Source organism: Alteromonas sp. S015 (genome assembly GCF_036864485.1).
Taxonomy (GTDB): Bacteria; Pseudomonadota; Gammaproteobacteria; order Enterobacterales; family Alteromonadaceae; genus Alteromonas.
Genome location: NZ_JAZETO010000002.1, coordinates 230,685 through 288,355, shown reverse-complemented (window position 1 = coordinate 288,355; position 57,671 = coordinate 230,685). Strand labels below are relative to the sequence as shown.

Annotated in this window: 57 protein-coding genes (2 of these 57 cut by a window edge); 32 read left to right on the top strand and 25 right to left on the bottom strand. The window is 45.0% G+C overall.

Translation table 11 applies throughout. From position 1 onward, the window contains the following. From V7R42_RS05330 to mgtE, 12 genes are all read left to right on the top strand, one after another. Positions 1-738, top strand: partial view of a calcium/sodium antiporter gene (locus V7R42_RS05330; RefSeq protein ID WP_334019162.1) — the 3' portion only. It extends 219 nt beyond the left edge of the window; 738 of the gene's 957 nt are visible here — the last part of the coding sequence; its start codon lies off the left edge, out of view; it ends in the stop codon at positions 736-738. A gap of 2 nt (positions 739-740) precedes the next feature. Next, a complete protein-coding gene (locus tag V7R42_RS05325; protein ID WP_334019161.1) occupies positions 741-1,721 on the top strand; it encodes a KpsF/GutQ family sugar-phosphate isomerase in 981 nt (326 codons plus the stop codon). Next, positions 1,722-2,270 carry a 3-deoxy-manno-octulosonate-8-phosphatase KdsC gene (gene kdsC / locus V7R42_RS05320; RefSeq protein ID WP_334019160.1) on the top strand — a complete coding sequence of 183 codons (549 nt, stop codon included), beginning with the start codon at positions 1,722-1,724 and terminating at the stop codon, positions 2,268-2,270. Further along, complete coding sequence (gene lptC / locus V7R42_RS05315; protein WP_334019159.1) at positions 2,267-2,845, top strand: LPS export ABC transporter periplasmic protein LptC; 579 nt, start codon at positions 2,267-2,269, stop codon at positions 2,843-2,845. Before kdsC ends, lptC begins: the two co-directional genes overlap by 4 nt. Then, positions 2,814-3,359 (top strand): lipopolysaccharide transport periplasmic protein LptA, encoded by a 546-nt coding sequence (lptA, locus tag V7R42_RS05310; protein WP_334019158.1) that lies wholly within the window; start codon positions 2,814-2,816, stop codon positions 3,357-3,359. The genes lptC and lptA overlap by 32 nt, the downstream gene beginning before the upstream one ends. A 2-nt stretch (positions 3,360-3,361) precedes the next feature. Then, entirely contained in the window at positions 3,362-4,087 is a 726-nt protein-coding gene (lptB, locus tag V7R42_RS05305; protein WP_334019157.1) for an LPS export ABC transporter ATP-binding protein, read from the top strand. A 73-nt stretch (positions 4,088-4,160) separates the two neighbouring features. After that, the gene (locus V7R42_RS05300; protein WP_334019156.1) at positions 4,161-5,642 is read left to right on the top strand and encodes an RNA polymerase factor sigma-54; all 1,482 of its coding nucleotides are present in this window, start codon (positions 4,161-4,163) and stop codon (positions 5,640-5,642) included. Between the two features lie 30 nt (positions 5,643-5,672). Continuing rightward, positions 5,673-5,960, top strand: coding sequence for a ribosome hibernation promoting factor (gene hpf, locus V7R42_RS05295; protein ID WP_012517338.1), 288 nt, complete (start codon positions 5,673-5,675; stop codon positions 5,958-5,960). A 13-nt stretch (positions 5,961-5,973) separates the two neighbouring features. Then, positions 5,974-6,417, top strand: a complete 444-nt coding sequence (gene ptsN / locus V7R42_RS05290) for a PTS IIA-like nitrogen regulatory protein PtsN (RefSeq protein ID WP_334019155.1) — start codon at positions 5,974-5,976, stop codon at positions 6,415-6,417. An 83-nt stretch (positions 6,418-6,500) separates the two neighbouring features. Continuing rightward, positions 6,501-7,346: an RNase adapter RapZ gene (gene rapZ, locus V7R42_RS05285; RefSeq protein WP_039219650.1), complete on the top strand. Its 846-nt coding sequence runs from the start codon at positions 6,501-6,503 to the stop codon at positions 7,344-7,346. After that, complete coding sequence (locus V7R42_RS05280; RefSeq protein WP_334019154.1) at positions 7,346-7,618, top strand: HPr family phosphocarrier protein; 273 nt, start codon at positions 7,346-7,348, stop codon at positions 7,616-7,618. Before rapZ ends, V7R42_RS05280 begins: the two co-directional genes overlap by 1 nt. 174 nt (positions 7,619-7,792) lie before the next feature. Continuing rightward, positions 7,793-9,151 (top strand): magnesium transporter, encoded by a 1,359-nt coding sequence (mgtE, locus tag V7R42_RS05275; protein ID WP_334019153.1) that lies wholly within the window; start codon positions 7,793-7,795, stop codon positions 9,149-9,151. Between the two features lie 51 nt (positions 9,152-9,202). Here the strand turns inward: mgtE and V7R42_RS05270 are convergent, their stop codons facing one another. Then, positions 9,203-9,955 (bottom strand): response regulator transcription factor, encoded by a 753-nt coding sequence (locus tag V7R42_RS05270; protein ID WP_334019152.1) that lies wholly within the window; start codon positions 9,953-9,955, stop codon positions 9,203-9,205. Between the two features lie 221 nt (positions 9,956-10,176). On the opposite strand from V7R42_RS05270, the gene V7R42_RS05265 reads away from it, so the two are divergent. After that, on the top strand, positions 10,177-10,992 hold the full coding sequence (locus V7R42_RS05265) for a spondin domain-containing protein (RefSeq protein ID WP_334019151.1): 816 nt from the start codon (positions 10,177-10,179) through the stop codon (positions 10,990-10,992). Positions 10,993-11,004: 12 nt separating this feature from the next. Then, positions 11,005-11,835 carry a spondin domain-containing protein gene (locus tag V7R42_RS05260; protein ID WP_334019150.1) on the top strand — a complete coding sequence of 277 codons (831 nt, stop codon included), beginning with the start codon at positions 11,005-11,007 and terminating at the stop codon, positions 11,833-11,835. A 185-nt stretch (positions 11,836-12,020) separates the two neighbouring features. Here V7R42_RS05260 and V7R42_RS05255 read toward each other — a convergent pair whose 3' ends face one another. The 12 genes from V7R42_RS05255 to rplM form a co-directional block, all read right to left on the bottom strand. After that, positions 12,021-12,494: a ClpXP protease specificity-enhancing factor gene (locus V7R42_RS05255; RefSeq protein ID WP_334019149.1), complete on the bottom strand. Its 474-nt coding sequence runs from the start codon at positions 12,492-12,494 to the stop codon at positions 12,021-12,023. Continuing rightward, on the bottom strand, positions 12,491-13,123 hold the full coding sequence (gene sspA, locus V7R42_RS05250) for a stringent starvation protein SspA (protein ID WP_012517332.1): 633 nt from the start codon (positions 13,121-13,123) through the stop codon (positions 12,491-12,493). Before sspA ends, V7R42_RS05255 begins: the two co-directional genes overlap by 4 nt. Positions 13,124-13,290: 167 nt before the next feature. Further along, complete coding sequence (locus tag V7R42_RS05245) at positions 13,291-14,025, bottom strand: cytochrome c1 (RefSeq protein ID WP_105930680.1); 735 nt, start codon at positions 14,023-14,025, stop codon at positions 13,291-13,293. Next, positions 14,022-15,287, bottom strand: a complete 1,266-nt coding sequence (locus tag V7R42_RS05240) for a cytochrome b (RefSeq protein ID WP_334019148.1) — start codon at positions 15,285-15,287, stop codon at positions 14,022-14,024. Before V7R42_RS05240 ends, V7R42_RS05245 begins: the two co-directional genes overlap by 4 nt. A 1-nt stretch (position 15,288) precedes the next feature. After that, the gene (gene petA / locus V7R42_RS05235) at positions 15,289-15,921 is read right to left on the bottom strand and encodes a ubiquinol-cytochrome c reductase iron-sulfur subunit (protein ID WP_049586157.1); all 633 of its coding nucleotides are present in this window, start codon (positions 15,919-15,921) and stop codon (positions 15,289-15,291) included. Between the two features lie 352 nt (positions 15,922-16,273). Further along, positions 16,274-17,716, bottom strand: coding sequence for an amidohydrolase (locus V7R42_RS05230; protein WP_334019147.1), 1,443 nt, complete (start codon positions 17,714-17,716; stop codon positions 16,274-16,276). Then, a complete protein-coding gene (locus tag V7R42_RS05225) occupies positions 17,709-18,887 on the bottom strand; it encodes a M14 family metallopeptidase (RefSeq protein WP_334019146.1) in 1,179 nt (392 codons plus the stop codon). The genes V7R42_RS05230 and V7R42_RS05225 overlap by 8 nt, the downstream gene beginning before the upstream one ends. Before the next feature lie 75 nt (positions 18,888-18,962). Then, positions 18,963-22,082, bottom strand: coding sequence for a TonB-dependent receptor (locus V7R42_RS05220; RefSeq protein ID WP_438823637.1), 3,120 nt, complete (start codon positions 22,080-22,082; stop codon positions 18,963-18,965). A gap of 68 nt (positions 22,083-22,150) precedes the next feature. Next, positions 22,151-23,131, bottom strand: coding sequence for a FecR family protein (locus V7R42_RS05215; RefSeq protein ID WP_334019144.1), 981 nt, complete (start codon positions 23,129-23,131; stop codon positions 22,151-22,153). Further along, complete coding sequence (locus tag V7R42_RS05210; protein ID WP_334019143.1) at positions 23,131-23,721, bottom strand: RNA polymerase sigma factor; 591 nt, start codon at positions 23,719-23,721, stop codon at positions 23,131-23,133. Before V7R42_RS05210 ends, V7R42_RS05215 begins: the two co-directional genes overlap by 1 nt. Positions 23,722-23,826: 105 nt before the next feature. Further along, positions 23,827-24,219: a 30S ribosomal protein S9 gene (rpsI, locus tag V7R42_RS05205; protein ID WP_014948330.1), complete on the bottom strand. Its 393-nt coding sequence runs from the start codon at positions 24,217-24,219 to the stop codon at positions 23,827-23,829. A 12-nt stretch (positions 24,220-24,231) separates the two neighbouring features. Next, positions 24,232-24,660: a 50S ribosomal protein L13 gene (gene rplM / locus V7R42_RS05200; protein ID WP_014948329.1), complete on the bottom strand. Its 429-nt coding sequence runs from the start codon at positions 24,658-24,660 to the stop codon at positions 24,232-24,234. A gap of 351 nt (positions 24,661-25,011) precedes the next feature. Between rplM and V7R42_RS05195 the strand changes: the two genes are divergently transcribed. The 16 genes from V7R42_RS05195 (at position 25,012) to V7R42_RS05120 (ending at position 39,849) form a co-directional block, all read left to right on the top strand. After that, positions 25,012-25,833 (top strand): hypothetical protein, encoded by an 822-nt coding sequence (locus V7R42_RS05195; RefSeq protein ID WP_334019142.1) that lies wholly within the window; start codon positions 25,012-25,014, stop codon positions 25,831-25,833. A 73-nt stretch (positions 25,834-25,906) separates the two neighbouring features. Continuing rightward, positions 25,907-26,572, top strand: a complete 666-nt coding sequence (locus V7R42_RS05190; protein ID WP_334019141.1) for a response regulator transcription factor — start codon at positions 25,907-25,909, stop codon at positions 26,570-26,572. Position 26,573: 1 nt separating this feature from the next. Then, entirely contained in the window at positions 26,574-27,863 is a 1,290-nt protein-coding gene (locus V7R42_RS05185) for a sensor histidine kinase (protein ID WP_334019140.1), read from the top strand. Next, positions 27,847-28,212 (top strand): cupredoxin domain-containing protein, encoded by a 366-nt coding sequence (locus V7R42_RS05180; protein ID WP_334019139.1) that lies wholly within the window; start codon positions 27,847-27,849, stop codon positions 28,210-28,212. The genes V7R42_RS05185 and V7R42_RS05180 overlap by 17 nt, the downstream gene beginning before the upstream one ends. Then, a complete protein-coding gene (locus V7R42_RS05175) occupies positions 28,202-28,966 on the top strand; it encodes an FTR1 family iron permease (RefSeq protein ID WP_334019138.1) in 765 nt (254 codons plus the stop codon). Before V7R42_RS05180 ends, V7R42_RS05175 begins: the two co-directional genes overlap by 11 nt. Further along, complete coding sequence (locus V7R42_RS05170; RefSeq protein ID WP_438823632.1) at positions 28,963-29,664, top strand: hypothetical protein; 702 nt, start codon at positions 28,963-28,965, stop codon at positions 29,662-29,664. Before V7R42_RS05175 ends, V7R42_RS05170 begins: the two co-directional genes overlap by 4 nt. A gap of 90 nt (positions 29,665-29,754) precedes the next feature. Continuing rightward, positions 29,755-30,492, top strand: coding sequence for a glycosyltransferase family 2 protein (locus tag V7R42_RS05165; protein ID WP_334019137.1), 738 nt, complete (start codon positions 29,755-29,757; stop codon positions 30,490-30,492). Next, positions 30,482-31,159 (top strand): TVP38/TMEM64 family protein, encoded by a 678-nt coding sequence (locus V7R42_RS05160; RefSeq protein ID WP_334019136.1) that lies wholly within the window; start codon positions 30,482-30,484, stop codon positions 31,157-31,159. Before V7R42_RS05165 ends, V7R42_RS05160 begins: the two co-directional genes overlap by 11 nt. Continuing rightward, positions 31,156-32,967 carry an ArnT family glycosyltransferase gene (locus V7R42_RS05155; RefSeq protein ID WP_334019135.1) on the top strand — a complete coding sequence of 604 codons (1,812 nt, stop codon included), beginning with the start codon at positions 31,156-31,158 and terminating at the stop codon, positions 32,965-32,967. The genes V7R42_RS05160 and V7R42_RS05155 overlap by 4 nt, the downstream gene beginning before the upstream one ends. 117 nt (positions 32,968-33,084) lie before the next feature. Then, positions 33,085-33,828 (top strand): thermostable hemolysin, encoded by a 744-nt coding sequence (locus tag V7R42_RS05150; protein ID WP_334019134.1) that lies wholly within the window; start codon positions 33,085-33,087, stop codon positions 33,826-33,828. Continuing rightward, positions 33,818-35,332, top strand: a complete 1,515-nt coding sequence (locus V7R42_RS05145; protein ID WP_334019133.1) for an AMP-binding protein — start codon at positions 33,818-33,820, stop codon at positions 35,330-35,332. Before V7R42_RS05150 ends, V7R42_RS05145 begins: the two co-directional genes overlap by 11 nt. Positions 35,333-35,335: 3 nt before the next feature. Further along, a complete protein-coding gene (locus V7R42_RS05140; RefSeq protein ID WP_334019132.1) occupies positions 35,336-36,007 on the top strand; it encodes a TenA family transcriptional regulator in 672 nt (223 codons plus the stop codon). Between the two features lie 65 nt (positions 36,008-36,072). After that, the gene (locus V7R42_RS05135; RefSeq protein ID WP_334019131.1) at positions 36,073-36,918 is read left to right on the top strand and encodes an SDR family oxidoreductase; all 846 of its coding nucleotides are present in this window, start codon (positions 36,073-36,075) and stop codon (positions 36,916-36,918) included. A 15-nt stretch (positions 36,919-36,933) separates the two neighbouring features. Continuing rightward, the gene (locus tag V7R42_RS05130; RefSeq protein ID WP_334019130.1) at positions 36,934-37,635 is read left to right on the top strand and encodes a tetratricopeptide repeat protein; all 702 of its coding nucleotides are present in this window, start codon (positions 36,934-36,936) and stop codon (positions 37,633-37,635) included. 188 nt (positions 37,636-37,823) lie between these two features. Continuing rightward, positions 37,824-38,471: a hypothetical protein gene (locus tag V7R42_RS05125; protein WP_334019129.1), complete on the top strand. Its 648-nt coding sequence runs from the start codon at positions 37,824-37,826 to the stop codon at positions 38,469-38,471. Between the two features lie 211 nt (positions 38,472-38,682). Continuing rightward, on the top strand, positions 38,683-39,849 hold the full coding sequence (locus V7R42_RS05120; protein ID WP_334019128.1) for a hydroxymethylglutaryl-CoA reductase: 1,167 nt from the start codon (positions 38,683-38,685) through the stop codon (positions 39,847-39,849). Positions 39,850-39,854: 5 nt separating this feature from the next. Here V7R42_RS05120 and V7R42_RS05115 read toward each other — a convergent pair whose 3' ends face one another. After that, a complete protein-coding gene (locus V7R42_RS05115) occupies positions 39,855-40,223 on the bottom strand; it encodes a YbaN family protein (protein WP_334019127.1) in 369 nt (122 codons plus the stop codon). Between the two features lie 385 nt (positions 40,224-40,608). Between V7R42_RS05115 and V7R42_RS05110 the strand changes: the two genes are divergently transcribed. Further along, on the top strand, positions 40,609-42,765 hold the full coding sequence (locus tag V7R42_RS05110; protein ID WP_334019126.1) for a TonB-dependent siderophore receptor: 2,157 nt from the start codon (positions 40,609-40,611) through the stop codon (positions 42,763-42,765). A 139-nt stretch (positions 42,766-42,904) separates the two neighbouring features. On the opposite strand, the gene mazG is transcribed toward V7R42_RS05110, so the two are convergent. The 11 genes from mazG to djlA all read right to left on the bottom strand — a co-directional run bounded on the left by mazG (position 42,905) and on the right by djlA (position 54,969). Next, a complete protein-coding gene (gene mazG, locus V7R42_RS05105) occupies positions 42,905-43,855 on the bottom strand; it encodes a nucleoside triphosphate pyrophosphohydrolase (protein WP_334019125.1) in 951 nt (316 codons plus the stop codon). Beyond that, positions 43,833-46,016: a GTP diphosphokinase gene (relA, locus tag V7R42_RS05100; RefSeq protein WP_334019124.1), complete on the bottom strand. Its 2,184-nt coding sequence runs from the start codon at positions 46,014-46,016 to the stop codon at positions 43,833-43,835. The genes mazG and relA overlap by 23 nt, the downstream gene beginning before the upstream one ends. A gap of 12 nt (positions 46,017-46,028) precedes the next feature. Beyond that, entirely contained in the window at positions 46,029-47,489 is a 1,461-nt protein-coding gene (rlmD, locus tag V7R42_RS05095) for a 23S rRNA (uracil(1939)-C(5))-methyltransferase RlmD (protein ID WP_334019123.1), read from the bottom strand. A 100-nt stretch (positions 47,490-47,589) separates the two neighbouring features. Next, positions 47,590-47,970, bottom strand: a complete 381-nt coding sequence (acpS, locus tag V7R42_RS05090) for a holo-ACP synthase (protein WP_334019122.1) — start codon at positions 47,968-47,970, stop codon at positions 47,590-47,592. A gap of 27 nt (positions 47,971-47,997) precedes the next feature. After that, a complete protein-coding gene (gene pdxJ / locus V7R42_RS05085; RefSeq protein WP_334019121.1) occupies positions 47,998-48,735 on the bottom strand; it encodes a pyridoxine 5'-phosphate synthase in 738 nt (245 codons plus the stop codon). A gap of 251 nt (positions 48,736-48,986) precedes the next feature. Continuing rightward, positions 48,987-49,691: a DNA repair protein RecO gene (recO, locus tag V7R42_RS05080; protein ID WP_334019120.1), complete on the bottom strand. Its 705-nt coding sequence runs from the start codon at positions 49,689-49,691 to the stop codon at positions 48,987-48,989. A gap of 55 nt (positions 49,692-49,746) precedes the next feature. Next, positions 49,747-50,028, bottom strand: a complete 282-nt coding sequence (locus V7R42_RS05075; protein ID WP_334019119.1) for a hypothetical protein — start codon at positions 50,026-50,028, stop codon at positions 49,747-49,749. An 80-nt stretch (positions 50,029-50,108) separates the two neighbouring features. Beyond that, positions 50,109-51,830 carry a single-stranded-DNA-specific exonuclease RecJ gene (recJ, locus tag V7R42_RS05070; protein ID WP_334019118.1) on the bottom strand — a complete coding sequence of 574 codons (1,722 nt, stop codon included), beginning with the start codon at positions 51,828-51,830 and terminating at the stop codon, positions 50,109-50,111. A gap of 241 nt (positions 51,831-52,071) precedes the next feature. Then, positions 52,072-52,794 carry a bifunctional protein-disulfide isomerase/oxidoreductase DsbC gene (gene dsbC / locus V7R42_RS05065; RefSeq protein ID WP_334019117.1) on the bottom strand — a complete coding sequence of 241 codons (723 nt, stop codon included), beginning with the start codon at positions 52,792-52,794 and terminating at the stop codon, positions 52,072-52,074. 387 nt (positions 52,795-53,181) lie between these two features. Beyond that, positions 53,182-54,108 carry a site-specific tyrosine recombinase XerD gene (gene xerD / locus V7R42_RS05060; RefSeq protein WP_334019116.1) on the bottom strand — a complete coding sequence of 309 codons (927 nt, stop codon included), beginning with the start codon at positions 54,106-54,108 and terminating at the stop codon, positions 53,182-53,184. Continuing rightward, the gene (gene djlA, locus V7R42_RS05055; RefSeq protein WP_334019115.1) at positions 54,109-54,969 is read right to left on the bottom strand and encodes a co-chaperone DjlA; all 861 of its coding nucleotides are present in this window, start codon (positions 54,967-54,969) and stop codon (positions 54,109-54,111) included. It abuts the gene before it with no gap. A gap of 494 nt (positions 54,970-55,463) precedes the next feature. Between djlA and lptD the strand changes: the two genes are divergently transcribed. Continuing rightward, positions 55,464-57,671, top strand: partial view of an LPS assembly protein LptD gene (gene lptD / locus V7R42_RS05050; protein ID WP_334019114.1) — the 5' portion only. Its footprint extends 45 nt past the window's final position; the window shows 2,208 of its 2,253 coding nt (coding positions 1-2,208); it begins with the start codon at positions 55,464-55,466; the stop codon falls past the right edge of the window.

Below are 57,671 nucleotides of genomic sequence, written 5' to 3'. Positions count from 1 at the left end.
CTAGGTTCGAACATTACTAACATCGCGTTAGTGTTAGGAATAACGGCACTCGTGAAACCTTTACTCGTTTCATCAACAACATTAAAACGCGAACTTCCAGCGCTCCTCATCATCTCATTGATTGCCATCGGGTTTATGTTTGACGGAGAACTTAAATCTTATGAAGGCATCATTTTACTGGGCTTGTTCATTTTCGTACTGGCTATGATGGCTTGGTTATCGCTGCAGGTAGATAAAGAAGACCCTCTTATCGCCGAAACCGCTGATGAAATTCCTAAAGGTGTATCGAATACATCGGCTCTTATTTGGATTGGTGTTGGCCTTGTTGTTCTGCCTTTGAGTGCTCACTTTTTGGTGAACTCCGCAGTAGAAATTGCCAGATATATGGGCATTTCTGATTTAATCATCGGATTAACTATTATTGCGTTTGGTACAAGTCTACCTGAGCTTGCTGCAAGTATTGCTGGCGTATTGAAAGGAGAAGACGATTTGGCGCTGGGCAACATCATTGGCTCAAATATCTTCAACCTGCTAGCGGTGCTTGGCATGCCTGGTTTAATTGCTCCTGGTATCTTAGACCCCGATGTTTATAACCGAGATATGTACGTAATGCTTGGTCTAACATTGTTACTGTTCTTGTTCAGCTTCGATTTAATTGGTAAGCGTACCATATCAAGAACCAACGGATTTATACTTCTGGCTTGCTTTATCGGCTATCAATTCTGGCTATTCGGATAATCATGAATACACAAACTCAGACCCACTATATCGACTCGGCAAAGCGCGTTATCGAAATAGAAACGCAAGCCATCGCTAACCTTGTAGAACGCTTAAACAGTGAATTTGTTGCTGCCTGCAACATTCTCTTTGCTTGCAAGGGGAAGGTGGTCGTCAGCGGCATGGGTAAATCTGGGCATATTGGCAATAAAATTGCTGCAACGCTAGCCAGTACAGGTACCCCTGCCTTTTTCATGCATCCGGGTGAAGCCAACCACGGCGACCTGGGTATGCTGAGCAAAGGCGATGTCTTACTCGCCATTTCCAACTCGGGCGAAACTAATGAGTTAGTCAACTTGTTGCCCGTTGTTAAGCGCTTGGGGATACAAGTTGTTGCCATGACTAACAGTGCATCGAGCTCGTTGGGTCAGCACGCAGACGTAGTGCTTGATATCAGCGTAGACAAAGAAGCGTGTTCACTAGGTCTTGCACCTACATCAAGCACAACGGCCACACTGGTTATGGGTGATGCTCTGGCGGTAGCGCTGCTCGATCAAAAAGGCTTCACATCAGATGATTTTGCGCTATCACACCCTGGCGGTAGTTTAGGTAGAAAATTGCTACTCAAAGTCAGCGATATAATGCTAAGTGGCAGTGATATTCCCCTCATCAGCGAGAATGCTTCCGTCGCTGATGCGCTGTTAGAAATTTCTAATAAGGGTCTGGGTATGACTGGCGTGATAGCCTCTGATGGTACATTAGCCGGCGTCTTTACCGACGGCGATTTAAGACGAATACTCGATGCCCGCATTGATGTGCACGGTGCAGCAGTGAAAGATGTAATGACTCAAGGCGGTAAAACGACTATCGCAGATCAATTGGCTGTTGAAGCCCTTAACTTAATGGAAACTCACAAGATAAGCGCGTTAATGGTTACTGACGAGAAGCGTAAACCTGTTGGGGCCTTCAACATGCACATGCTATTGAAAGCAGGAGTACTTTAAATGGCAACGACCTTGTATACCGATTTAGACGGAGCGCTCTTTAAAAAGTTAGCGCATATTAAGCTGTTGGTGTGTGACGTAGATGGTGTGTTTTCTGACGGCCGCATTTATCTGGGTAACGAAGGCGAAGAGCTGAAAGCATTCCATACGCGCGATGGATATGGTGTTAAAGCGTTAGTGAGCAATGGAGTCAATGTAGCTGTGATTACAGGTCGCCGCTCTGCCATTGTTGAAAATAGAATGAAGGCACTTAACGTTGCACATATAATTCAGGGCGAAGAGAATAAAGCAGGCGCGCTCAGCGAACTGATGAAAAGCCTTGAGTTAAACACTGATGAAGTAGCTGCGGTTGGTGATGACATGCCAGATACGGGTATGTTTAATCACGTAGCGGTCAAAATTGCGGTTGCCGATGCCCATCCTTACGTGGCAAAAAATGCAAACTGGATTACTTCGCTACCTGGTGGTTTTGGAGCAGTCCGAGAAATTTCGGATACTATTTTGCAAGCCAAAGGTGTATCAAATGAGATTTTTGGAGCGAGTGTATGAGCCTGTTTGGCTTTAATCGCTTAGGATTAAGCATATCTGCGCTATTCATTCTGGCGTTGTTTATGTACATCCCTACGTGGATGGAAGAGCAGCCTGAAATGCAGGGAAGAGGTGAAAACGATGCACTCAAGCCCGCCTACAAAGCGAGAAATCTAACCACTACACTGTACAATCAAGACGGGGAGTTAAATCACAAGGTGTTTGCAGAGTCGATGGAACATTATGACCAGCTTGGCTTTGTATTGTTTCAACAACCTAAATACACGCTTTATACAGAAAACGCGTCGTCGCCCTGGGTGGTGACGGCGAAAGAAGGAACGCTCTACAACAATGAGCTAATCCAACTTGAAAATAGCGTTGTTATTGAAAATCAAACTGCCGATGATTTTGTCAAAAGTTTATCAACCGAATACATCCAGATAAATTTAGACACGAAACAAATGACATCTGATCAACCCGTTGAGATACTAGGTACACAATACCTTATTCTAAGTAACGGGTTTAACGCGAACTTACGCACACAAGAATACGAGCTTTTAGACCATGTACAAACGACTTATTCCCCTAGCAACTAGTCTTATACTTGCCATCGCTAGTGGTGCTGCGCTTGCCAGTGAAGAAGATTTTTCACAGCCCATTAAAATAGGGTCAAACACCCAATTTATTGACGGTAAAAATAAAACCGCGCTTTACAAGGAAGACGTACTCATTACGCAAGGTTCTCTTGTTATTAAAGCTGATGAGGTTGAAGTTATTGCAACAGATGGAAGCGGACGAGAAATATTTATCGCCCGAGGCAAACCTGCAAGCTATTCTCAATCGCTTGAAGACGGTACGCCAGTGTCAGCTAAAGCCAATGAAATACGCTACGAGGTGATCAATCGCACTATTTCTTTAGCGGGTAACGCTGAATTACAACAAGACACCAGCAAAGTACAAGGTGATAAAATCACATTTGACATGATTACTGAGCAATTGCTGGCAACGGGTGGTAAGGGTAAGAATGGTGAAGGTCGCGTAACAACTGTATTTACGCCTGAAACTATTCGTAAAACAACGTCAAAGAAAGACAACAAGGACAATGAATAGCAATGGCAACTTTGAGCGCTAAAAACCTTGCTAAAGCATATAAATCGCGACAAGTTGTTCGCGATGTGAGTCTTTCAGTCTCAACAGGTCAGATTGTCGGCCTTCTTGGGCCTAATGGTGCCGGTAAGACCACTACCTTCTATATGATTGTTGGTTTGGTGAATCTGGATAAAGGCAAGATTGAAATCGACGACAATGAGCTAACTCACCAGCCTATGCACGAGCGTGCACGCCGCGGAATTGGCTACCTACCGCAGGAAGCGTCTATTTTTAGAAAGCTAACGGTACATGAAAATATCATGGCCATACTGCAAACCCGTAAAGATTTAAATTCACTTCAGCAGGAAGAAGAAGCAGATGCGCTACTTGATGAATTTAATATTAACCATATACGTAATAGTACGGGGATGAGTTTATCAGGGGGCGAGCGCCGTCGCGTTGAGATTGCCCGTGCCCTGGCCGCAAAACCGCAATTTATTTTGTTAGACGAACCATTTGCTGGTGTTGATCCAATATCAGTTAATGATATAAAGAAGATAATACAACATCTTCGCGATAGGGGTATTGGAATCCTTATCACAGACCATAACGTACGAGAGACATTGGATGTTTGTGAAAAAGCGTACATTGTGAGTCATGGCGAGCTTATTGCGCAGGGAACCGCGGAACAGGTTTTAAGTAATCAAAAAGTAAGGGATGTATACCTAGGCGAACAATTCAGGCTATAGTTAGTGTAACTGAATTGTCATTTTTCAGTTTCGCTCCGGTATATTCAATTTAGAGCATTAAAATAAGACGTAGATGAAACCATCTTTACAGCTAAAATTTAGCCAACAACTTACCATGACGCCACAGCTTCAGCAGGCCATTAAACTGCTGCAGCTTTCTACACTTGATCTTCAACAGGAAATTCAAGAAGCGCTCGACTCTAATCCACTATTAGAAATTGAAGAAGGTAACGACGAGCCACAGTTAGAAAAGAACAATATCGATAATGACGACGGGGGTTCTGAGGCCACTGCTTCTGCATCTAGTGACACGCTAGAAGCGGGTGATGCATTAGAAAAAAACGATCTTCCCGATGAGCTGCCTATCGACAGCACATGGGATGAATACTACTCCGCTTCATCTTCTCCCGCTCCGGGTCCATCTAATGACGACGAGCAGATCTTCCAAGGTGAGACTACTGAAGATATTCAAGAGCACCTATTGTGGCAAATGCGCCTTACTCATTTCTCGGATACCGATCGCGCTATCGCTACAGCAATCATCGACTCTATCGACGAGTCAGGTTATTTAACCGTTACCCTTGATGAAATTTTAGAAGCGGTTAACGATGATGATATGGAAGAGCCGATTGAAATGGACGAAATAGAATGTGTGCTTAAGCGCATTCAGATGTTCGACCCTATTGGTTCTGGCTCACGCTCTCCACAAGAATGTTTAATGGTGCAATTGCGCCAGTTTTCAGAAGACACACCGTGGCTTGCTGAAGCGAAACAACTGATTGAAGAATACTCTGACTTACTGAGCAGTAAAGACTATCGTACGCTTATGCGTAAAAGCCGATTAAAAGAAGATCAGCTGCGCGAGGCAATGCGTTTACTGCAAACCTTGAATCCTCGTCCAGGTAGTGCTTTAGTTACTAAAGAGCCTGAGTATGTTATTCCTGATGTATCAGTGACCAAAAAGAATGGCCGTTGGGTGGTTGAGCTGAACCCTGACAGTCTGCCTAAACTAAGTGTTAACCAACAGTACGCAGCCATGAGTCGCCGTGCCAAGAATAGTAGCGACTCACAATTCATCCGCTCACACATGCAAGAGGCCAAGTGGTTCATAAAGAGCCTTGAATCTCGCAATGATACATTGATGAAGGTTGCAAACTGTATTGTGCAGCAACAAATGGGCTTTTTTGAGCACGGTCCGGAAATGATGAAACCAATGGTGCTAAATGATGTCGCAGAAATGGTAGATATGCACGAATCGACTATTTCGCGAGTAACAACGCAGAAGTACATGCACACGCCACGTGGAATCTTCGAATTGAAATATTTCTTCTCAAGTCACGTTGCAACTGAGTCTGGTGGTGAATGCTCGTCTACAGCGATTCGAGCATTGATCAAAAAATTAGTGGCCGCTGAAAAGCCCAGCAAGCCGCTAAGCGATAGCAAGATTGCTTCATTGTTGGCCGAACAAGGCATTAAGGTTGCCCGGCGAACAATAGCAAAGTACCGGGAATCTTTATCGATTCCGCCGTCGAACCAACGCAAAAGCCTTATCTAAACGGGCTTAATAATATAAGGAAGACGAAATATGCAAATCAACCTTACTGGTCATCATGTCGAAATCACCGACTCTTTGCGTAATTATGTCGATACGAAGTTCAGCAAACTTGAACGTCACTTTGATCACATTTCTAATGTGCATGTCATCCTGAACGTTGAAAAATTAAATCAAAAAGCCGAAGCGACCGTTCATTTAAGTGGCGCTGAAGTATTCGCATCCTCAGAAAATACAGACATGTATGCGGCGATTGACAGCATGGTTGATAAACTCGACCGGCAGGTAATCAAGCATAAGGAAAAACTGAAAAAACACTAGTAGTCAATTAAGCATGGATATACAAGCCATCGTAAGTCTGGACCGCACCGAGTGTGCGGTTCAGTGTAACAGTAAAAAGCGAATTCTTGAGATCATCGCTGATATCGCTGCCAAGCAAAACGAAAACATTGACCAAGCAACGGTACTCAACAGTTTGATGGCTCGAGAGCGTATGGGTAGCACAGGCATCGGCAATGGTATCGCCCTGCCCCATGGCCGCTTAGCAGGCCTTGAGAAAGTGATAGCAATTGTTGTAACCAGCACGCCTGCTATTGACTTTGACGCCCTTGACGAAAAACCCGTAGACATATTTTTTGCACTACTCGTTCCCGAGGAGCAAACCGAAGGACACCTTCAAACGCTAGCCACAGTGGCAGGCAAACTGAGCGACAAAGAAACGATCAAAGCGATACGTCGCGCAACAACTAGCGACGATATACTTTCTGCATTAAGTTAACCATTAAGCGTCTTTTCATCGTTAAGTAGGCGCCTAATTCAACAACGCGTATATGATTGAACCAGAATATAGGGAGAAGTTAGGTGAAGCTGATTATAATCAGTGGTCGTTCGGGATCTGGTAAATCTGTCGCACTTCGCGCTTTGGAAGATTTAGGTTATTACTGCGTTGACAATATTCCGGTAAACTTACTTCCTACACTGACTCATACCGTTGTGGATGAATATGATCAGGTAGCGGTGAGCATTGATGTAAGAAACTTACCCAAAAACCCAGACGACTTGGTAGAAATTCTAGACTACCTACCTTCTTCGTGGTCCATGACAATTGTTTATATTGATGCAAGCGATGATGTATTGGTTAAGCGTTTTAGCGAAACTCGCCGCCTTCACCCTCTAGCGAAGCTCAATAAATCTTTATCAGAAGCCATCAAAGCCGAATCTGCTCTACTTGCCCCCATTGCAGAGCGCGCAGATTTATATTTAGATACCGATAAGCTCACCATTCACCAGCTAGCAGAGTTAATAAGAGAGCGCATTCTGGGCAAGAAAAGCTCACGCCTTGTGCTTGTTTTCGAATCTTTTGGCTTTAAACACGGCATACCCAAAGATGCGGATTACGTTTTTGACGCGCGCTTTTTACCTAACCCTCATTGGGAGCCTGACCTTAAACACCTGACAGGGCTAGATGCACCGGTGGAAGTGTTTTTAGGCTCCCAACCCGTGGTTACGAAATTTATTTGGCAGATTCAAAACTTAATGACCACATGGCTGCCCCACCTAGAGCGCAATAACAGAAGTTATGTCACTGTGGCGATAGGCTGCACTGGTGGGCAACATCGCTCAGTTTATATTGCACAAACCTTGTCCAAAACTTTTAGTGAAATACACCCTGATGTACAAATCCGCCATAGAGAGCTGAATCAGTAATGACTATCCAAAAAACGCTAACTATCGTTAATAAGCTAGGATTGCATGCAAGAGCGGCGACCCAACTGGTTAAACTGGCTAATCAATTCGACGCTAAAATCATATTGAAAAAAGGCGATAAGGAAGCTGACGCAAGCAGTGTACTGGGATTGATGATGCTAGAAAGCCATCAAGGTGAAAAGGTTGATGTAATTGTCGACGGCAGTGATGCTGTTGATGCACTTGCTGCTATTGAAGAACTTATCGAGGGCAGATTTAACGAAGACGAATAGTCACGCCTGCTCTATCCGTTGACGAATTAATCAACACTTAACGCAGTTAACTTAAAATCCTGCGCAAAACCTACGCAATTATCATGACAGACTAATCATAATTGCGATATTCTACGGCCACTTAGGCTCTGTAGCCTGCATTATTCATCTTTTAGCTTGTAGGGATAACGCCTTATGGCAGAAGCGCTTGTTTCTAAATACGTACAAACTCAGTTACGCGCACTCAACGCCGCGTTAACCAACGGTCAATTCGTATCTGTACGTAAGCTTCTGCTTGAATTACCGCCATCAGACGTTGCCCACATTCTTGAGTCTAGCCCTAGCAGAACCCGTGACGAATTATGGGAGTTGATTGATGGCGACTTTCACGGTGACATTCTAGAAGAGCTTTCTGACGATGTTCGAAACGGTATCATCTCAAAGATGCTCCCCGCCAATGTGGTTGATGCACTTGAAGAGATGGATACCGATGACTTAGCGGAGACGCTGAGCAGCCTTCCTGAGCCAGTATTGGCCGACATTCTCGATTCAATGGATGCACAAGATCGCGTACGTGCAGAACAAGCGCTGTCTTACGGTGAAGAAACCGCTGGTTTCATTATGAACACCGACACCATCACTTTGCGCCCTGACGTCACCATTGACGTGGTTCTGCGTTACATTCGCTTAAAAGGCGAATTGCCCGAAAACACCGATACCTTTTATGTGGTAAATAGAACCGACAACCTCGTGGGTATTGTTCCCGTTACCCGTTTGCTCACCGCTGATACCGATGACAAAGTGTCCGACGTCATGGATGAGGAATCGGAAGCGATTCCCGTAAATATGCCTGACGATGAGGTAGCAAGCCTTTTCGAGCGTTACAACTGGCTGTCAGCTCCTGTTGTAGATGAAAATCATCGCTTAGTGGGCCGAATTACCATTGATGACGTGGTTGATATTATTCGTGAAGACGCTGAACACTCAATGATGAGTATGGCGGGCTTAGACGATGATGAAGATACCTTTGCGCCTGTTATGCAAAGTACCAAACGCCGCTCGGTGTGGCTGGCGGTAAACTTAGTGACTGCGCTAATGGCAGCAATGGTGAGTGACCTATTTGAAGCAACGCTCAGTCAATTGGCTGTATTAGCTATTTTAAATACCATTGTCCCGAGTATGGGTGGTGTGGCGGGTAATCAGACGCTGACCCTTGTTATTCGAGGTATGGCACTAGGCCATGTTAACGCCAGTAACTCACGATGGCTTATCAGCAAAGAAATATCTATCGGCTTTTTGAATGGAGCGATCTGGGCGGTGCTCATTGCCTCTGTTATTGCGCTATGGAAACAAGACTACATGCTAGGCGTTATTATTGCCTTTGCTATGATGGTGAACATGATTGCTGCTGCTTTGGCGGGTGCAACCTTACCCATGATCATGAAGCGACTTAAAATAGACCCAGCCCTTGCAGGCAGTGTTATTTTAACCACAATAACCGATGTCGTAGGTATTTTTGCTTTCTTAGGTACTGCGACACTATTTTTAATCTAAGTTGTTTTTCAACATTCAAGCGTGAAGAGGCATAGATCAGCTTAAAAATACTCAGGCAATAAGCGCTCTCGCTGTATACCCATTAACATTCAATTTGTAACCCACACCCCATACGGTTTCTACTAGCTGTCCACCATTTTTAATGCTGTTGATTTTATCAAGTTTGGTGCGTAATCGATTGATGTGGGTATTCACCGTATGTTCGTAGCCTTCATGATTGTAGCCCCACACCTCACTGAGCAAGTGATTTCGAGAAAACACTTGATTTGGATGACGACAAAAATACTCCAGTAGCGTAAATTCTCTGGCCGTTAAAGACAGTGTTTGGCCATTTATGCTTACACTATGATAACGCTGGTCTATTCTGAGAGGACCTATGTCAATTCGCGCTTCGTTACCTTGAGATGGCTTTAAATGTTCTTGGTTAGGTATACTTCTGCGCATATGCGAGCGAATACGGGCAGTAAACATGCGTGCATCAAATGGTCCTGATAGGTAATCATCTACGCCTATTTCATAGTAATTTGCTTCATCTACCTCCGCGTCGGCCGTGTCCTCTGCCGTCGCGTCACTTTCCACTGCCATCACCCAACTTTCCGGATTTGTCTCTACCACGCTTTTTATACGATGAAGACACGTAATATTTCCATGCGACTCAACAATGATAAGCGAATAATGTTGCGCCTTAAGTAAAGACTCTGCGGATTGAAAATTAGAGACAGCGTCGTAAAGAAAGCAATGCTCACTTAAGCATTGCGATATGTTGTGTTGAAACTTGTTTCCACTGTAGATGATAAGGATCATATCTCGCTCCTAATTCGCCAATAAAAAACAAGACCGGAGCGTTCGCTGTTTAATTCCGCGTTAATATCATTTTTTTATAAAAAACATAACTTCAGAATTTATAACAGCATCGTTATTTGTTGAGACGAATCTGTATGTTTTTTGTGAGACTTCTGTGATGAATTGGACATTTTACTGCCCTAAATTTTTATGCGATTTAAGCCATAAACAAGGACAATAAAATGAAATTCACTAAACTTGCCAGTGCGACGTTGCTGTCACTAGCATCAGTATCAGTAAGCCAAGCTGTCACTTTAGATATTGAGATTACCAACCTGACTCAGGCGCAGAGTTTTACACCGCGCTTAGTCATTGCCCACGATGACACCGTCGATGCCTTTGAAGTAGGGCAACCAGCATCGTCAGCTTTGGCGTGGTTGGCTGAAGCTGGTGTGATTGACGATGAGCAAAACGCCGATTCAAGCGGCGCAAACTTTGAAGCGTTACTCGGCCCTGTTGATACCGACAATGGTTCAAATACGTGGCACCGTTTTGGCGGGCTTCTCGCGCCGAAAGCGACGTTAAGCTATCCCTTCGATACTATGGGCAAGCCATATCTTTCGCTACTTTCCATGCTAATACCTACTAACGACGCTTTTGTTGGTATGGACAGTATTGAAATTCCAACCGAGCCGGGTACCTATACTTATTACCTTAATGCATACGATGCCGGTACTGAGCTTAACGATGAACTAAATAGTGCCCGTACAGATGTTGTTGAAGCTGGGACCGGAAATGCGCTGGGTGGATATGGCGTTCCGGGTGTTGCCGGTGGTGGTGCTCCTACTCGTATTGTTGATTTGGGTACAGGTGGCACGGGCGTGGGTGCACAAATCGTTAATGGCGAAATTGAAGATGGTGAAGATGGCCCTGTACACATTCACCGCAATGCGCTTGGCGATACTGATAGCGCCGCTGGTGCTAGTGATCTGGACTCTACCGTACACCGTTGGTTAAACCCAGTTGCCCGCGTTGTTATTACTGTTCCTGCCCCATAAGGAGCCAAGATAATGAATAATTCAATAATAAAACTCAGTACATTATTGTTATTTTCAGCACTGCTTACTGCCTGTGGAGACGATGGCGATACCGGCCCGCAAGGTCCGGCTGGCCCCCAAGGGGAAGCGGGTGCTGATGGACAAGACGGTTCGGACGGACAAGATGGTATCAACGGTAATTCAGCGGTTTATACCGTACAAATTACCAACTTAACCTACTCCCAGCCCTTTGCACCTGCCGCCGTCATATTACACGAGTCAGGCTTCCATTCATTTAATGAGGGCGAGCCAGCCACCATGGGCATTGAAATTATGGCTGAGGGCGGTGACCCCTCTATGGTTATTACTGAAGCCATGGACTCCACGGACTTTTTGGATGCGCAAAACTCGGGGGGCATATTGGGCCCTCGCTCAATGGGCACAGAACTAACTCTTGTGGTTCCAGAACTCGATGCTGACGACCTGCGCCTTACGGTAACGACCATGCTGGTCAACACTAACGATGCATTCACCGGCTTAAACGCTGCAAATGTAAGCAACATGGCGGTGGGTGATATAAAAACATTTATGACAGTGACTTGGGATGCGGGTACAGAAGCAAACACAGAAACGGCTGCTACTATGCCAGGCCCTGCCGCTAGTGCAGCGGGTGGCGGCGGAGAAGCTGCGGGCTATGATGTGGTGAGGGATGATCTTGCCGATGCAGTAAGACTTCACCAAGGTGTAGTCACTAGTGCAAACGCTAATGACCCAAGCCGTGAAGGGCTATCTACGTCAGTGTTAACCGAAGCCCATCGCTTTGATTTTCCAACCAGTCGCGTGGTGATAACCCGAACCCGTTAACTGGTGAAAAGGCAGTACACCGTGAAAACGCCCTATTACGCGAGTAATGGGTGTTTTTGCTTTAGTGCGACGTGGAAACCGGAGATAAAACTTAACGTGAATAAGAAAGATAAGCGCTGGCTTTGCTGAATAGATAAACTTCACAAAGCCAGGCTAATACGTTGTTTGATCAGCTATTTAATGGGCTATTTAATAACTTTGAGGGTAGGTTTACCCTTTTTCGGTGGAACAGGTGCGTCTTTTACGTCACTTGCATCAGCGTCTTCCAGCGACGTTGGGCCGCTAGGTTGAGACACATCTTCAGATGTTTCTGGGCGCTCTTGCTGCGCACGAGCCACATCTTCTTCAGTGGCGAATACAGTTCCTGCACCATTTTCTCTTGCGTAAATAGCCATTACCGCTTCACAAGGCATAATTAATCTTCTGGGTTGCCCTGAGAAGCGCGCTTGGAACGATAAGCCATCTAAATCGAGAGAAAAATTAACACACGCACTAGGTGATACGTTAAGGACGATTTGACCATCCTTAACGAATTCCTGCGGCACTTCAACCAACTCGTTGGTTGCATCTACCACAATGTACGGCGTTAAGTCGTTATCAACAATCCACTCATAAAAAGCCCTAAGCAAATAGGGCTGGTTTGACGTCATAGATGTCATAGCGGGTTGTGGATCTCACGCTCTTGGTCAGTCAAAGACGCTTTGAAAGAGCTGCGAGAAAAAATACGATTCATGTAAGCATTAATTTCTTTGCTGCCAGCACCGTTTAATTCGATACCTAATGCAGGTAAACGCCACAACAGCGGAGCAAGGTAGCAATCCACTAAGCTGAATTCTTCGCTCATGAAATAGGGCATTTCACCAAAGACAGGCGCAAGCGATAGCAAGGCTTCACGCAGCTCGTTACGTGCTGCTTCTACGTCACCTTCGCCGCGGAAAATACGGGCAGCAAGCGAGTACCAGTCTTGCTCGATGCGGTGCATCATTAGGCGGCTCTGACCACGAGATACAGGGTAAACCGGCATAAGCGGTGGATGAGGGAAACGCTCATCAAGGTATTCCATGATGATGTGCGACTTGTAAAGTACAAGCTCGCGATCAACTAGAGTTGGAACAGTACCGTAAGGGTTAAGCTCCAACAGATCTTCAGACAAGTTGCTAGGATCTGTGTAGCTGATTTCAACACCCACACCTTTTTCTGCCAACACAATACGCACTTGGTGGCTATAAATATCAATTGTGTCAGAGAACAACGTCATAATAGAACGTTTATTCGCGGCTACGGCCATTCAATTTCCTCCGTCGAGAAACAAGTTTACGCTTACAAGTGGTAAGCTTATTACGTTAACTCGTGCTATCTGAAGACTCTATTTAGAAGGGTTTTCAGGTAGCACGAGTAAATACCAAAAAAGGGGGCGAGAAGCCCCCTTTTCATATTATACATAAATCTGTGCGATTAGTGCACTTCTCGCCAGTATTCTTTCTTAAGTAAGTAAACAAATACAAACAATACTGCGATAAAGATAAGTACCCACTTACCGATTTTTTGAGATTCAAGCTTTGAAGGCTCACCGGTGTACTCTAGGAAGTTCACGATATCGGCAACGGCTTGGTCGTACTCGTCAGGAGACATTGCGCCAGTACCATCTGACTTAATACCTACATAACGCTTAACCATTTCGCCATCAACCATTTGCTCTTCGTAAGTACGTGTTGGCGTACCTTGAAGTGGTTGAAGTACGTGTGGCATACCTACTTCTGGGAATACTGTGTTGTTCACACCAAATGGGCGGCTTTCGTCAACATAGAAAGAGCGCAGGTAAGTGTAAATCCAGTCTTCACCACGAACACGAGCCACTAGCGTTAGGTCTGGTGGAGCAGCACCGAACCAGCCAGCAGCAGCTTCTTCAGGCATTGCACGCGTAATGTAATCAGACACTTTTTCACCCGTAAACTGAAGGTATTCTTGACCTAATTCGTCAGGAATACCCAAGTCTTGGAATGAACGCTGATAGCGCTGATACTTCATTGAGTGACAGCCTAAGCAGTAGTTCATGAACAATTGTGCACCGCGTTGTAAAGACGCCTTATCGGTTAAATCGATAGGCGCTTTATCCAGGTGTACGTTCCCGCCTGCCGCAAGCGCTACGCCAGGTAGGAAGAAGGCTAAAAAGCACATCATTTTTTTCATTTAGAAATCCTCTCTGGCACAGGTTTCGTGTTTTCGTTTTTGCTGTACAAGAACAGTGCGATAAAGAAACCGAAGTACATTACCGTAGCAACTTGCGATGCAATGATCTTCCAGTTTTCTTGTGGTGTACCACCTAGGTAACCTAGGAAGATAAACACAATTGCAAACACAATAAGGTTAACTTTGTGTAGGCCACAACGGTAGCGCCATGACTTAACGCGACCACGGTCTACCCAAGGCAGGGCAAATAGCGCGGCAATGGCACCGAACATTGCTAATACACCGAATAGCTTATCAGGTACCGCCTTCAAAATGGCGTAGAACGGCGTGAAATACCATACAGGGAAGATATGTTCGGGCGTCTTCAACGGGTTCGCAATTTCAAAGTTAGGATGCTCAAGGAACTTACCACCCATTTCAGGGGCAAAGAAGAGCACGTAAGTAAACAATGCTAAGAATACACAGAACGCCACAAGGTCTTTAAGTACAATGTGCGGGAAGAACGGCAATACGTCATCAGCAATGTCGTACTTGCTTGTGTAGTATTCGTGAATTTCATACTTCGTCTTTTCAGACTCAGGTAATGAACCTTTCTTATGCTTAATAGCAATACCATCAGGGTTGTTCGAGCCCACTTCATGAAGTGCGATGATATGAAGGAACACAAGAATAACAATAACCAAAGGCAACGCAATAACGTGTAGTGCGAAGAAACGGTTTAGTGTTGCGCCAGAGATAACGTAGTCACCCTGTAGCCAAATAACCAGGTCAGGACCAACAACAGGGATAGCACCGAATAGCGATACAATTACCTGTGCACCCCAGTAAGACATCTGTCCCCAAGGCAGTACATAACCCATGAAAGCTTCTGCCATAAGTGCTAGGTAAATAAACATACCAAACACCCATAGAAGCTCACGAGGCTTCTGGTAAGAGCCGTAAATCATGCCACGGAACATGTGTAAATATACCACAATAAAGAACGCCGATGCGCCAGTACTGTGCATGTAACGGATGATCCAACCGTAGTCGATCTCACGCATGATGTATTCAACAGAAGCAAAGGCGCCTTCTGAAGATGGAACGAAGTTCATGGTCAACCAAATACCAGTAACAATCTGGTTCACCAAAACAATAGTTGCTAGAAAACCGAACACATACCAAAAGTTCATGTTCTTTGGAGCAGGATATTGAAGAGCGTGCATATTCGCAACGCGCATCATTGGGATGCGTTCTTCAATCCAACCTAGGAAAGCATTCATATTACACGGCCTCCGCTTCTGAACCGATGATGATGTTATTGTCATCAACGAATTGATATGGCGGTACAACCAGGTTCAATGGAGCAGGAACGTTTTGGAATACACGTCCAGCCATGTCAAATTTTGAACCATGGCACGGGCAGAAGAAACCATCTGGAACGCCTTCAACTACTTCTTCAAATGCACCGTCTTTAAGATGCTGTGGAGAACAACCTAAGTGAGTACAGATCCCTACAAGGATTAGGTACTCTTCCTTCATTGAACGGAAACGGTTTTGAGCAAAGGCAGGCTGCTGCTCAGCTTCAGAGTTAGGATCTTTCAGCTTATCTTCGTGTGTGCCTAGTTCTTCAAGAATTTCGGGCGTACGACGTACAATCCATACAGGCTTGCTTCGCCACATCACACGTACTAACTGTCCAGGCTCAATCCCGCTGATATCTACTTCAACGTCAGCACCGGCGGCTTTCGCTTTGGCGCTTGGATTCCAGGACGCAATAAAAGGCACAGCAGCACCAACGACACCTACACCACCAACTACCGACGTGGCAACGGTCAAGAACCGACGACGAGTGTTGTTTTCCGGCTGGTTTTCATTGTGTGCAGACTCTGTTGCATCTACAGATACATTGCTCATCCACATTTCTCCAGGTTTGGATAATTATGATGTGTAACCCAAGCTTATACTGGTTTTATCACGCTTGCGTCATGCATCATATGGCTTGTCATGACAGCAACGTACCAGTAAAAATTTACTGGTTTACGAGGTCACGAAAGTTTTCAAAATTTTCGACCGCAAATGATAAAAGAAAAGCCCTTATAAACACAAGGTTTTACTGATATTTAAGCGATAAATTAATCTAGCGCCTAGATAGAGAATTAGCGAGTGATATGAGTAAAATCAAGAAATTGCCCTATATTTAAGCAAATTCTTGATTCATTATTAAAACATTGTTAGCTAGAAAAGTGCTGTACTCAACACTAGTTCGTTATTTTCTGTAGTCTAACGCTGGGGCTCTCTGGCCAATCATTGGTATGTATTGCCCGGTTGATGAACGGGTTTTGAATTCATTTTTAGCCTTTTCAAGGTAAGATGGCTCTTTAAGTAGGGTAATTGCTGTTTTCGTCAACACCTCTGCTGCTTGATACATACCTTTATAGCCTATTCCCATACCACTCATTGATGACGCTTGCCAAGTATGAGGTGGTGTACCCTTAACCCACGTTGCAGTGGAAAGGCCAACAGTAGGAACCTGCCAACTAACATCTCCGACATCGGTAGATGCAGACCATACCGTTATGTCGGAACTAAAATTCTGAGGCGCACCATGCGTTGATATATCGAATGCGATATCGCGGGTATTGCTCATTTTTCTAGCAAACTCAATTTCGTCGTTGGTAAGTGGTATTTGAGGCGTTTCAACGAGTAAATCATGCATTAGTGAAGAGAGAAACACATTTGGAAGCACATTCCAAACACCTCCCGTAACTTCAGACTCGACGCTAGTTTGCGTTCCCAACGCCGCGCCTTCAGCAGCTAACTCCAGCCTTTCCCAAAGCGACAAAACCACGCCCGGTTTCGCTGATCTCACGTAGTAATAAACTTCTGCATAATCAGGCACGATGTTTGGCGCAGTGCCGCCATGTGTAATAACGTAGTGAATCCTTGTTCCGTCTGGCACGTGCTCACGCATCAAGTTTACCATCATGTTCATTGCCTCAACGCCGTCTAGGGCAGAACGCCCTTTTTCCGGCGCCGCTGCTGCATGAGCTGCTTCTCCAAAGAATCGAAACTTGCCACTTTTGTTTGCAAGTGATGATGAAGGAGAAGCGCTTGATGAATCGGAAGGGTGCCAATGTAACGCAACGTCCACGTCTTTGAACTCACCTGCACGTGCGAGATATACTTTTCCAGAGCCCCCCTCTTCCGCAGGAGTACCATAGATTCTCACTGTCCCCGTTGTCGAGGACCTATCTAAGAAGTCTGCGATATTCAAAGCAGCGCCGACTGCACCACCTGCAAACAAATTATGCCCACAAGCATGACCAGGTTGTACTACCTCGTGTTTCATTACTGGTTCTTTGTGGGCCTTCGCTTCTACCCCCATGCCTGGCAGTGCATCCATTTCTGCTAGCAGGGCAATAATCGGCTTTCCATTTCCGTATTCCGCAATAAACGCGGTGGGCATGCCTGCCACTTTTTGTGTGACAGAAAAGCCGCGTTTAGAAAGTAGTTCTTGCATCAAACTTGTGCTTTTCTCTTCTAAAAAGCCAAGCTCAGGCTCGCTCCACAAAGCTTGAGCCAAGCCTTTCATCTCGCTCTTATACGAAAAAGATACAGCCTGTTCATTTGGCTTCTCTGTATCGAATTGTGCACCTAATACAACGTCAGACAGAAGCATCAACGCACTAGCAAAATATAACTTATTCATTATTTTTTGAACCTTTCACTGTTGTACCTTGAATGTCAAAACCTCCAGGTGGAACAGAAAGCAAAGCGGGAATCAAAGCTCTCGCGGCTTTCCTTGCTACATATCGCGTTTTTTCGTTGGGCTCATTATCTCCTACTTCGTAGGTCACACCATGGACCTTGTATGTGTCAGCGATAAATTGTTTAAATACCCCCTTACCTGGTGATGTGCCCGGCTTGTCAACGACTTTAAATACACCTTTAGTTTTGCTCTGTAGCTCATCCAACCAGTCTACTACCAATTCACTGGGCGCTAGCGGTTCAGTCGAAGGAATTGTATAAAAGACGTTACCGTGTGTAGAGTGAAAGTCCATACCAAAAACTATTTTCCCACCGCTGTTTGACACCTTATCCAGGAATGATTTTACTGAAGCGGTCTCGGGCTGAGAGAACTCGTTCCAATCTCTATTGAGGTCCTTATGACCAAGACTATGACGCCAGTGACCATTAGCAACGCCATCAGGATTAATATTTGGAACCACGAGTACGTTAAACCGCGACAAAAATTGACTTTCGTTAGCAGTTTGCTTTAAGAACTCGTCTAAAAAAGAGAACATTGCTACAGCCCCTGTAACTTCAGGAGGGTGTTGGCGCCCTACGAAAATTACCCATTCATTATTGCTTGGGCGTGATAGTGTAAAAGCATCTATAGCTCTATTTTTAGTGGAATTGCCAATAGTAAATAGTTCAAAATCAAACGCTTTTTGTTTTTCCTTCAACCAATTTTGATATTGCTCATTCAAGATGGGTGGCTGAGCTGTGACAAAAAGGGGCTCATTAGAGGATTCTAAAGTAATAATCATCCCTCTTTCGTCCGTGTCAAAAGGTATAGGTGTCCAATGCTTTTTATCACTGCTCACTTTCGGCAGGTATCTTGGCGAATAACCATCAAAACTAAGCACTATTTTTAGCTTCAACTCATGCTTTGATGTGGCACTAAAATAGAACCAAGGACTTGGGTTGATGGGTTTGTCTTCTGGTAAAAATGATAAGACATACTCTCCGTTGTCAGTGAGCTCACAGCTATCTAAGCTTCCGCCTTCAAAGCCCGCTTCAAAAGTAACGTTAATGAAATTACAAGCTGCTACGGGTAAGGATAAGCACGAAAAAGCGAATAATAATACTCGAATCATAGATCTCTCCAAAGAAAAGGGCGCTCAGAAAGAACGCCCTTTTGAGTTAGTGGGTGTTTAAACTCTGAACGCTGATCAGAACTTATGATTTAGCGTTGCATAAGTGTACCTTCCCATCGATGAGTGCAATGCACTATTGAACCCAAACGTCTCATCTGAAAATGGCGGCTCTTCATTAGTTAGATTTCGCATACCTAATGTTAATTTAGTGGTCCCACTAAGCAGTGCGTTCTTACTGAACGTATAACTGAAAAAAGCATCAATCGTCGACCAATCGTCTATCACATAAGTCACTAACTCACCTTCATCATTGGTGTAGTTCAGACTTGTGTCTTCAACATCGCTCACGAATCGGTACTTCAATCCTGCTCTAACTGCTCCCACCGAATAAGTTAAAGCAAGGTTAGCACGCCATTCTGGGCGTTCATTTTGTCTTATTAACGAGCCATTGCTCCCAAAAATAGAGACTTGCTCTCCTTCAAACAAAAGCGCTTCATTGCCCGCGTTTTGCGCCGCAACAACGATATCCGTTATCGCGTCAGATCCTTGATCAAATTTCTTCAGATTTGCTGCATTTAAGTTGATTGAGAACTTACCTATATCTGTTTCCAATCTGTAATCAATACCGTAATCGATACCAGAAATTTCTCGGGGAAGTAGATTTGTATAGTCGTTGCGAACAAACAGAATCTCGTTATTTTCATCACGCACAACGTTGTCGTTTTGGCTACCTTGAGACCGAAGTAATGCATCGTAGAGAATTTGGGTTTGGCTATTTAAGATCCCAACCGTATTCTCCTGCTTTATCTCCCACCAATCGACAGTAAGCGTTAAGTTCTCAGTTGGTGTAATAACTACACCAAACGAATAATTTTCACTTTCTTCGGGACTCAGCGTATCACTTCCATTTCTCAGCTCTAAGGTACCTCTATTGCTTTGAGTAACTGGATCTACTCGCGTATTAGACCTTGCAACATCAATTGCGGTCACTTGTGGTAGTCCTGGCGCTTTAAAGCCGCCAGAATATGCACCGCGAAACAACGCATTCTCGTTTACTCTCCACGCTAAAGCGAACTTAGGTTTAAACACACTTCCTACATCAGAAAAGTCTTCATAACGCCCGGCAACCTGTAAGTCTAAGCTCTCTATTAGCGGTGCATCAGCAATGAGTGGAATCGCAAATTCAGCGAACGCAGATACGACGTTTCTACTCCCACTAGCATCTGGCGTTGGACTACTACCCAAAACCTGACTTGCAATCTCTGTGGATGTCAGGCCGACTAGATCAGTAAAAAACAACGTGCCATTCAAATCGTCACTACGCTTATCAAAGAAACTCTCATAGCGATATTCCAGCCCCGCAGCAAACCCAACCTCGCCAGCAGGCATAGAAAACAGGTCTGGTCTGGAAATTTTGGCATCGATTGAAGCAAGCTCAGTTTCAGATTCGCGCTCAACGTTAACCATAAAACTATCGATTACAGATTGAGAGACAACAGTGTCATCAGCGGAGTTAGGCGCACTTAAACTAGCACCACTAAAAATATTGTATGCTGTTAATTCATCTGTACTATTGACAGCTTCTTGAAAAAGGGTCGTGTTGATACGATTTGCAGAATCAAGGGTGTTTGCCTTCGAATACAATACTGCTGAGTCAAAATCCCAATCTCCTAAGTAGCCGCGCGTGCCTGCTAAAAGTCGATAACTATAGTCATCCACTTCTACATTTCTTGGTCCAGTATCTATTGGACGGTAGCGACGAACGGTAACCTCTTCTCCAAATGGGTTATAAAATGCATCAGCAGACACAGTAAAGCGTTGGGCCGTTAAATTTCCCGACTGTTCACGAATGCGTTTAGCGGTTGCTGAGTAATAAAGCGCCTCTGCATAAATTTCGATATCGTCATTCAAATAATGATTAACTAAGGTGTATAGATTGAGTCTATCGACTTCTGAACTTAGACTGCGTTGACTATTTGAGTCAAAACGCAAACTTCTAGGTGTAGAGCCTGAAGCAGCGCATACATCGTTATTCACCACCGCAGCGCAATCACCAAAAGACGAGGGCTGAAGATGAAAGGTTCCAAGCGAGTCTGATGAAAACTCCCCCCAAGGCGTAACGGTCGTGCGGTTGTCTAGTTGAGTATCTCCAAGAAAGTCTTCAGGAACTGCGAAGTAATCACGCAGATCTGACGTTGCAGAATAGGCTCGCTCGTCAGCCATCACCATATCTCTGTGGTAGTACCCCCCGCTAAAAGTTACATGAGTACGGTTGTCATTAAATAACCACCCGGCTGCGCCGGAAAGATTAATTTGGTCTCTGCCTGTACCTTGACTACTTCCGTACTGCGCTTGAATCTCCGCACCGACATACTTTTCATCGAGAACATAGTTGACAACACCAGAAATTGCGTCGGTACCGTAAATGGCGGCCGCACCATCCCTCAACACCTCCACTCGCTTCAAACCTTTAACTGGAAGGGTGTTAGAGTTGACGGTCGTGACAGGAACTAAATTTTCAGCTTGTGTTCCGGGATGTAGCACGAGACGACGGCCGTTTAATAGAGTCAGCGTATAACCCGTACCAACTCCTCTTAAGTTAATAGATGATACATCGCCACGAGCATCATTCACGCCACCCACAACTCGCTCACTATTAAAGTTTACAGCGCCTTGTTGAGGTAACTCTGCAAGAATTTCTGCGCCACTTGTTAATCCAAGTCCATCAATATCTTCAGAAGACATAGTAGTGACTGGGAGCGCCCCCGTGTCTTGCATTCCGCGAATGTTAGATCCCGTTACTTGAATTTTCTCAACGCTGGCTTCCTGTTTAGGTTGCTTGCTTTGTGACCTATCGTCACGTTGTTTCTTCAAAGGAGAGTTAGGAGAGTTGTCTTGAGGTACAACAATAAACGTACTGTCGGACGTCTTTTTATAGATATAATTACTGTTTTTGAGTAGACGTGAAAGCGCCTCCTCAACACTCATGTCGCCTGATACACCCGAGACGGAAGTGCGTTTAATTTTTTCGTCTGAGAACAGTATTTGAATTTCACTCTTTTCTGCCAATAGTAACAATGCATTATCGAGTGTGGTGGCTTCTATAGAGAGGTCTTCTATTGGTTTTGCATTTGCACCGTTTGATATAGCTAGCGCAATGCAAAGTGCGAGTGTACTTGTTGTTTTCGGCAACATCATGGCTGCTCCTTGTATATTTATTATGCGTTCTCTAATTAATACGCAGCCAGAATTAAAAGCCTCCGCTATTTTTTCACTATTTTTATATTTTTCTCAGTTTCCTCAATGTGTATCGGCAATGTTGCTTCCAATGCTGTCAGAATCGCATCGCCATCTGAGAGTTTAAATACTCCACTAATTTTGAGGTTTGCAGCACTTTCATCAATTGTAATTTTTTTGCTTCTATAACGATTAAAACTGTCTATCACATGCGCTAACTGTTCGTCGTCGAAACGCAAGTATCCTGACCGCCAGCTATGCGCTTTTTCAACTTTTTCATCATTCTTTTTCGTAACGAGTGAACTAGATGCTTTGAAAGAAGCAACAGCCCCTGCTTCAAGGTAAAGAGGTGTATGTTCGGGCACGCTTGTGGGCGGGTTATCACTTTCTACCGCGACGACACCTTCAGACACGGAAATGTCGAATCCACTCTCAGATAGTTTTATGTTGAACTTAGTCCCCACCACTCTGACAGTTTTAGCGTTTGTGTAAATAAGAAAGGGTCTAGATTTATCTTTAGCAATATCAAAAAAAGCTTCCCCTTTTTCTAGCCATAACTCTCTTTTATTGCGTGTTAAATTGACTTTAATTTCAGTGGCAGTATTTAGTGTGATTTGAGAACCGTCGGAGAGACCTATATTACTAACCTCCCCAGTGGCTGTCGCATAGTGCTGTTCAATATTCAATGATTCTTTGGGTGCTGTACTTTCACTTTTCAAAAATAACAGGAAGCATGCGGCTACCAAAAAGACACTAGCTGCAAAATATCTTAAATGATAAAAGCGTCTTTCAAGCTTGTCTCGCCAGCTGCTTTTTTGGGATAGCTCTGGAGCGACTTCCCATATGGCTAATGCTTGTTCAAACGCCGCCCGATTGACATCGCTAGCCTCACACCAAGTGGTAATTTCTAACTCTTCTTTTGCTGTTAGCTCTCCACTATACAAGCGAGTTACGTATTCGCTTGCCTGCTGACTGATAAAGTTTTGCCTATTAATTTCAGAGCTCATTAATCTAAAACCTTATTTCTGATTGCAGTCAGCGCAGCTGCTATATATTTCTCGACCGTGCTTACTGATACGCCTAACATATCACTAATTTCACGATAGGATTTCCCCTCTACACGACATAGTATAAATGCAGATTTGTGGTAAGGATTAATACCATTTAGAACATGCTCAATTTCCGAGAGTTTTTCGAAAATCCCAGCTTGCTTTTCTGGTCCATGGTCTTTTTTTCCATGGTCAGCTTCAGAGAAACTTTCATGGGCATCATGCGCTCGAACTTTTGCTCTGCGCTCTCGATCAATAATCAAATTGGCAACGACGGTGAAAAGAAAGCTTCGAAATGTATCTTGTCGCTCCTCTGACTTGGCAGCCAGTCCGTCCATTGAAAATAACTTTGCGTACATTTCTTGTAGGATATCTTCAACTTCATGTGTGTTACCCCTGGCACGAACGCGAATAAAACGTCGTAACGCTGACTCATGCTCTCGTACTAACGCATACAGAGATGAATTGTCGTCTTGTTCTGAGGCCGTTACAGACGGCTGGGCGTTGAGATAAACTACTTTCACATTTTCGACATAGTTAGAATTCAATAAATACTTATACGCAGCTTAAACTAAAACCCTCCACCTTTTCAGCATGTAAAAAATAAAAAACCCGGCATAAGCCGGGTTTTTGCAATACAAAAAGCGTAAAAATTAACGCTTTGAGAATTGTGGACGCTTACGCGCTTTGTGTAGACCAACTTTCTTACGTTCAACGCGACGTGCGTCACGAGTAACGAAGCCAGCTTTACGAAGTGCTGGACGTAGTGCTTCATCATACTCCATAAGAGCACGAGTAAGACCGTGACGGATTGCACCCGCTTGACCGTTAGAACCACCACCTTTAACAGTGATGTATACGTCAAATTTTTCAGTCATTTCAACAAGTTCAAGTGGCTGACGAACAACCATGCACTCTGTTTCACGACCAAAGTACTCGTCAAGAGCGCGTTGGTTTACTTTAATGCTACCTGTGCCTGGACGTAGGAACACACGAGCAGTAGAACTTTTGCGGCGGCCTGTGCCGTAGTATTGAGTATCTGCCATGTTAATAGCTCCTTAAATGTCCAAAACTTGTGGTTGCTGTGCGGTGTGCTTGTGCTCTGCACCTGCGTAAACTTTCATTTTACGGAACATTGCGCGACCTAGAGGGCCTTTTGGCAACATGCCTTTAACTGCTTTTTCAATAACCATTTCTGGCTTGTGAGCAATTAGTTTTTCAAAGTTTGTCTCTTTAAGACCACCTGGGTAACCAGAGTGCGCATAGTACATTTTGTCTTGCGCTTTACGGCCTGTTACCGCAACTTTCTCAGCATTGATTACGACAATGTAATCACCAGTGTCCACGTGAGGCGTGTACTCTGGCTTGTGCTTACCACGAAGGCGTAGTGCGATTTCAGAAGCCAAACGGCCTAGAGTTTTGTCTGTGGCGTCTACCACATACCAGTCACGTTGTACCGTTTCTGGCTTAGCAACAAAAGTTTTCATTTTCAAATTCACCCGAATAATATCGTCGTTACTGATTTCTGAACACCAGAAATCACCTTAAAATCAACACAATGACCCCTTCGAGCCGGCTGATTCTTCCACCTTCCCAAAGGTGGGCGTAACTGGGCAGGGCGCGAATTATACAGGAATTGCAGGAAATGCGAACCCCTTAGAACAAAAAATATGGATAAAATTCCATCATCTGCCGATGACATAGAAACTGATTTGAGGTAACGTCGAACTGTTATATTTGGAACCGTTATAAAAACAAAAATGAAAACGCCCCGCTTCTTAGCTTCAATAATGATGCTTTCCATACTACTCGCACCCGCTGTAAACGCTAAGGAATTGGTGTACACACGTGCGTTTGCTGATAATGATTACGGCAATTACCAAGTAGCTGTGCTCAATGCTATATTTGAGGCAACTAAGGAGTATGGCGACATAACACTTGTTCCTCATCCCCAGCCCATGACGCAAAGTCGTCAGGTGGCTTCCCTATTAAACGGGGAGGCTGATGTAATATGGAGCGTAACGAATAAAGCGCGGGAACAGAAGCTAATACCTATTAGATTTCCCTTACTCAAAGGTTTTGCTGGCCTTAGGGTTTTTGTTATTCATCCTGCTCGTCAGAACGAACTTCACAAAGACGTTGATAGCCGAACGCTGAGAAACCTCACAATGGTCCAAGGTTCTGATTGGCCGGACATAGACGTCTTAACGGCAAATGGATTTAACGTTGAAGGAGAAGATTGGAGCTTGTGGTTTGGTTCAATGTATTCAATGGTCTCTCACAATCTCGTCGACGCCTTTCCCCGCAATATCATCGAAGTGCATCGAGATTTAGAACGCCATCAAGATAAACACGTCTCTTTAGAGCAGTTCCATCTACTAAAATATCCCAACTACGAGTACTTTTTCGTTAGGCCAGATCACCCAGCCCTGGCCAATAGATTGAGATTAGGTCTTATCAGGATACTAGAGAATGGGAAACTCGAACGTATTTTCAATAGCTTTGAAGGACACAGAAAGGCTGAATTGCTAGCTGATACTGAAAGAAGAAAAGTTCATCAACTCGACAACCCAACGATACCTTATCAACTGAATTATGCACGGTGGGACAAACACAGGGAGCTAGCGATTAGCGCACTCAAAAAGGAAATGTCCCAATAAAAAATAAGCACTTAAGGTTTTCTTAAGATTTCTCGTTTAGTGTTTTGATTGTTTTTTTATCAATGAGTATTTTATGCGTGTACTGCTTGTCGAAGACGATAGGCCGCTATCCAGCGCCCTTGCCCTTTCACTAAAGAATGCCAACTATACGGTAGACTGTGTTTATTCAGGCGCAGATGCCCTTGCAACGCTAAGAGCAGGCCAAAGTGATATTGTCATTCTTGACTTGGGTTTACCCGACTCAGATGGCCTCGACGTACTAAAATCTATTCGAAAGAAAAACGCAACACTTCCTGTATTGATCTTAACTGCACGGGATAAAACGCAGAACAAAATATCGGGTTTGGATGCAGGCGCCGACGACTACTTACCTAAACCGTTTGAAATAGAGGAACTGTTAGCTAGGATTAGAGTGCTGGAACGCCGCCTAAGCACAGCATCTCACACCATTGTTAGTGTTAAAAATGTCAGCCTTGATACTGCTCATCATACGCTTACTATCGACAACCAAAATGTTCACTTACCTCGGCGTGAACTTATGCTATTAAAAGCGCTTATTGAAAACGCAGGGCGCATACTAAGCAAAGATCAGCTTGAGAACAAACTCTATGAGTGGGGAGAGGAAGTGGCAAGTAATACAATAGAAGTACACGTGAGTAATTTGCGTAAAAAAATGCCTCCTGAATTTATTAAGACTATTCGAGGCGTCGGTTATTGCATTTCCAAATCGGGAGAGTGAATTGTCTTCAATTCGCCGCTTTCTAATACTTACACTGATCAGTGCGCTTGTTTTAGTGATATTTAGTGCTGCACTTAAAGGCTACCGTGCAACGCTAGGTATAGCAAATACCTTGTTGGATAACGAGTTAGTTGAGCTATCCCGCGCAATCGCATACGTAGATAGCGGCACTCGCACTCAGCAACAGACACTTTTCTTCCAGGTATGGAAACAAGGTAAGCTGGTTAGTTCATCTACTGACGCGCTCAGCACGCCGTTAACCAGCTTCTCCGAGGGCTTTTCTGAAGTAAACACACTGGGGACACGCTGGCGGGTACATACCCGGTTTAACCCGAATAATGATAGCTGGTATATGGTGGCTCAACCCGTAAGTAGCCGTTTCACGTTAACTGACTCGCTAACTGTAGCCGCCATCACCCCTTTTATAATGAGTGTGCCTATTCTAGCATTCATTCTCTTTTTTGGCATTACTTGGGGGCTATCGCCGTTAAAACACCTATCGAAACTTCTTGCCAGCCGACAGGTTAATGATTTTTCTACCATTGCGTTATCCCGTGAGCCCAGTGAACTCAGTCCCGTTGTCACTACATTAAACACGATGTTCACGCGACTGAATTCGGCATTCGAACGAGAGCAGCAATTCGCATCAAATGCCGCACATGAGCTTAGAACTCCGCTCAGCGTGATGAAAATAAACCTTCACAATATAGCGAACGAGTTAGGTGAAAAAGGCCACGTGTTGGCTCCGCTCAAAGCAGACACTGACAGAATGATCCACGCGGCAAATCAATTCCTTTTACTTACTCGTACAAGCCCAGAAACGTTTGCAGAACAGCGAGAACCTGTAAATGTGTATGTGGTCGCGCAAGAGGTAATTAGTGATTTATACGGCGCCATTGAAAATAAAAAGCAAGAAATAGCACTGGAAGGAGAAGAAGCATGGTTGCTAAGTTCTCAATTTGTTCTTTACACCTTGCTTCAAAACTTAGTGAGTAATGCGAGTAAGTACTCGCCTTGCGGTGCACAAATAATAATTAAGATTGAACGAAGGAAAGACGAGCTAATTTTAAGCGTCTGCGATTCTGGGCCAGGCATCCCTGCTGACCAGCGCGCTGTCGTGCTAAACCGATTCGAAAGAGCATCTAACAGCTCGCCTCATTCAGGAAGCGGCTTGGGGCTAGCCATTGTAGAGCAAATCGTTGTATTACACGGGGCTGAGCTCTCTTTAAATGATAGTTCGCTCGGAGGATTAGAAGTTAAGGTGGCATTTTCCAATGACTACATACTCTAAGATTTCTTTGTTCTATTTTTCAGCCCTTTGTGCTTTTTTTACGCCCCTGGCATTCGCTTTACCTGAAGTGGTCGTGGAAATTAAAGAGCACTTATTCTTTCCTCAGGAAGTGATTGTGCCTGCAGGGCAAAAAGTAAAGTTAACTTTTGTCAATTTCGATGATACCCCCGAAGAAATAGATAGCTTTTCGTTGAACAGAGAAAAAGTGATATTTGCAAAAAGCCGAGGAACCATCTTTATTGGCCCATTAAAAGCCGGTGAGTATCCTTTTTTCGGCGAGTTTCACCCTAATAGCGCAGTAGGAAAGGTAATAGTTAAAAGCAAAGAGGATACGCTGGATGCTAATTAATACTGTCGTTCTCTTCTTGCGTGACACCTTGCCCATATTCCTGCTTATTAGTGTATTGCTCGCGCTGCCGCGTGTGTCCACGCTTGCCGTTGCGTGGCGGGTGTTGCTACTGGTATTGCTCGCTGTATTTACATACCCCCAGCTAGGACTGGTTTCGCAGCTATCTGAGGGTGCAGGATTTGAGTATCTCAAATCAATACTGTTTTTGATTGCGTGGTTGGGTGTGTGCCTTGCTGCACTTTGGCCGTCACGCATGTCGAATAGGTTCAGTCTAGGCCTCACCCTGCTAGTAATAGGTATTGGCTTACCCAATTCGCTGCACTTTTTAGTTTATTTTGTTTCCGAGTTATCACGTAATAGTGATAGTACGTTATTGCTCTTGGGCACTATCATTGGTCTGGGTATAAGTATTAGCATCGCGATCCTACTTAATATTTTGCTCACCCACTTTGTTAGCAAGCGAGCGACATATTTTTTTGCAACCACATTTGTGGCAGCTCAAACCGCTAATATCGCATTATTATTGGAACAAACTGACACCTTCCCATCGCCAAGGCAGCTATGGGATAGCAGCACAATAATTAGCGACAATAGCGAATATGGTCATCTTCTGAATTCTCTCGTTGGCTATGAGGCTACGCCCTCGACGAGCTATTTATTGGTGTTTTTCTTCGCACTTATCGTGCCTAATTTAATTGCTTTCTTTTCTTCAAAAAAAAGATGCTCTGATGAAATTCAGGAGGTCGCACAGTGAGACGTTTTCTCCTTACCGCTATCGCATTATGCGCCATGTTTTCAAGTGTTGGTTATGCAGATAACTTTACCGTAGATAAGGTTTATCACCCTTATGTATTACCCTTTGAACGTGAGTTTGAGTGGCGACTTACCTCAAGGCAAAATGACAATGGCAATGTTTTAATGCAGCGCTTCTCATTCGGCCATGCACTTTCAGAGTTTATGATTCTCGAGACATACCTTGTCGGTGCGCGGGATGAAAATGAAGATTTTGGCTTAGAAAGCTACGAAGTAGAGTTGCGTTGGATGATGACAGAACAAGGGCGATACTGGGCTGACTGGGCAACGCTGTTTGAGCTGGAAAAGCAGCACAATACCGATGACTGGGAAGTGAAAGCGGGGATATTAACAGAAAAAGAATTTGGCCAATTCAGTTTAACAACTAACATTAGCTTGGTGTACGAATGGGGGCAAACTGTTGAAAGTGAATGGGAAAGCGAATTTAAAGCCAAGTTTAGGTATCGCTGGATCCCTGAAGTGCAACCGGGATTGGAAATGTATGTAGCAGAGGACTTTATCGGGGTTGGTCCAGCGTTCATGGGGATAAAACGCTTTGACCGACAGAAGCAGTTAAAATGGGAACTGGGCTTCATTGCCGGACTAAATGGTGACAGTAAAGATCACACACTTCGCATGTCGTTGGAATACGAATTTTAATGCAAGATTGCACTTTAGCGCCCAACTTAAGCTTTCCTTAAGGTTCAACATTTAAAGTGCACGTCATTCGATGATTTACCAAATATTCTTATGCACCAGTTTGACGTTAGTGTTGTTTTACCTGCTAAAAATGAAGCCAAAAACCTTTCTGCTTTGTTACGAGAAATTGCAGACGTGGTTCCAAATACAACAACAGAAATTATTGTTGTTGATGACGGTAGCAGCGACGACTCACTATCCTTACTGCATAACCTTTCGAACACCTTGCCGGTAAGTTGTCGTGTCATCGTCCACCCTATGAGCTGCGGTCAAAGCACTTCGGTTTTTCACGGTGTATTACAGGCAAAAGGAAAGTGGATCATCACCCTTGATGCTGATGGGCAAAATGATCCTGCTGATATACCGCGACTTATTCGCGCAGCTAAAGACACTAATGCAGCGCACTTCTGCGTTATCGGACATCGTAAAAAGCGAAAAGATACCCCATGGAAGCGATTTCAGTCTAAAGTTGCCAATCTTGTTCGCCAGTGGATCCTACAAGACGACACACCAGACACGGGCTGTGGCTTGAAGCTCCTCCCAAGAAGTACATTTTTACTTTTACCCTACTTCGACCATATGCACCGATATATTCCCGCTTTAACTAAAAGGCTTGGGGGAGAAGTGGTATGTGTATCGGTCAATCATCGCGCGCGTTTAGAAGGTAAATCAAATTACACCGCGTGGAATCGTGGCTGGGCAGGGCTCATTGATATGCTTGGCGTTAGATGGCTAATGTACAGAAACAAACTTAATCACATTGCCAGCGGAATTGGTCATGAAGACTAATATTCGCCGCCGCAAAAGCTACATACAGTTTTTCATCGGGGCAGCAAGCATCGCGCTTATCTGCTATGTGTCGTTTGAGGTCACTGGTGAAGTATGGAAGCACGGTGATGATACAGATTGGTTGAATGCCTATATTTCAAATTTGAATTGGCAATCGCTGTGCATGATACTAAGTGGTTGTGTGGTGCTTTTAACCATGGGTTTCCCCCGTCAGGCAGTCAGTTTTTTTTGCGGAGTGGGCTTTGGTGCACTGCAGGGAGGATTAATTGCCTTGTTGCTAACGGTATTGTCTGCATGTATAGCCTACGCATTAGCAAATGGCCCTCTGCGCTCACTCGCCGTTCGTCTTTTAGGTTCAAAATTAAAACCTGTTGAAAACAAACTAGCCAAGCGAAGTTTTCGCAATGTGTTAATTGTTCGTTTATTCCCTGTAGGCTCAAACTTAATCACAAACGCCGTCGCAGGTGTGCTAAGCGTTCCGTTTGTCCCGTTTATTGTTGCAAGTGCAATCGGCTTTGCGCCTCAAACTTTTTTGTTTACCTTGCTTGGAAGCGGTTCTCGATTTGTCAGCTCCCTCGAACAGCCTTTGCAAATTGGTGGCTTAATCATTAGCCTCCTTCTACTTCTATCCTTATCAGGCATTTCTCGTAGGAGTGAGCCGTCGTGAGGCTTCCTCTTAATTTAAATAGCCATGCATCTACCCTGTTCTTTGTTGCCTGTGCTCTGATATTTATTGGTCTGGGTTTCAGAGATGCTTGGCCACCCGATGAGCCTCGATTCGCCTTGGTCGCAAAAGAGATGGTGAACAGCGGGCAATGGCTTGTACCCATGCGCGGTGGCGAAATTTATCCGGACAAGCCCCCTGTGTTTATGTGGTGTATTGCCTTCTTTTACCTTATAACGGGTAGCCTGAAGGTGGCTATGCTCCTACCTAACGCTATCGCAAGCCTTGTCACTTTGGCGCTTACCTACAAGCTATCACTAAGACTTGCCAGTGAAAAAGCGGCAATGTTGAGTATGCTCGTACTTCTACTGAGCCCTCAGTTTCTTATTCAAGCCAAATTTGCTCAAATAGATGCTCTTGTCGCCTGCTTTATCTGGATTGGCGTCTACGGACTCATTCAGCACTTTTATGTGCATGTTAATTGGCGGTGGTACTTTACAGCATGGTTCTTTATGGGGCTTGGGATCATAACCAAAGGCGTTGGCTTTTTACCTGTTCTTTTATTTATTCCCATTGCATTTTTCGCATTTACCAGCGGCTCACATCGCGGCCAGTGGACATTGCGTATGTTGTTTGGCCCCTTAGTCATGCTTTCAGTTGTGGCGATGTGGCTTGCACCTCTGCTTTATCTTGGCTTGATAAAACAAGAGCCTCAAATACAACAATACTTGTCGAATATTTTGTTTAAACAAACGGCTGAGCGATATACCAATGCCTGGCACCACATAGAGCCCTGGTATTACTATATTGTTGAAGTTATTCCTGTATTTTGGATAACTCCAATTGCCATACTTGTATCAAAAGCTAAGTCGTTAAAAGATGTACTTATTCACAACCCCGCTTACTCATCCCTGTTTATATGGGTAATGTTGGTCATCATTTTCTTTAGTATCAGCCCAGGTAAACGTGGTGTTTATGTTCTACCGGCACTGCCTGCGTTGAGTATGGTTGCAGGTCAGGTACTTGCTAATTCAACTGTATCAAGAGGGTTGGTACTTTTTGCACGCGCAGTTACTTCGTTAATCTCTGCCGTTTTATTGATTGCTGGCTTAGCACTGCTTTTTCACGAGCCCACCGCTGTTAAGCTGATGACGCGCTTTGACAGCGACAGCGAAACCCTTGTTCGTTTAAGCATAGTATTACTTGCACTCGGTTTCGCTGGGCTTTGTACTCATATTGTCTACTATGTTCACAATAAAAAGCGCAAAACAGTGGATGGAGAATTACTCGCCCGCCAATTACTGGCTTGGCTTTTCATTTTAACTGTAATTCCTTCCACATTCGGTGCATGGCTGCTAAACGACTACCGTACTCCCCGTATAGTTCTTCAAAATGCAGAAAGCCACATAAGTAATATGTTGACGAAGGATTCAACTGCCTTCGAGGTAGGGATAGTCAGCTTTAAAGAACAGTATTTGCTTTATTCACCTTTTGGAGTGTCTCATTTTGGTTACCATACCCCGAAAGAGGTAGAGAACGGTACAGCTTGGGCTTGGCTGGCTGATACTTCCGAGCCTTCGCGCGAGCTAACAAATATTTCAGGCCAGCGGGTTAGACCGCCAATGCGTCAACGCTTTTTGTTAGTTCCAAGTGACTACAAATTTCAATGTGTAGACTTATCACAAGCCACTTCACTGGGTGTAGCCCACCGTGACGAATGGTTATTGCTTCCTGCCACTGCAGCGAACGCTACCTGTGATTTACCGGCTAATGGCCCAGTTTTTAATAGCTATGACGGCTCGAGCGATTAATTAGCTTGGGCGTTCTTATACATTTTGGACTGACATTTATAAAAGTTTCTCCCACTTAAGGTTCTCTTAAGGTCTCGCGTAAATACTTATGACATCGCAAAACTAATGAGCCTGTCTATGAGTTACGTTTTAGCTTCTGTTCCAACCCAGATTGCTGGACAGCAATCTGCGATTGTCTCAAAGGAAAAGCCCGCTATAACCTTTATCGCGGCAAAACATGGACATAATGCCCGTCGCCGTATTGAAGAGTTTATAGCAAGTGGTTTTAAAGCTCGCTACAACGCACGAGTGACTTCCTTTATGCCTATGCTGTTTGCTCTTGAAGCTAAGGGGGTTAAAGCCGCCGCAGGCGCAAGATTTGCCGCAAACGACGGTCAGCATAATTCTCTTTTTATAGAGCAATACCTTAACACTTCGGTGGAAACTGCCCTCACCTTACAAGGGATAACCGTAAACAGAGCGCATATTGCTGAAGTTGGTAACCTTTTTAGCAGTGCATCACGCTATACCCTCCCTTTGTTATTTGCCTTGTTCTTCGTTTTAAAACGATGTGGTAGCAAATACCTGGTTTTCAGTGCGACCTCACAACTCACCGCTTTACTCATGGGCGCGGGTATTCAACTCCTGCCCCTTGTTAAAGCCGATGTATCAAAACTTAAAGGGAATAGCGATGACTGGGGCACCTATTATGGTACCGCCCCTCAGGTTACTGCCCTGTCGCTAAATCACGTAACCCAACACATTATTGGCTGCCCTGAACTTAATGCTCATTACCAACGTGCAATTGCACTTATTTCCGCAAATGTGGATGCGTTAACGCAAAGTATGTGCACAAAAAAGGAAACGGCGTATGTTGCTTAATCAGTATATAAACGGGCACGACGATGACGTTGCGCTGAAATGCAAAGACGGTTCAATGACTTACCGCGCCCTTTTGAACGCCGTCGAGAACCTCGCAAGCTGGATAACAAACCACAATGCCGAGAGGGTAGGCATTGCCTTTGACAATAGCTTTGCATGGGTGATTGCTGATTTAGCCTGCCAACAGGCTGACGTCTGCTGTGTCCCCGTTCCGCTATTTTTTAGCGCTTCCCAACAAGAGCATGTATTGGATGAGAGCCAGTGTCACTTTTTATTGACCAATCGCGGTGGCGAACTAAGTGAATGGAGTGAGTCTCCGACTGTTATTGATAGCGAAAACGACATTGTCGCTCATCCACTCAAACATGACTCTCGTGTATACACACCTGTAGGTACCAACAAAATAACCTTTACTTCTGGCTCTACGGGCTCACCGAAAGGCGTATGCCTGTCAACTGAATCGCAATGGAAAGTTGCCCATTCTATTGAGCGCGCTGTTCAACCAGAAATAGTGAACCACCTGTGTTTGCTGCCATTGTCTACCCTACTTGAAAATATTGCAGGTGTTTACGCCCCTCTGCACCACGGCGGCACGGTTTATTTAGCAACGGCATCTGAACGCGGATTTCAAGGAAGCAAACTCGTCAATCCAAACGCACTGCTGTCACTGATAGACCGCGTTCAACCAACGTCTGTGATCTTGGTGCCCGACTTACTAATGGTGCTAGTACAGGCATGTAATCAGGGCTGGACACCGACTTCATCACTAATTTTCATTGCTGTTGGCGGTGCGCATGTATCACCCACTTTGCTGGCGCAAGCTCAAGCGAAGGGACTACCAGTATTTGAAGGTTATGGCTTATCTGAAGCGGTATCAGTATCAACATTGAACACGCCCAATTGCAATACGATGGGCAGTGCCGGAAAAACGCTTGGTCATAATCAACTGCACATTGAAGAGGGTGAAATTGTAGTTACAGGCAACCACTTTCTGGGCTATCTGAATCAACCTTCCTCATTTTATCCGACCCAGGTCAGAACCGGCGATTTAGGCTTTTTTTCTGACAACACACTTACGCTGAATGGGCGTATAAAAAACATAATGGTGAACAGCTTTGGCAGAAATGTATCGCCAGAGTGGATTGAATCTTTATTGCTGGGAACAGGACTGTTTAGGCAGGCTTTGGTGTATTGCGAAGCTAAACCCTACTGTGTTGCGCTCCTCGTACCCGCTTCCAATACTATTTCTAATACACAAATTCAAAGCGCCGTTGCACTTATCAATAAGCAGTTACCTGACTATGCGCAAGTTGTTAGTTTCGCCACCATCGGTCTTTGCACGCCAGAAAACCAACTGCTTACCCCAACGGGAAAACTGAAACGTGACGCAATAATTACCCGCTACGCGACTGACTTAGACAAGCTCTACCAGGGCCAAGACCAACACCAGTACAGCGTTCAAAGTACAACAGCATTTTCTTCTCAATTTGTTATCAAGGAATAATTTATGAATTTCTATCAGCAACTTCAAAGCAACACCGAACATGCCAGACAGTCATTCTTACAGGCGCCGATTATACAGCGCTGCTTTAACGGTGATTTTAACCTAAACGACTATATTGCCTTTCTTCAACAGGCCTATCATCACGTTAAGTTTACTGTTCCACTGCTTATGGCTACAGGTGCCAAACTCAACGAAGATAAGGAATGGCTAAGAGAAGCAATCGGTGAATACATTGAAGAAGAAATGGGTCACCAAGAGTGGATCCTTAACGACCTTGCAGCCTGTGGCGTTGATAAAGAACAGGCGAGGAAAAGTCAGCCTGCACCCGCCACCGAATTAATGGTTGCCTATGCTTTTGATGCAATAGCACGCAAAAACCCACTGTATTTTTTTGGCATGGTATTCGTTTTAGAGGGCACAAGTATTGCGCTTGCCGACGCGGCTGCCAAACAAATCAAAGACAAGTTATCACTGCCTAAATCAGCGTTTAAATACCTTACCTCTCACGGTGCGCTCGACCAAGAGCACATTGTTTTCTTTGAAGGTCTTATGAACAAAATTACTGACCCCAAAGAGCAGCAAATGATCATTCACAGCGCGACCATGTTTTATCGCTTATACGGAGATATCTTTCGCGAATTAACACCCGAACACGGCTTGGAACAGGTTGCTTGAATTCAAGGGTTTACTTCTGGTGCTTATCCCACGAGGTAAACTGCTAACACGTTAAGGTAAATACAATGAATATTCAGTGGCGTAATCACGTGGTGCTTCTTACAGGTGCTACTGGCGGTATTGGTAAAGCAATAGCCAAGGCGCTTGATGAAAAAGGCGCGCACATTATCCTAACTGGCAGAAGTAAGGCAAAGCTCGAACAGCTGCAACAAAATTTACCCCTTCATCATACTGCCATTGTGGCTGACATTACGTCAGATGAAGGCAGAGATAGAGTAGTAAGTGCCTGCCAACGACTTCCTTTAAGTATTCTGGTTAACAATGCTGGCATTACCTATGTGGGCAAGTTTGAGGGCACCCCAATCGAGTCAATTGTGTCGACAAATATGCTGGCTCCGATGCTACTAACCCAACGCCTACTGCCGTTACTCGAACGTAGACCGTCTGCGCACGTTGTGAATGTAGGCTCTGCTTTTGGAAGCATAGGATTTGCTGCGCACGGAACCTACTGCGCAACTAAATTCGCTTTGAAAGGCTGGACGGAAGCGATGCACAGAGAATTCAGCGATAGCAAAATTAAATTTCACTATTTAGCGCCACGCGCAACGCGTACCGACATAAATGACGATCGCGCTAATGCGCTAAATGAGGCATTGGGCAACCAGACAGACGAGCCTGATGCAGTAGCACAAGCATTCATTAAACAGTTAGAAAACAATTTGCCAAGGGTCGCGCTCGGACGTGCTGAACGCTTTTTTGCCAAGCTTAACGCGCTAGTTCCCAGTGTTGTTGACAATGCGCTGGCAAAGAAACTCCCAACAATTAAACGCTATGCCTTTCAAAAAACGCAATCACAAGACAAACAGACCAGCGCTCAAAACGATACCCGCCTGGGTAACAAGCTGGTTTAACACGAGGACATTATTATGAAGAAATTAACCACGCTTAGCTCCACGGTAATTCTGGGACTCGGTCTGGCATTAAGTCACACTGCTTTGGCTCAAGCTAACGAAGTCACAGAAAGTACAGCGCCGACATCAGTCTTAAGCGAAACAGCAACCAGCCCTTTAAAAACACTTCAACATCAGTGGGCACATATTAACTATGAACTTGATGATGCAGAAAAGGAAAAAGCATTCGTCGCCCTTATTAATACCGCTAAATCTTTCGTAAAGGCAGAACCCAATAACCCTGAGCTATTGATTTGGCAAGGCATAATTCAATCCAGTACGGCCGGTGCCAAGGGGGGACTTGGTGCTCTGGGCTACGCAAAGGATGCTCGTAAGAGTTTCGAACATGCAATGCGATTAGATGAAAATGCACTCTCGGGCTCAGCGATGACCAGTCTAGGCGTGCTGTACCATAAGCTTCCAGGTTGGCCTATTAGCTTTGGTAACGACAAAAAAGCTGAGAAATTGCTGAAGCATGCACTTGAAATAAACCCTGACGGGATAGACCCCAACTATTTCTACGCCGAGTACTTGTTCGATAACGGAAAATACGAGCAAGCGCTAAAGTTTGCCAAGAAAGCGCTCGACGCCCCAGCGCGCGCAGATCGTCCTATTGCAGATTCAGGTCGCAAAAGAGAGATCGCTTTATTGGAAGCGAAAATAGCGAGAAAAAGTTAGTCACCCCAAAGGTATACAGGGAAAGGCAATACTCTTATTGCCTTTCCATTTTCAACAAGTATTAGATTTTCGCTGCAAATACCGTTAGATTAGCCGCCGATTCAACGATAATTTATGAAATTACTAACAATTTCGTCGAGTTATCTCATTTATTCCTAACTACCTCTATCTTATAAAGGCGGCTTTTCATGCAGAAAAAGAATTTCTTCTCTCCTTTTCTATTCATCCTTCTTACAACGCTGTCGATATCTAAGGTTCATGCAAACACCCCTGATTTACTACCGTTGCAACTCGCGTGGGCAAAAACGAACTATGAGCTTGAAGGTGAAGCCCAATTAGAGGCTTTTTCTGCACTGATCGCGCAGGCGAAAGTGTTAGTCGAACAATCGGAAAATAGCGCAGAAGCACTGACTTGGCTGGCTATCTCTCAGTCAAGTACTGCAAGTGCGAAAGGCGGTTTAGGTGCCCTAGACTTTGCTGAAAGTGCGAAGGATAACTTAGAACGTGCCATTGAAAAAGAGGAAGCGGTTTTAGAAGGAACGGCATTGACCGTTTTAGCTGCGCTCTATCATAAAGTGCCCGGCTGGCCAGTGAGCTTTGGAAGCGATAAGAAGGCGAAAAAATTATTTAAGCGTGCATTAGAGATTAACCCAGAAGGCATGGACCAGAACTTCTTTTATGCAGAGTACCTTTTCGACGAAGGTGAATACAAAGAAGCGCAAACCTTTTTGACCCGTGCTCAAAACGCGCCTGAAAAAGCCAATCGTCCACTAGCAGATAAAAAACGCAGAGAAGAGATTGCGACACTTCAGGCGAAATTGGATCAAAAAGCGTAGTTTCATCTGCTGTATGCGGGGCTATCGTGCCTCGCCAATTGAGTTCGAAATAAGCAATATCCCCTGCTTTATACGTGTAGAAAGGTGAATTTAACGCCTTTCTACACGTATAAAGCGCATACATAGGTGGCACTTATCTCCATGTATAAATTGTAAACAGTTCTCATTCGGTATCAGCACTCCTATTATGAAAGAAAAAAGGAGTGGCTCAATGCCTAAAATCCCACGTTCCTCAGACAACGACTATACCCAAGAGATGAGCCGAACACGCCGCGAGTTTATTGCACGCGAAACCGGCAGCCAGCTAAATCACCTAGGACACTATTCTATCCCCCCCGAAACTTTGGCGGGAAACATAGAAAACTTCGCAGGCGTTGCACAGGTGCCTATTGGATTTGCAGGCCCAATGCTAGTGAACGGAGAGCACGCGAAAGGTGAGTTCTATGTTCCGATGGCAACAACAGAGGGTACATTAACAGCCAGCTACAGCAGAGGCATGCGTCTAACAAGAGAAGCAGGCGGAATTACGACTACCGTTATTGACGATGCTATGCAGCGAGCGCCCATGTTTGCGTTTTCCGATGCACGTGAAGCTCTGGCATTTGGCAGGTGGGTGGAGCGAAACTTTGAAGCCATCAAACGCGCTTGCGATAGTACCACCAGCGTGGGCAAACTAAGGGATATTGAGCAGTATGCTGCATCTAAGTTACGCTGGCTTAGGTTCAACTTCACCTGCGGTGATGCGGCTGGGCAAAACATGGTAAGCAAAGCTACCAAAGCAGGCTGCGAGTGGGTACAGGCAAACTATTCGGGCCCTATTGAACACTTTGTGCTGGCAGCAAACCTTGATACCGATAAAAAACATTCTCACTTAAACTCGCTGCATACCCGCGGAAAGCGTGTTGTAGCAGAGATAACACTGCCAAAACAACTTATGACGGACATCATGCATTGCCCACCAGAAGCTTTGTTTAAACAGCGTCAATATTCAAATATGGGCGCATTGATGGCAGGTAGTGTTAATAACGGCGCCCACTTCGCTAATGGTATTACCGCCATGTTTATTGCTTGCGGTCAGGACGTTGCCAACGTTGCTGAATCGTCGGCAGGGTTTACCTACGCTGAAATTTTGCCAAATGGTGACTATTACTTCTCTGTTACTATTCCATCGCTAATCGTTGCTACCTATGGCGGCGGAACGGGTCTGGCAACACAAAACGAATGTTTAAGCGTACTTGGCTGTACAGAAAGAGGTAGCGTTAATAAGTTTGCTGAAATTGTTGCGGCAACCGTGCTATGTGGCGATCTGTCTTTAGGTTCTGCTGTGGTAGCGGATGAATGGGTAAGCAGTCATGAGCGACTAGGTAGAAACCGTTAGAGGCCCTAAACAGCAGGACTATTGGGGCGCGTAACCACAAAGTACGCGCCTATTCCCATAAATAAACCTATGCCTATGTAAGCTGGAATGGGCATTGACGCAAACAGGCAAACTAAAATAAAGCTCACCAGCATGCTGCAGCACGCAATGCATTTTACCTTTTTGGATATTGCACCGTGTTTGCGCCACGCAACAAGGCTTGGCCCATATTTGGGATGGTAAATTAGCCAATACTCAAGACGCGGTGAAGATTTAGTAAAACAGAAAAGCGCACCTATCAAAAATACCGTGGTCGGCATTACAGGCAAAAAAGCTCCGATAATACCGAGAAGCGTTAAAAACAACCCCAGCGTTGAATATAGTATTTTTTTCATAAAACGGTTACGCCCAATTCAGTCCAACTCCTTGGTAAGTGTCATGACTTAACACCAGCGACACACCCTTCCAATATGCCAATTTTATACTCAGATATTAGATAAAGTGGATCTACATTGCTTTGTCGTAAATCAAACCTACTCTATAACCATACGCCAAAATAATGAAGTTTCCATCTACATTGGTCTAATTTACTTTGATGCGAATTGACACCTATCCATCTACGTTGCTGCACACCATAACTCTCGCTTACTGATATTGATTACAACACGACATATGGCATACAACTATAGATGAACAATAATAAAAACTGTTATCATTTATACTAAAGTATTGGCTTTTCATCACGCTCTTTTTATCACACAACACTTGGATTTTTTTGCAATGAAATATTTAGCCGCGCTAATAGCTGCTTCGTTGACCTCCCCTGCTTTATCACAAGACATTGAACCCCCTTCGGATACGAGTGAAATATCACCCGCGAAATCCGACCAAGTAGAGCATGTGGTAGTGACTAGCAGAGCGATCAATCTATATCGCAATGGTAACTCATCTACAGGTAAGTTAAGTGTTGACCCACTTAATTCAACCCAACAAATCACTACAATCAACGAAAGCTTGATACGCGATCAGGGTGCGCGCAATGCAAAAGATATTTATCGTAATATTGCTGGTGTTAGCCAATTTAGCTATGCCGGTGTAACTGCACGTGGTTTCAGGCAAGAGGAAATTTTCTTCGATGGCTTGCGCGGCGATCCTTATGTAGGTTTTAACGTGCCTCAGCTATTTAATATTGAGCGCGTCGACTTTTTGAAGGGCCCTGCCGGAATGCTCTATGGACCAGGAGCGCCAGGTGGTTTGTTTAATTACGTCACTAAAAAACCTTCGTCAGAATTCGACGCTAACGTTAGAGCCATTGCTGGTTCGCATGCTCGCTTTGGAGGCTCAGCAGAAATAAATGGGGCAATTAATGACAACCAAAACGCCCGTGCAGGTGTTTTTTATGAGCAGCAAGATACTTATCGCGACAACAGCGACAGTGAAGTATTTATTTTCGACTCTGGCTATACGTACGACCTTCAAGGCCAGCTACTAACGCTTCAATACACCCATTACTCACAAGATTTGGGTGCCAATCGACTGCGCGGCGTGCCCGTTGACGACAGCGGTAATTTTCTCACAAATCCAGACTGGAATCATAATGAAGCCAGTGATTTCCTAAATTTGCGCTCCGACTCTGTTCAGCTCTCTCTGGAAGGACAGCTTAGCGATGCAATAAGTTACAATACTCGTTTGCGCTACATAGATAATGAACAAGAGCAGAACTACCACGAACCACGCGCACTGATTGATAGCGATGGAGATAGGAACATAGACCTTGTTGGCCGTGAATTTAGGGATCAATTACGCGAACAAGAGCAACTTAGCTTTGGCGCCAACTTTGTGTATTCAGGCGAGTGGCTGGGTGCAGACCATAGAACGGCGCTCGGCGTTGACCTTTATAAAGGAAAAGAGGATGCGCTTTTAGGTGGCACTGCGTTTGAGCAAGACTTTATTCTTCGCTACCTAAGCGGGACTTCACTAGACTCAGATATCATTCCACTAACCCTTACTAACCCTGGCTACGGTATAACGCAGCCTGAAAACTACAATATACAATTCAGACCATTGAGCACAACGGAGCAAACGCTCAACGGTGCCTATGTAATGAATGAACTTGCTTGGGAACAATTTACCTTTGTTGCAGGTGTGCGCTACGACCAGTTTGAAGATGAAACGTCTAGTGCTGTTTTCGACGATTCGAATGTAAGTTTTCGAGTTGGCGGTATTTATAAAATTAATTCTAATGTTTCATTTTATGGTCAATGGGCAGATTCTTACGAACCTCAGTCGGTCAGTAATCAGCAAGTTCAGGCGGGCGGACCGTTTGAACCAACCAGCGGAGACATTATTGAAGGTGGTGTGAATGCAGAGTTGTTCGATGAAACCACCTTACTGCGATTGGCCGTGTATCAAATCACTAGGCAAAATCTCCTTCAGTCTACCGGCGAGGATCCTGAAGGCGACGGCATTGATAATGTTGCGCCCGTGGGTGAAGTAACCAGTGACGGGTTTGAAGTTGAGATTATCAGTGACATAACACCCAATTGGATCTTGAGTGTCGCATATAGCTACAACGACGCTCGAATTACCGCAGACAATGGCGGTGGCGGCATTACCAATAGTGTCGGCGATCGCTTCGCTAACGCCCCTCAGAATCAATTTGGTTTCTGGACGCGTTACCAAGTACCAGAATGGGATCTCGCCTTTGCCTTTGGCGGAAACTATGTGGACGACCAACTGAGCCTGTCTGGTCAGAATGTGAAGTCATATTTCGTTGCTGATGCGTCGATAACTTGGGAAGTAGACAACTACAGCATCCTGTTTAGGCTAGATAACCTATTTGATAAAGAGTATGCAGAGTCTGGTTTTATTGCGCGAACAGGTCACTTCCCTGGGAACCCGAGAAATGGTTTTGTAGAATTCACCTACAAGTGGTAATCCACTAAGCCATTTAAAAATGGGATTGGCTAAGCTTTTGAATTACGCTTCTGAATTAACTTTTTGCGTTAAACTCTTGAGCTTAGCCCTTACTCTATTAAATTAAACTCAGTGCTTTTAGCAAACCACAATATTAAATTCACTTAGCATTGGAAGACTGTTTGACCTCCTGCCAAAGCGCTTCCATTTCATCAAGCGTCAATGCGTCGAGCTTCTCGCCCTGTTCAGCTGCCAAGCGCTCTACGCCTTTAAAACGGTTAGCAAACTTGTTACTGGCGTTTCGAAGTGCGGTATCAGCATCTACCTTACAATGCCTTGCCAAATTAACCATGGCGAAAAGGGCATCGCCAATTTCTTCTTCAATAGCTTGTTGGTTATCGTTCGCGCCACTATTTAATGGCGCTTCACCAGTACGCATTGCTTCTCGTGCTCGCTGCTTGAAATCCAGCTCTTGCTGAATTTCTTCCACTTCTTCACGTACTTTATCAATTACAGGCGCGGCATCAGGCCAGTCAAAGCCTACCTTTGCACAGGCTTTTTGCAGCTTTTGTGCATACATAAGTGCTGGCATACCCTTGGGTACGCTATCTAGAATACTGCTTTCTACGGCCTCGCCGTCTTGCTTTGAGCGCTGCTTTTTGAGCTGCTTTTCTTGGGCTTTAATCGCGTCCCACTGCGCATTCAAAGCGCTGTCGTTCAATTGGGTACGTTCGACCGTGCCGTCTTCATTTGTATCGCCTGCTCCCTCTGATGCGAGTGGATTGGCAAAAACATGAGGGTGACGGCGCACAAGCTTATCGCTAATGCTTTGCGCCACATCGTCAAAAGAAAATGCGCTAGATTCACTGGCTATCTGCGCGTAAAACACTACTTGAAACAGCAAATCACCCAACTCATCTTTAATGTCGTGCATATCACCAGTAGCAATAGCGTCAGCCACTTCGTAGGCTTCTTCTATGGTGTAACGAGTTAGGCTTTCCATGGTTTGTTTCACATCCCACGGACACCCAGATTGCGGGTCGCGCAGCTGCGCCATAATCCCAAGCAGCCGCTGCATTTCGCTAAGCTTAGTTTTGTTTGCGTTTTGCATCGGTCACGCCTTTAAGCTGTCGCAATCGGGTTAGCACTTTAGACACCGTATCGAGATCCTGAACCTCTATCGAAATAGTGATAAGCGCCGTCTGTCTGTTTTTATCACTTAAACTGTTTACCCCCAAGAGCGGCACGTTTTCATTCGCCAATACCGTAGTAATATCGCGCAGCAGGCCGGTTCTATCGTGACAAAATATATCTATGCCTGTCTCAAAGCCTACTTTCAGCTCTTGTGACCAATTCACTTCTATCTGGCGCTCAGGGTGTTGTGACAACAAGTGCTGCAACTGATCGCAGCTTTCTTTGTGAACACTCACGCCACGGCCTTGTGTGATATAGCCTAAAATAGCTTCGCCTGGTACCGGCTTACAGCAATTCGCTAACTGGCTCATTAAGTGGCCCACGCCCTGTACCACCACCGCATCTTTTTTGCCTGATCCGGCTGCAGTTTTACGCGTTTTAACCTTAGGGCTAATTTCCGGCTCTGGGGCTGGCGGCTCCTGCAAGTGATGAATAAAGTTAATCACCTGCATAACGCGTACATCACCGGCACCTACCGCAGTGTACAAGTCATCGAGGGTTTGTAAGTTAAACTTCTCAAATGCTTCATTAGGTACTTTGGCAGGTAAGTGGGCACGCTGAAGTTCGCGTTCTAGCAGCTCTTTACCGGCAGCAAGGTTTTTGTCTCTGTCCTGCTTTTTAAAGAAGGAATGGATAGTGGCACGCGCCCGTGATGAATGCACATAGCCAAGACCTGGGTGCATCCAGTCGCGGCTTGGGTTTGGCTCTTTTCCGGTAAGTACTTCTATCTGGTCGCCACTTTGCAGTAAATAAGTGAAAGGGACTATTCGCCCATTCACTTTTGCGCCAATACAGCGATGTCCCACATTACTGTGAATATAGTAAGCAAAATCAAGCGGCGTAGCGCCTTGGGGAAGGTCAATAACATCGCCTTTTGGTGTGAACACATACACCCTATCGTCAAACACCTGGCTGCGAAGTTCTTCAACTAAATCGCCAGATTCGGCCACTTCCTCTTGCCACGCTAATATGCGGCGAAGCCAGTTTATGCGCTCGTCATAGCCTGACTGCTTGCCCGTGCTACCCTCTTTATATTTCCAGTGTGCAGCCACACCCAGCTCTGCATCCTGATGCATTTTCTGGGTGCGAATTTGAATCTCAACCGACTTCCCTTCAGGCCCCACAATAACCGTGTGAATAGACTGATATCCGTTAGGTTTAGGCGTTGCGATATAGTCGTCGAACTCGTTAGGTAAGTGCTTGTAGCTGGCGTGAACCGTACCCAGCGCGGCGTAACAATCTTGAAGTCGCTCCGCAATGATTCGTACCGCCCGAATATCAAAAAGCTGCTCAAAAGTAAGGCGCTTTTTCTGCATTTTTTTCCAAATGCTGAATATGTGCTTAGGACGACCGTAAACGTCTGCGCGGATGTGCTCGCTATCAAGTAAACCTTGCAAATCACTAACAATAGTTTCTATATACTCAGCGCGCTCTCGGCGCTTGCCGTCAAGCTGATGAGCTATTTGCTTGTAGGTGATGGGATGCAAATAGCGAAACGCAAGATCTTCAAGCTCCCACTTTAACTGACCAATGCCCAAACGGTTTGCCAATGGCGCATAGATGCTGGCACACTCTCGGGCCACCATAACGCGAGTTTCTTCGTCGGCTTTTTTAACCTGTTGCAATGCACAAATGCGTTCTGCCATTTTAATTACAACGGCACGCACGTCTTCTACCATCGCCAGCAGCATACGACGAATACTGTCTATATGCTGTTCATCTGACTTCTCAGTAAAACCAGAGCCATTTACCTTACGGGCATGAAGAGACTTAATGGCATCCATTCGGCGAACACCAACGATCAAGTCGCGTATTTCCCCGCCAAACTCATCAACAATATCGTCTTCACTTAATGCGTGCTGTTCACAATAAGGAAAAACCAGGGCTGCCTGAAGCGTTGCATCGTCCATGTTAAGCTGACATAAAATTTCAACCATTTCCTGACCAACCAATAGTCGTTCAGGAATAGATGACACTGCACTTAGCTTGTCCTTGGTTTCTTCACTTAATTCAAGGCTATCTAACCACGCTTCAAAGGGCGGGCGGTCGGCTTCGTGGACCTTTCTTGTCGATACCATATCCTTTACTCGTTACTGCTGCTTTCGCGTAAACAAGGCCATCATCTCCATGTGATGGGTGAAGGGGAACATTTCTGCTACGCCCGCTTTTTCCATTTCATAACCTCCGTCTATCAACACCTTTGCGTCTCTAGAAAACGTACTTGGGTTGCAAGAAACATACACTATCGTTTTTGGTAGTGCTTTTACAAGCGCATGACAAACGGTCAACGCCCCTTCTCTTGAAGGGTCAAGCAGTACCTGATCAAAGCCCTGCTGTAATGAAGCCTCGACGTTGGTCTTATCGGCCAAATCTAAATGCAGCCACTCTACATTTTCAATGCCCTGTTGCTGTGCATTGTCTTTGGCGCGACGCACCATCTCTACCACACCTTCTACCGCCTGAACCTTTGCACCTAACTTAGCAATAGGTAAAGTAAAATTGCCCAGCCCGCTAAACCAATCGGCAATACGCTCGTTGGGCTTTGGGTTTAGCCAGTCAATGGCTTGGTTAATCATTTTTTCGTTAACCACTTTATTTATTTGAATAAAGTCGTTAGCACTGGGTGAAATTGAGCAGCCATTTACCGTGTTCATCACCATATCAGTACCACGGCCCACACTGCGAATTTGCCCCTGCTTATTTTCAAGCTTTAATTCAATACCGTAGACACCAACTGATGAACTCGTGTTCACCAATTCGCTGACAGCATCAATAAGCTCAGCTTCAAGGGCTTTGGTGTGTTTAATAACAAGATGTGAGGTGTTGTCGCCTGCAATAAGGCTGATATGCCCAATATGACGCGCTGACTCGAACCCTGTAAGCGCATCTCGTAAAGGGCCAATAAGTTTAGATAGCGGGTCGACCAGTATTGGGCAGGTTTCTACATTGATAACGTTACTGCTATTTGCTTCACGAAAGCCCAACTTAATTTGATTGGGGTTGCGGGCATCTATAGCCAGCCTTGCTTTTCTGCGATATTGAGGGCGAGGCCCTGCTAAAGGTGCTTGCCAAACTTGTGGCTTCATTGCAAGGTGACGTTCCATCATCACTTTAAGAGCACGGTCACGTTGCTCAAGCGCAGAGTCAGGCTTTATGTGCTGTAGCTGACACCCACCACATACATCAAACACAGGGCAAAAAGGCGCTTGCCTTTCATCACTTGGCGAGTGAATGTTTGTCGCCCTGGCGTTAATGACTTTCTTTTTGCTAGATACCACCTCTATGTCGCAGGTTTCTCCTACAAGGGCACCTTCAACAAATACCATCGGATTGCCGCGCACTACGCCATTGCCCATCCAGTCTAAATCTTCAATGGTGACCGTGTTAGGCTTTTGACTTTCACTGGTATCCGCTGCTTTTTTGCTTTTCCCAAATCGAAGTCCTGCGACCTGCGCGTTGGCTCTGGCATTCCCTTTTTTTGAAGCGCCATTCTCAGTAAGCGACGTTTTGCCTTTTTGCTTGCTGCGAGATTGTTTAAAAAGGTTTGCCAAGTGTGACTCCGGTTAGCTGCTTTACATGGTTTGATGTTAGTAGAGATTCTTGCACGCACTCACCCAATAGAAGTCGCCTACGTGGGTTAGGGCAGTTGCTCTATTCAGACTCTAGTATAACGGTGGCGACAGCATAATGCTGCTCATCTGAAATACTGACCACGCTTCGCGTGATACCTCGGTTTTTGCACATTGCAGCAAACTCGCCAGAAAAATGAAGCTCTGGCGCACCTAAATGGTTATTGCGCACTTCTATATGCTGCCAGCTGATCCCGTTTCCAATTCCTGTACCAAGGGCCTTCACTGCTGCTTCCTTGGCGGCAAAACGTTTGGCTAAGAAGCGAACCGGCGTACCGTGTTCGCTGAACTGCTGCCACTCGGCAGGCGTAAGTACTCGCTTGGCTAAGCGTTCATTAGCGCCATCGCCTTTACCAAGTCGCGCTATCTCTACAATGTCAGTACCTAGCCCTGCAATCGCCACGTTATCTACACCCTTTTGAATCTAAGGTTAAATGCCCGCTCGTGCTTCTAGCATAAGTTTACGCATATCAGCTACAGCCGTATGAAGGCCATCAAACGCGGCGCGAGCAATGATTGCGTGGCCAATATTAAGTTCGATTAACTGAGGGATAGCCGCAATAGGCTTAACATTGTGATAGTGCAAGCCGTGACCTGCATTCACTTTAAGCCCTAAGCTATCGGCGTACTCGATACCTTCGACTAAACGCGCTAGCTCTTTGTGCTGCTCTTCTTCGCTAGTGGCTTCTGCGTATTGGCCTGTATGAATTTCAATGTAAGGGGCGTTGCATGCTGCGGCAGCGTCAATTTGCGCTTTGTCTGCATCAATAAATAACGACACCAAAATGTTTGCATTAGCGAGTCGCTCACACGCCGCCTTGATGTTGTCAAAATTCCCTGCCACATCAAGACCACCTTCGGTAGTCAGCTCTTCGCGCTTTTCTGGTACTAAGCAGCAAAAAACAGGCTTTACTTCTTCTGCAATTGCCAGCATTTCTTCGGTTACCGCCATTTCCAGATTTAGTCGGGTATTAATGGTCTGCGCTAAAATGCGAACGTCACGGTCTTTAATGTGGCGGCGGTCTTCACGTAAATGAACCGTAATGCCGTCTGCACCTGCGCGCTCGGCGATATCCGCAGCATGCACGGGATCTGGGTAATGCGTGCCGCGCGCATTACGTAGCGTTGCGATATGGTCGATGTTAATGCCTAATAGAATCGTGCTCATTTCACCACCTAACCTGTAAGAGCGATAGAAGAGGCCTGCTCTTCGTGTTTAATACGTTACTTCAAGGGTAAAAATACCCTTCAAAGGAAAGACGCAATTGTAGCAAATTTTTTTATAGAACGTGCTTATTAAGCGTTTGAGTTAAGAGAAAATAATTTAAGGAATTTAGGCTAGTTTTAAGGTAGTTAATACGCTTTACCAAAAACTATGCGTTTGTAAATGTGAGCATTTAAGGACTAAGTAAAAACCCTCTAACGGGGCTTTGACATAAAGAGTTCCCGGCTTTTAAGTGGCTTGTCACCAATTAGCGGTTTAAGCAAGTCACGGCAAAGCACCTTAGCCACTTTTTTGCTAAGCGGCGTAAACTCCCCCTGTGACAAACTAATCAGTGCTTGTCCGGGAAAGCCTCGCATACCTGCCATATCATCGGGCAGTCGCACAAAACCTGCATCTATATGAAAATGATAGCTGCCGGATTCCTCTATGGGCATTTCGTATTCGACATCGGTGGTGAAATCGGGCAATAGTCCCATTTCATCAAGCAGTGCAAATTCAAACTGACGTAAGGTCACTTCTATGTCGTTCTCATCACGAAGAGACAGCAACGTATTTTCATAAGCATTGTGAACGCCATCGCTGGCAAGCCCTGCCGGCATAACGCGATTAGTTAGCTCATTAACATACATAGCGCAAAATAATGTCGTGCCCATAAGGTTGATGGATGGCGAGACGCTTTCAACGTGACGTAAGTTTTTTAACTCTGATTTTCCGCTTAACTGTAAACGGAGATGTTGAAACGGTTGGAGCAGGCTTTTCTTGTCAGATTTACTATTCTTCACCCCTTTCGCTACCGCACTAACACGCCCTTCTTCCAGGGTAAAAAAGTCAACAATATAGCTGGTCTCCCTGTAAGGGCGTCTATGCAGTACATAGGCATTTAACCATTCATTATTCATTGTTGCTCACTGTGTGTTAACTGTTGTCGAAGTGGTGCCTGTGGCAGCGTTAATATTAGCTGCGTTTAATACGAACCACTTTCATGGTTTCAAACTCAATGCTAGCCACTTCTTCAACGTGGCGATAATAGGTTACGTTCACCCGCGCGCCTTTTAAGCTTTGATATTGCTGTTTACGCCTGTAGATAAAAGGAACATCAATGCCTTCTAGCATAATGGTGTGGCGTACCCAGTCGCTGTCTTTCTCTTCCCGTTGAACGTGAGAAATCACTTTAGCATTGTCGGTTTGATTCAGCTGACTATGCTTTTCCACCAGCTTTTGTCTTTCGCTTTTCACCCTTGCCCCTTTTTTCCACTGCTTTGCACTTATTGCTTGTTAGACTTATTGCCATCCCTCTGCATGTGAACGCGCTACTGCTAACGCGCGTCTATTTGCTCTACAATAAGTTGCACAGTTTCTTGACCGCGAAACACATTGATATCAAGTCGATAGGCAATATGCACACGTTTGACCATGGCATTCGGCCATGATTTTAAATCAATGTTAAACGCAATAGCATCGACCTCATTGGCGCCATCACTTTTTAGCACCATTTTTAAGTGCTTTTGGCCAACCAAGCGCTGGTCAAGTAGCGAAAATTCACCATCGAATAACGGTGATTCAAAGCCCTGCCCAAATGGACCGGCTTGACGCAATAAATGCGCAAAGGGTAAACACAATTCCTTCGACGACAAGTCACCGTCGGAAAGTAAGGCATGATTACCCTCAAGCTTTTCCATGTGCGCACGCGCAATATCGACAAAAGCCCGCTCGAAGTCTTGAAGCTTAGCGACGGGCAAGCTCAATCCAGCGGCCATGGCGTGCCCACCAAATTTTTCGATAACGCCAGGGTAGCGTGTATTAACTTCATCAAGTACATCGCGAATGTGCACGCCAGGAATAGAGCGCGCCGAACCTTTAATGATCTCGTCGTCTTGATGGGCAAAAGCGATAACAGGCTTAAGATACTTCTCTTTTAAACGCCCTGCCACAATACCAATAACCCCCTGATGGAAGTCTTCGCGATAAACCACCAGTGCGCTTGGCATATCGCCTTCATCCAATGCCATTTGCTCTAGCACGGCTTCCGCTTGTGCTTTCATGCCGGTTTCAATTTCACGGCGTTCTTTATTAAGCGCATCGAGTTCCGCTGCTATCATTCGCGCTTGAATGGTTTCATCTTCTAATAAGCACGCTATACCTTGCGACATATCGTCTAATCTTCCCGCAGCATTAAGCCTTGGCCCAACTACGAAGCCTAAATCAGTTGAGGTTAAGTGAGCGCAATCACGGTTTGCCACTTCAACCAAAGCCTTAATGCCAGGTCGACACTTACTCGCTCGAATGCGCTGAAGGCCTTGATGAACTAAAATTCGGTTATTTTTATCAAGCACCACCACATCGGCCACGGTGCCAACAGCTACGATATCAAGCAGCGACGCTAGGTTTGGTGGCACTAGCCCCGCTTGTTCAAAATGCCCTTGCTGCTGTAGCTCAGCTTTAAGCGCAAGCATGACATAAAAGGCGACGCCTACCCCAGCCAAATTCTTAGAAGGGAATTCACAGCCAGGTTGGTTAGGATTTACTATCGCATCAGCAGGAGGTAGAACATCGCCTGGCAAATGGTGATCGGTAACAACAACCTGCATTCCCAACGACTTTGCATGGGTTACGCCGTCAATACAGGAAATGCCATTGTCCACTGTGACAATAACCTCTGCCCCTTGTTTGGCTGCTTCGTCCACGATAGGTACGCTAAGCCCATAACCAAAGTCAAAGCGGTTAGGTACAAGAAAGTCAACGTTGTGATAGCCCATGGCTCGAAGCGCTAATATGCATACCGATGTACTGGTTGCTCCATCAGCATCGAAATCGCCCACAATGATAATACGTTTATTTTGCACAACAGCATTGGCAAGAATTTGTGCGGCTTGCGGCATCCCCTTCAAAATTTTGAAGTGAGTTAGCCCTTTCAGACCATTCTCCAAGTCATCCATATTCGCAATATTACGACCGCGATAAATTCTATCGATAACAGGGTGTAAGTCGGAACTAAGCGAGGCGCCGGTAACCTCGCGGCGAACAATAGGCAAAATCATAAATACCACTAAACTAATACTGTAAATGCAGTTGACGATGTCAGTTCAAACAGGCTCTAAATAAAAAATTGGAGTCGGGACACCGGATAATTAGTGCAGATTCCAAGTAAACGCGCGAGTGAACTGAAAAGAAAAACTATACGAAAAAACGCTAGAAAATATGGACTGAATCATACCGCAGAAAACAAAAAAACGCACAAAGCGTGCGTTTTTATTATATTTAACGTTAAAGACTGAATAACTACTCAGCTTCCTCTAATGCTTTAGCAAGCAATGCAGCTGGCTGGTAACCAGGAATAAGTGTTCCGTCTGGTAATACAATATTTGGCGTACCGTTTACCCCTAGCTTTTGGCCTAACATATACTGCTCTGCCACTTTATTTTTGCAGCTTGCGCTTGCTACGTTATCGCCAGCTTTTGCTTTTGTTAATGCACTTTGTGGATTTTCAGCACACCAGACTGACACCATATCATCATAGTTCTGGCTATTTAACCCAGAACGCGGAAACGCAAGGTAGTGAACGGTAATACCCGCGTCGTTAAGCTCACCAATTTCGTTGTGAAACTTGCGGCAGTAACCACAAGTTATATCTGTGAACACACTTATCTCGTACTTTTCATTTTTCGCTTTAAACGTAATCGACGATGACTCCATCTCTTTTACGCCTTTTTTACGTAGCCCAGAGAGCGCGAGCTCCGTCTCGTTGCGCATTTCTTCGTCAATGTTAAAGACGCGAGCCTGAAGCAAATACTGCCCATTTTCGCTTACGTAAAATAAGCCGCGGTTTGTCGATACCTGAACTAGCCCAGATACTGGAGAGTCTGCAATGGTCTCTACATCTAACCCTAGCGTTGACGTTAATTTATCGCGGATAGCGGCTTCGTCAGCTGCTTGCGCGCCAAGCCCGAATATGGAACCTGCCGCAACTACACTTGCTAACAATACTTTCTTTACTGCTTTCACTAAAACTCTCCATTATGCCATTTAAGCATGCATGTGCTTACTGGCTTAGAATGCGGCTACTCGAATATGTACAATCCGACTTCACACAACTGCTAAACATTTTCATACTTATTACTTTCAGACCGTAAAACTTAGCAAAAAAATTACACCTTTCAGGCTAATTTTTTGTTTATCCGTGTCCATTTGAAATAACAAGTAATGACTAAACGGCTATGAGTAAACGGTTTGGCTAACGCACTTCAGCACTATCCCAAAGCGTTTTCTCCTAAAACAATGTAACGCTTGTATCCTATCATACACCTTTTCATTTACTACATGTCTTAGCAGAGCCTCGTCGTACACAACGTCCAATTTGTAGCATTTTTCCATACTCTTTTTTCTCATTTTCTAGCCACGGGGGTGATGGCTATGGATAAGCGTTTGCAAACGCTCCGTTGCTACATGGGTATAAATTTGCGTCGTCGATAAATCGCTATGACCCAACAGCATTTGTACAACACGTAAATCAGCCCCGTGGTTTAAAAGATGTGTGGCGAAAGCGTGGCGCAACGTATGCGGTGATAGATGCTGTTCAATACCCGCTTTCACCGCATAGTATTTAACGCGATGCCAGAATGTTTGGCGCGTCATTTTCTGTCCACGCTTGCTTAGAAAAACCACATCAGAAGCTTTACTAGCGAGTATTGGTCTTGCTGTTTTAATATAGGTCAGCAGCCACTCTATTGCATCTTCGCCAAGGGGCACTAAGCGCTCTTTATTCCCTTTACCCACAACCCTAACCACACCTTGCTGAAGGCTTATTTGATCCATTGTTAAACCAATAAGCTCACTTACACGAAGGCCCGTTGCGTAAAGCACTTCAAGCATACTCTTATCCCGACATTCGATAGGGTCGTCGGTAATGGGCGCATTCAGCAAATCTTCAACCTGTTGTTCACTAAGTGAGGAAGGCAAAGCTTTCGGCGTTTTGGGGTTTGATAGCGCGGAAACGGGGCTGTCTACACGTACTTGCTTACTGATTAGGAATACGAAAAAGGCCCGAATTGCGCTGAGCGCACGCTGGGTGCTGCGCGTAGAGAGCCCTTTGTCGTGTCGGAAGGCCAGATAGTCATGAAGCTGCTCAGTGGTCAGCACAGCAATATCTTTTACGCCTTGATTGTTGCTGAAGATAGCAAGCTTAGTGAGGTCGGTGCGATAGCTTTGTTGAGTATGATCTGACAGTCCTTTCTCAAGCCATAGCATTTCGATAAAGCCATCGATATGCGCCTGACTCGCCGCAGGCACATAAGTTAACTCACGTTCAGTTTTTGCCATTTAGAAGCCACGCTTTTGCTTGATCAGTTCGTAGGCTGATTGAATATCTTGAGCTTTCTTTTTCGCAATTTCCATTGCCTGCTCAGGTAGCCCTTTAGAAACTAACTTATCAGGGTGATGTTCCGCCATGCGCTTTCTGTAGGCGCGTTTTATTGTCTTTTCATCGTCGGATGCCGCCACACCTAATATGCGGTAGGCATCATCTAAACTTTGCTGCTCTGAATAAGCTGATTGGCTGTGCTGACGTTGACCTGAATGAGTTCGTTGCCCTGAGCCGGATGTAGAACGCTGCCTAAAACGAATCTCAGCTTCGTACATTGAAATAAGATAGTCCAAATCTCGGCGCCTGAAGCCCAGTGGTTTCGCTACTTTTTCAAGTACGCTGTACTCTTCTTGCGAAAGTTGGCCGTCAGCGAATGCGGCCTGAATTAGAATCTCTAAGAATACCTGCAGAATATCCCTTCTACCGTGGCTGGCGTCATAAAAACCTTTCAGTGTATCGATTAAAGGAAAATCTCGCGCTTTGCCTTCTCTAAATGCATCTTGTGCCTCGCGACGGGCATCACCTGTCAGGCGCATCTCATCCATTAGCGCTGTAGCGATTTGAATTTCTCTGTCTGTCACTTTGCCATCAGACTTAGCGAGGTGACCCAACGCGCTAAACAAGCTATGAAAGAAAATTGCTTGCTGCTTTAGATTGCCTTGGTCGGTAAAAAAGCGTCCAAAGCCACCTAACTGATTGAAGTCCTGCCGGTAGGCTTTATCAAAAAAGTGTCCGACAATCAGCCCAAGGATCGCCCCGGGTATTTTAAGGAACATAAAGCCAAACAAGGCGCCGAGGATTTTTCCCCAAATTGACATCGCGTCATACTCCGTTGGTGCACTTTATAAAAAGTTGATGTTGTAGTAGGTAATTCACGCCGTGCACAGCGTGTTAGGAACATTATCATATCAAATGCATAAGTTAATTACCTAGGACCTGTTGATCTTTGATGTACAAATTTCGGTCTAAATAAAAGCCTTTTAATCGCGAGACAGTTCTGCAAAGATCAACACGCCATAGGGCTTGTACAATTTGAAATCGAGCTTATTCCCACTATTTGTCGCAGTCTTTGATGCATTATGTACATAAAAGTGCATTTTTTTGTCTGAATGGTTGGTAATTATGTCAGAAGTGCTTAGAATTGAGCGCTTATACGAATAGTAATAGCGAGTGAAAGCGACATTACTTCTTTACCAAGAATTAATGCGCATAATCACTGTTTTTTTAAAACATTATGTGAACTAACCGAGACGGACTTCGTCTTACTTGGGTTTAAAAGCAACATACAACAAAACAGGCCGCCCATTAACGCATGAAAAAAACCTGCGCCATGCTTGTTTCCGCGACTCTTTTGCCTACAGTCGCGTTTGCACAGGAAACGACAGCTTCAAATGCCAAACCAGTACCAAATGCAGCCCCTCTTGCATTCTGCTCAGTCGAACCTGTTACTTTCAACAGTCAGGCATTGATGCCTAAAGGCCATGTAAAGGTTGAAGCAAACCGAACTGAAATTATCCAAGATACCGTAGCGCTTTTCTCGGGCAATGTTGATATCACTTCTGATACCGCGGTAATCAGTGCATCTCAAGCACAAATTAACGGTAACGGTAGAGACCTCATTGCAAAAGGCGACGTAACTTATCAAGACTCGCAGTTAAAGGTAAAAAGTGATGCTGTAACCCTTCGCTCTGAAGAAGAGCGCTTGGAAATGCAAAATACCCGCTATCAGCTGACGGGTTTTGTCGGACAAGGGGCCGCAAAAGATATCCTATTAGACACCGACACAGGAATTGTACTTAAAGACGTTAGCTTCACGACCTGCCCCGAAGGTGATGAGGATTGGCTAATACGTGCTAGTGAGATTAGTTTGGAGAAAGGGACAGTATGGGGCCAAGCTAAGCACACTCGTTTTTACATTGCCGATGTTCCGGTATTTTATTTGCCATATTTTGCGTTTCCCGTTAGCAATGAGCGCCAAACGGGCTTGCTGTTCCCAGAGTTAACTAGTTCAAGCAGAACGGGCGTTGACTACACTCAACCTTTCTATTGGAATATTGCCCCCAACTATGACATGACTCTTTCACCGCGATTAATGTCCCTTCGCGGCTTGCAGCTTAATACCGAGTTCAGATATCTAACAGAAGACAGCCAAGGCAAAGTTCACGTAGAATATTTGCCAAGCGATTCAGATATTAACGGCAACCCTGACCGATATTTCTACCGTTTGGAACATCAGGGGCTTATCGCTGACAATTGGCTACTTAACGTTGATTTCAACGGATTAAGTGACGACAATTATTTAGTTGATTTGGGGTCAGATTATTACAGCCGAGCCGACACTCACCTCTATCGAAGTGTTGGTTTAAGTTACTACTCTCAAAATCTATCGATAAATATGCAGATAAAAGATTTTGAAGTATTGGGTAATACCGCTGATAGCTATCGTGCCGTACCTGAAATCAAAGTTAGTTATAACAAGACATTAGGCGAGTATTTGACATTCAATTTAGACTCAGAAGTTGCCCATTTTGACAATACTTTGGATACCGCCCCTACGGCTACTCGTTTTCACATTGCGCCGACTTTATCGGTGCCGCTTCGCGCCGCATGGGGTGAATTTGTCGCAGAAACCACCCTTTTTGAAACGATTTATCAACAAGACAACGTTGAAGGAACCGACTTAAAAGAAGACGTGGAACGCACACTCGGTCAAGCTCGTTTATACGGCGCGTTGTACTTTGAAAGGGATACGTCTTGGTTCAGCGATAATATGTCGATGACCTTAGAGCCAAAAGTGCAATACCTTTACACGTCGTATGAAGACCAAACTGCTATTGGTTTCTATGACTCAACGCCGCTACTCACCGACGTTGAAGGTTTGTTTAGAGGTCAGGAATTTACTGGCCTTGATAGAATTAGCGATAACAACCAAATCACCCTTGGCGCGACAACACGCATGTTGGATAAAAACAATAGGGAACAATTTGTTCTTAGTGTGGGTCAGATATTCTACCTTGAAGATAATAAAGTTATTGCTGCAACCAAGAATCAAGATCGTTCAGCGCTCGCCGCTGAAGTGGACTGGCGCTTTAATAAAAACTGGTTCTTCCATTCTGATGTGCAAGTGACCACTGACACAGACAAGGTTGACTTAAGCAGTGTGGGCATAGAATACCGCAAAGATGATGCACGCTTTATTCAATTGAGTCATCGCTATGTTCGCGACTTAAGTGGTGAAACCATAGATCAAATTGGTATTTCAGCAAGCTGGCCTATTTCGGAGAATTGGCAGTGGGTTGGCCGAACTTACCGTGATCTTGAGCGCAGTAGAAGCGTGGAAACTTATACAGGAATACAATACGAGTCATGTTGTTGGGCCGTACGACTTGTCGCACAGCGCAGTCTGAATAACCGTTATAACGCCAGTGGGGAGCAGACGACAGACGACTTCGACTCTGGTGTATCACTACAATTTATTTTCAAAGGTATCGGGTCATCTGGTACCCAAAGAAGCATGCTT

Bases quoted from the DNA above. Each gene is read 5' to 3' on its own strand.
- V7R42_RS05325 (WP_334019161.1), top strand. From the start codon at position 741: ATGAATACACAAACTCAGACCCACTATATCGACTCGGCAAAGCGCGTT.
- kdsC (WP_334019160.1), top strand. From the start codon at position 1,722: ATGGCAACGACCTTGTATACCGATTTAGACGGAGCGCTCTTTAAAAAG.
- lptC (WP_334019159.1), top strand. From the start codon at position 2,267: ATGAGCCTGTTTGGCTTTAATCGCTTAGGATTAAGCATATCTGCGCTA.
- lptA (WP_334019158.1), top strand. From the start codon at position 2,814: ATGTACAAACGACTTATTCCCCTAGCAACTAGTCTTATACTTGCCATC.
- lptB (WP_334019157.1), top strand. From the start codon at position 3,362: ATGGCAACTTTGAGCGCTAAAAACCTTGCTAAAGCATATAAATCGCGA.
- V7R42_RS05300 (WP_334019156.1), top strand. From the start codon at position 4,161: ATGAAACCATCTTTACAGCTAAAATTTAGCCAACAACTTACCATGACG.
- hpf (WP_012517338.1), top strand. From the start codon at position 5,673: ATGCAAATCAACCTTACTGGTCATCATGTCGAAATCACCGACTCTTTG.
- ptsN (WP_334019155.1), top strand. From the start codon at position 5,974: ATGGATATACAAGCCATCGTAAGTCTGGACCGCACCGAGTGTGCGGTT.
- V7R42_RS05280 (WP_334019154.1), top strand. From the start codon at position 7,346: ATGACTATCCAAAAAACGCTAACTATCGTTAATAAGCTAGGATTGCAT.
- mgtE (WP_334019153.1), top strand. From the start codon at position 7,793: ATGGCAGAAGCGCTTGTTTCTAAATACGTACAAACTCAGTTACGCGCA.
- V7R42_RS05270 (WP_334019152.1), bottom strand. From the start codon at position 9,955: ATGATCCTTATCATCTACAGTGGAAACAAGTTTCAACACAACATATCG.
- V7R42_RS05265 (WP_334019151.1), top strand. From the start codon at position 10,177: ATGAAATTCACTAAACTTGCCAGTGCGACGTTGCTGTCACTAGCATCA.
- V7R42_RS05260 (WP_334019150.1), top strand. From the start codon at position 11,005: ATGAATAATTCAATAATAAAACTCAGTACATTATTGTTATTTTCAGCA.
- V7R42_RS05255 (WP_334019149.1), bottom strand. From the start codon at position 12,494: ATGACATCTATGACGTCAAACCAGCCCTATTTGCTTAGGGCTTTTTAT.
- sspA (WP_012517332.1), bottom strand. From the start codon at position 13,123: ATGGCCGTAGCCGCGAATAAACGTTCTATTATGACGTTGTTCTCTGAC.
- V7R42_RS05245 (WP_105930680.1), bottom strand. From the start codon at position 14,025: ATGAAAAAAATGATGTGCTTTTTAGCCTTCTTCCTACCTGGCGTAGCG.
- V7R42_RS05240 (WP_334019148.1), bottom strand. From the start codon at position 15,287: ATGAATGCTTTCCTAGGTTGGATTGAAGAACGCATCCCAATGATGCGC.
- petA (WP_049586157.1), bottom strand. From the start codon at position 15,921: ATGAGCAATGTATCTGTAGATGCAACAGAGTCTGCACACAATGAAAAC.
- V7R42_RS05230 (WP_334019147.1), bottom strand. From the start codon at position 17,716: ATGAATAAGTTATATTTTGCTAGTGCGTTGATGCTTCTGTCTGACGTT.
- V7R42_RS05225 (WP_334019146.1), bottom strand. From the start codon at position 18,887: ATGATTCGAGTATTATTATTCGCTTTTTCGTGCTTATCCTTACCCGTA.
- V7R42_RS05220 (WP_438823637.1), bottom strand. From the start codon at position 22,082: ATGTTGCCGAAAACAACAAGTACACTCGCACTTTGCATTGCGCTAGCT.
- V7R42_RS05215 (WP_334019144.1), bottom strand. From the start codon at position 23,131: ATGAGCTCTGAAATTAATAGGCAAAACTTTATCAGTCAGCAGGCAAGC.
- rpsI (WP_014948330.1), bottom strand. From the start codon at position 24,219: ATGGCAGATACTCAATACTACGGCACAGGCCGCCGCAAAAGTTCTACT.
- rplM (WP_014948329.1), bottom strand. From the start codon at position 24,660: ATGAAAACTTTTGTTGCTAAGCCAGAAACGGTACAACGTGACTGGTAT.
- V7R42_RS05190 (WP_334019141.1), top strand. From the start codon at position 25,907: ATGCGTGTACTGCTTGTCGAAGACGATAGGCCGCTATCCAGCGCCCTT.
- V7R42_RS05180 (WP_334019139.1), top strand. From the start codon at position 27,847: ATGACTACATACTCTAAGATTTCTTTGTTCTATTTTTCAGCCCTTTGT.
- V7R42_RS05175 (WP_334019138.1), top strand. From the start codon at position 28,202: ATGCTAATTAATACTGTCGTTCTCTTCTTGCGTGACACCTTGCCCATA.
- V7R42_RS05165 (WP_334019137.1), top strand. From the start codon at position 29,755: ATGCACCAGTTTGACGTTAGTGTTGTTTTACCTGCTAAAAATGAAGCC.
- V7R42_RS05160 (WP_334019136.1), top strand. From the start codon at position 30,482: ATGAAGACTAATATTCGCCGCCGCAAAAGCTACATACAGTTTTTCATC.
- V7R42_RS05150 (WP_334019134.1), top strand. From the start codon at position 33,085: ATGAGTTACGTTTTAGCTTCTGTTCCAACCCAGATTGCTGGACAGCAA.
- V7R42_RS05145 (WP_334019133.1), top strand. From the start codon at position 33,818: ATGTTGCTTAATCAGTATATAAACGGGCACGACGATGACGTTGCGCTG.
- V7R42_RS05140 (WP_334019132.1), top strand. From the start codon at position 35,336: ATGAATTTCTATCAGCAACTTCAAAGCAACACCGAACATGCCAGACAG.
- V7R42_RS05135 (WP_334019131.1), top strand. From the start codon at position 36,073: ATGAATATTCAGTGGCGTAATCACGTGGTGCTTCTTACAGGTGCTACT.
- V7R42_RS05130 (WP_334019130.1), top strand. From the start codon at position 36,934: ATGAAGAAATTAACCACGCTTAGCTCCACGGTAATTCTGGGACTCGGT.
- V7R42_RS05125 (WP_334019129.1), top strand. From the start codon at position 37,824: ATGCAGAAAAAGAATTTCTTCTCTCCTTTTCTATTCATCCTTCTTACA.
- V7R42_RS05120 (WP_334019128.1), top strand. From the start codon at position 38,683: ATGCCTAAAATCCCACGTTCCTCAGACAACGACTATACCCAAGAGATG.
- V7R42_RS05115 (WP_334019127.1), bottom strand. From the start codon at position 40,223: ATGAAAAAAATACTATATTCAACGCTGGGGTTGTTTTTAACGCTTCTC.
- V7R42_RS05110 (WP_334019126.1), top strand. From the start codon at position 40,609: ATGAAATATTTAGCCGCGCTAATAGCTGCTTCGTTGACCTCCCCTGCT.
- mazG (WP_334019125.1), bottom strand. From the start codon at position 43,855: ATGCAAAACGCAAACAAAACTAAGCTTAGCGAAATGCAGCGGCTGCTT.
- relA (WP_334019124.1), bottom strand. From the start codon at position 46,016: ATGGTATCGACAAGAAAGGTCCACGAAGCCGACCGCCCGCCCTTTGAA.
- pdxJ (WP_334019121.1), bottom strand. From the start codon at position 48,735: ATGAGCACGATTCTATTAGGCATTAACATCGACCATATCGCAACGCTA.
- recO (WP_334019120.1), bottom strand. From the start codon at position 49,691: ATGAATAATGAATGGTTAAATGCCTATGTACTGCATAGACGCCCTTAC.
- recJ (WP_334019118.1), bottom strand. From the start codon at position 51,830: ATGATTTTGCCTATTGTTCGCCGCGAGGTTACCGGCGCCTCGCTTAGT.
- xerD (WP_334019116.1), bottom strand. From the start codon at position 54,108: ATGGCAAAAACTGAACGTGAGTTAACTTATGTGCCTGCGGCGAGTCAG.
- djlA (WP_334019115.1), bottom strand. From the start codon at position 54,969: ATGTCAATTTGGGGAAAAATCCTCGGCGCCTTGTTTGGCTTTATGTTC.